42 protein-coding genes and 2 pseudogenes (1 of these 44 only partly in view) are annotated in these 57,671 nt (G+C 64.3%); 33 read left to right on the plus strand and 11 right to left on the minus strand.

The genetic code is table 11. From position 1 onward, the window contains the following. Window positions 1–400 precede the first annotated feature (400 nt). A pseudogene (locus tag AMYHA_RS07775) lies at window positions 401–1,697 on the plus strand (IS701 family transposase). Between the two features lie 24 nt (window positions 1,698–1,721). Here AMYHA_RS07775 and AMYHA_RS07780 read toward each other — a convergent pair. After that, the gene (locus AMYHA_RS07780) at window positions 1,722–2,402 is read right to left on the minus strand and encodes an SRPBCC family protein (protein ID WP_034269480.1); all 681 of its coding nucleotides are present in this window, start codon (window positions 2,400–2,402) and stop codon (window positions 1,722–1,724) included. A 212-nt stretch (window positions 2,403–2,614) separates the two neighbouring features. Here AMYHA_RS07780 and AMYHA_RS07785 point away from each other — a divergent pair, with 212 nt between their 5' ends. The 7 genes from AMYHA_RS07785 to AMYHA_RS25600 are packed head-to-tail and all read left to right on the plus strand — an operon-like array spanning window position 2,615 to window position 10,955. After that, on the plus strand, window positions 2,615–4,987 hold the full coding sequence (locus tag AMYHA_RS07785) for a xanthine dehydrogenase family protein molybdopterin-binding subunit (protein ID WP_034276307.1): 2,373 nt from the start codon (window positions 2,615–2,617) through the stop codon (window positions 4,985–4,987). Continuing rightward, window positions 4,984–5,856, plus strand: a complete 873-nt coding sequence (locus AMYHA_RS07790; protein WP_034269482.1) for an FAD binding domain-containing protein — start codon at window positions 4,984–4,986, stop codon at window positions 5,854–5,856. The genes AMYHA_RS07785 and AMYHA_RS07790 overlap by 4 nt, the downstream gene beginning before the upstream one ends. Next, window positions 5,857–6,339 (plus strand): (2Fe-2S)-binding protein, encoded by a 483-nt coding sequence (locus tag AMYHA_RS07795; RefSeq protein WP_034269485.1) that lies wholly within the window; start codon window positions 5,857–5,859, stop codon window positions 6,337–6,339. Further along, window positions 6,336–7,229 carry an AAA family ATPase gene (locus AMYHA_RS07800; protein WP_407919878.1) on the plus strand — a complete coding sequence of 298 codons (894 nt, stop codon included), beginning with the start codon at window positions 6,336–6,338 and terminating at the stop codon, window positions 7,227–7,229. Before AMYHA_RS07795 ends, AMYHA_RS07800 begins: the two co-directional genes overlap by 4 nt. Further along, the gene (locus AMYHA_RS07805) at window positions 7,222–8,340 is read left to right on the plus strand and encodes a vWA domain-containing protein (protein ID WP_051399651.1); all 1,119 of its coding nucleotides are present in this window, start codon (window positions 7,222–7,224) and stop codon (window positions 8,338–8,340) included. The genes AMYHA_RS07800 and AMYHA_RS07805 overlap by 8 nt, the downstream gene beginning before the upstream one ends. A 9-nt stretch (window positions 8,341–8,349) precedes the next feature. Beyond that, a complete protein-coding gene (locus AMYHA_RS07810) occupies window positions 8,350–9,405 on the plus strand; it encodes a DUF917 domain-containing protein (protein WP_034269488.1) in 1,056 nt (351 codons plus the stop codon). Beyond that, window positions 9,402–10,955, plus strand: a complete 1,554-nt coding sequence (locus tag AMYHA_RS25600) for a PucR family transcriptional regulator (RefSeq protein ID WP_051399652.1) — start codon at window positions 9,402–9,404, stop codon at window positions 10,953–10,955. The genes AMYHA_RS07810 and AMYHA_RS25600 overlap by 4 nt, the downstream gene beginning before the upstream one ends. 6 nt (window positions 10,956–10,961) lie before the next feature. Here AMYHA_RS25600 and AMYHA_RS07820 read toward each other — a convergent pair whose 3' ends face one another. Genes AMYHA_RS07820 through AMYHA_RS07840 form a run of 5 tightly spaced genes read right to left on the minus strand, consistent with a single transcriptional unit; the run spans window position 10,962 to window position 17,333 of the window. After that, window positions 10,962–13,250 (minus strand): xanthine dehydrogenase family protein molybdopterin-binding subunit, encoded by a 2,289-nt coding sequence (locus AMYHA_RS07820; RefSeq protein WP_034269491.1) that lies wholly within the window; start codon window positions 13,248–13,250, stop codon window positions 10,962–10,964. Next, entirely contained in the window at window positions 13,247–13,720 is a 474-nt protein-coding gene (locus tag AMYHA_RS07825) for a (2Fe-2S)-binding protein (RefSeq protein WP_034269494.1), read from the minus strand. The genes AMYHA_RS07820 and AMYHA_RS07825 overlap by 4 nt, the downstream gene beginning before the upstream one ends. 8 nt (window positions 13,721–13,728) lie before the next feature. Next, on the minus strand, window positions 13,729–14,592 hold the full coding sequence (locus AMYHA_RS07830; protein WP_051399653.1) for an FAD binding domain-containing protein: 864 nt from the start codon (window positions 14,590–14,592) through the stop codon (window positions 13,729–13,731). A gap of 26 nt (window positions 14,593–14,618) precedes the next feature. Next, window positions 14,619–15,728: a DUF917 domain-containing protein gene (locus AMYHA_RS07835; RefSeq protein ID WP_034269497.1), complete on the minus strand. Its 1,110-nt coding sequence runs from the start codon at window positions 15,726–15,728 to the stop codon at window positions 14,619–14,621. Between the two features lie 51 nt (window positions 15,729–15,779). Further along, a complete protein-coding gene (locus AMYHA_RS07840) occupies window positions 15,780–17,333 on the minus strand; it encodes a hydantoinase/oxoprolinase family protein (RefSeq protein ID WP_034269500.1) in 1,554 nt (517 codons plus the stop codon). A gap of 320 nt (window positions 17,334–17,653) precedes the next feature. Between AMYHA_RS07840 and AMYHA_RS07850 the strand changes: the two genes are divergently transcribed. From AMYHA_RS07850 to AMYHA_RS07875, 6 genes and pseudogenes are all read left to right on the plus strand, one after another. Next, the gene (locus AMYHA_RS07850; protein ID WP_084036933.1) at window positions 17,654–19,357 is read left to right on the plus strand and encodes a PucR family transcriptional regulator; all 1,704 of its coding nucleotides are present in this window, start codon (window positions 17,654–17,656) and stop codon (window positions 19,355–19,357) included. A 74-nt stretch (window positions 19,358–19,431) separates the two neighbouring features. After that, window positions 19,432–21,983, plus strand: a pseudogene (locus AMYHA_RS07855) (bifunctional FO biosynthesis protein CofGH). Next, the gene (gene fgd / locus AMYHA_RS07860; protein ID WP_034269509.1) at window positions 21,983–23,005 is read left to right on the plus strand and encodes a glucose-6-phosphate dehydrogenase (coenzyme-F420); all 1,023 of its coding nucleotides are present in this window, start codon (window positions 21,983–21,985) and stop codon (window positions 23,003–23,005) included. The pseudogene AMYHA_RS07855 and the gene fgd overlap by 1 nt, the downstream one beginning before the upstream one ends. A gap of 5 nt (window positions 23,006–23,010) precedes the next feature. Then, a complete protein-coding gene (pgl, locus tag AMYHA_RS07865) occupies window positions 23,011–23,769 on the plus strand; it encodes a 6-phosphogluconolactonase (RefSeq protein WP_034269512.1) in 759 nt (252 codons plus the stop codon). After that, window positions 23,759–24,433: a 2-phospho-L-lactate guanylyltransferase gene (cofC, locus tag AMYHA_RS07870; protein ID WP_051399654.1), complete on the plus strand. Its 675-nt coding sequence runs from the start codon at window positions 23,759–23,761 to the stop codon at window positions 24,431–24,433. The genes pgl and cofC overlap by 11 nt, the downstream gene beginning before the upstream one ends. Before the next feature lie 302 nt (window positions 24,434–24,735). Then, entirely contained in the window at window positions 24,736–26,082 is a 1,347-nt protein-coding gene (locus tag AMYHA_RS07875) for a coenzyme F420-0:L-glutamate ligase (protein WP_034269515.1), read from the plus strand. 18 nt (window positions 26,083–26,100) lie between these two features. On the opposite strand, the gene AMYHA_RS07880 is transcribed toward AMYHA_RS07875, so the two are convergent. The 3 genes from AMYHA_RS07880 to AMYHA_RS07890 are packed head-to-tail and all read right to left on the minus strand — an operon-like array spanning window position 26,101 to window position 29,529. Then, the gene (locus tag AMYHA_RS07880) at window positions 26,101–27,423 is read right to left on the minus strand and encodes a dihydrolipoamide acetyltransferase family protein (protein WP_034269518.1); all 1,323 of its coding nucleotides are present in this window, start codon (window positions 27,421–27,423) and stop codon (window positions 26,101–26,103) included. A 16-nt stretch (window positions 27,424–27,439) separates the two neighbouring features. Continuing rightward, the gene (locus AMYHA_RS07885) at window positions 27,440–28,396 is read right to left on the minus strand and encodes an alpha-ketoacid dehydrogenase subunit beta (RefSeq protein WP_407919879.1); all 957 of its coding nucleotides are present in this window, start codon (window positions 28,394–28,396) and stop codon (window positions 27,440–27,442) included. An 8-nt stretch (window positions 28,397–28,404) separates the two neighbouring features. Next, window positions 28,405–29,529: a thiamine pyrophosphate-dependent dehydrogenase E1 component subunit alpha gene (locus AMYHA_RS07890; protein ID WP_034269524.1), complete on the minus strand. Its 1,125-nt coding sequence runs from the start codon at window positions 29,527–29,529 to the stop codon at window positions 28,405–28,407. Between the two features lie 85 nt (window positions 29,530–29,614). On the opposite strand from AMYHA_RS07890, the gene AMYHA_RS07895 reads away from it, so the two are divergent. The 3 genes from AMYHA_RS07895 (at window position 29,615) to pgi (ending at window position 32,762) form a co-directional block, all read left to right on the plus strand. After that, window positions 29,615–30,145: an Lrp/AsnC family transcriptional regulator gene (locus AMYHA_RS07895; RefSeq protein ID WP_330759497.1), complete on the plus strand. Its 531-nt coding sequence runs from the start codon at window positions 29,615–29,617 to the stop codon at window positions 30,143–30,145. 126 nt (window positions 30,146–30,271) lie between these two features. Then, entirely contained in the window at window positions 30,272–30,979 is a 708-nt protein-coding gene (locus AMYHA_RS07900; protein WP_169732905.1) for an RNA polymerase sigma factor, read from the plus strand. A gap of 160 nt (window positions 30,980–31,139) precedes the next feature. Next, a complete protein-coding gene (gene pgi, locus AMYHA_RS07905; RefSeq protein ID WP_034269526.1) occupies window positions 31,140–32,762 on the plus strand; it encodes a glucose-6-phosphate isomerase in 1,623 nt (540 codons plus the stop codon). On the opposite strand, the gene AMYHA_RS07910 is transcribed toward pgi, so the two are convergent. Further along, the gene (locus AMYHA_RS07910) at window positions 32,759–33,811 is read right to left on the minus strand and encodes a Glu/Leu/Phe/Val dehydrogenase dimerization domain-containing protein (RefSeq protein WP_034269527.1); all 1,053 of its coding nucleotides are present in this window, start codon (window positions 33,809–33,811) and stop codon (window positions 32,759–32,761) included. The two genes, pgi and AMYHA_RS07910, sit on opposite strands and share 4 nt — an antisense overlap. A 375-nt stretch (window positions 33,812–34,186) precedes the next feature. Here AMYHA_RS07910 and AMYHA_RS07915 point away from each other — a divergent pair, with 375 nt between their 5' ends. The 11 genes from AMYHA_RS07915 to AMYHA_RS07965 all read left to right on the plus strand — a co-directional run bounded on the left by AMYHA_RS07915 (window position 34,187) and on the right by AMYHA_RS07965 (window position 48,318). Then, window positions 34,187–35,098: an MlaE family ABC transporter permease gene (locus AMYHA_RS07915; protein WP_084036939.1), complete on the plus strand. Its 912-nt coding sequence runs from the start codon at window positions 34,187–34,189 to the stop codon at window positions 35,096–35,098. A 14-nt stretch (window positions 35,099–35,112) separates the two neighbouring features. Next, complete coding sequence (locus tag AMYHA_RS07920; RefSeq protein WP_034269529.1) at window positions 35,113–35,949, plus strand: ABC transporter permease; 837 nt, start codon at window positions 35,113–35,115, stop codon at window positions 35,947–35,949. Between the two features lie 113 nt (window positions 35,950–36,062). Continuing rightward, window positions 36,063–36,869, plus strand: a complete 807-nt coding sequence (locus tag AMYHA_RS07925; RefSeq protein ID WP_051399657.1) for an ABC transporter ATP-binding protein — start codon at window positions 36,063–36,065, stop codon at window positions 36,867–36,869. Window position 36,870: 1 nt separating this feature from the next. Continuing rightward, window positions 36,871–38,103: an MlaD family protein gene (locus tag AMYHA_RS07930; RefSeq protein ID WP_034269534.1), complete on the plus strand. Its 1,233-nt coding sequence runs from the start codon at window positions 36,871–36,873 to the stop codon at window positions 38,101–38,103. Further along, window positions 38,100–39,479 carry an MlaD family protein gene (locus tag AMYHA_RS07935; RefSeq protein ID WP_034269537.1) on the plus strand — a complete coding sequence of 460 codons (1,380 nt, stop codon included), beginning with the start codon at window positions 38,100–38,102 and terminating at the stop codon, window positions 39,477–39,479. The genes AMYHA_RS07930 and AMYHA_RS07935 overlap by 4 nt, the downstream gene beginning before the upstream one ends. Window positions 39,480–39,483: 4 nt before the next feature. Further along, the gene (locus AMYHA_RS07940) at window positions 39,484–40,752 is read left to right on the plus strand and encodes an MlaD family protein (protein ID WP_034269539.1); all 1,269 of its coding nucleotides are present in this window, start codon (window positions 39,484–39,486) and stop codon (window positions 40,750–40,752) included. Continuing rightward, window positions 40,749–42,164: an MlaD family protein gene (locus tag AMYHA_RS07945; protein ID WP_051399659.1), complete on the plus strand. Its 1,416-nt coding sequence runs from the start codon at window positions 40,749–40,751 to the stop codon at window positions 42,162–42,164. Before AMYHA_RS07940 ends, AMYHA_RS07945 begins: the two co-directional genes overlap by 4 nt. An 88-nt stretch (window positions 42,165–42,252) precedes the next feature. Continuing rightward, complete coding sequence (locus AMYHA_RS07950) at window positions 42,253–43,506, plus strand: MlaD family protein (RefSeq protein WP_169732906.1); 1,254 nt, start codon at window positions 42,253–42,255, stop codon at window positions 43,504–43,506. A 26-nt stretch (window positions 43,507–43,532) separates the two neighbouring features. Next, window positions 43,533–44,828, plus strand: a complete 1,296-nt coding sequence (locus AMYHA_RS07955) for an MlaD family protein (protein ID WP_196776858.1) — start codon at window positions 43,533–43,535, stop codon at window positions 44,826–44,828. Next, window positions 44,825–47,209 carry an RND transporter family protein gene (locus tag AMYHA_RS07960; protein WP_051399661.1) on the plus strand — a complete coding sequence of 795 codons (2,385 nt, stop codon included), beginning with the start codon at window positions 44,825–44,827 and terminating at the stop codon, window positions 47,207–47,209. Before AMYHA_RS07955 ends, AMYHA_RS07960 begins: the two co-directional genes overlap by 4 nt. Window positions 47,210–47,349: 140 nt before the next feature. Continuing rightward, window positions 47,350–48,318: a peptidylprolyl isomerase gene (locus AMYHA_RS07965; RefSeq protein ID WP_231104925.1), complete on the plus strand. Its 969-nt coding sequence runs from the start codon at window positions 47,350–47,352 to the stop codon at window positions 48,316–48,318. Window positions 48,319–48,322: 4 nt separating this feature from the next. On the opposite strand, the gene AMYHA_RS07970 is transcribed toward AMYHA_RS07965, so the two are convergent. Further along, window positions 48,323–50,545 (minus strand): ATP-binding protein, encoded by a 2,223-nt coding sequence (locus AMYHA_RS07970; protein ID WP_196776859.1) that lies wholly within the window; start codon window positions 50,543–50,545, stop codon window positions 48,323–48,325. Window positions 50,546–51,284: 739 nt separating this feature from the next. On the opposite strand from AMYHA_RS07970, the gene AMYHA_RS07975 reads away from it, so the two are divergent. The 5 genes in view from AMYHA_RS07975 to AMYHA_RS07995 are tightly spaced (at most 42 nt apart) and all read left to right on the plus strand, a layout consistent with a single transcriptional unit that may run on beyond the window. Continuing rightward, complete coding sequence (locus AMYHA_RS07975; RefSeq protein WP_169732907.1) at window positions 51,285–52,847, plus strand: PucR family transcriptional regulator; 1,563 nt, start codon at window positions 51,285–51,287, stop codon at window positions 52,845–52,847. A gap of 42 nt (window positions 52,848–52,889) precedes the next feature. Beyond that, a complete protein-coding gene (locus AMYHA_RS07980; RefSeq protein WP_269189738.1) occupies window positions 52,890–53,345 on the plus strand; it encodes a (2Fe-2S)-binding protein in 456 nt (151 codons plus the stop codon). Next, the gene (locus tag AMYHA_RS07985; protein WP_051399665.1) at window positions 53,342–55,690 is read left to right on the plus strand and encodes a xanthine dehydrogenase family protein molybdopterin-binding subunit; all 2,349 of its coding nucleotides are present in this window, start codon (window positions 53,342–53,344) and stop codon (window positions 55,688–55,690) included. Before AMYHA_RS07980 ends, AMYHA_RS07985 begins: the two co-directional genes overlap by 4 nt. Further along, entirely contained in the window at window positions 55,668–57,044 is a 1,377-nt protein-coding gene (locus tag AMYHA_RS07990) for a PucR family transcriptional regulator (protein WP_034269554.1), read from the plus strand. The genes AMYHA_RS07985 and AMYHA_RS07990 overlap by 23 nt, the downstream gene beginning before the upstream one ends. Next, on the plus strand, window positions 57,041–57,671 hold the start of the coding sequence (locus tag AMYHA_RS07995) for a bifunctional homocysteine S-methyltransferase/methylenetetrahydrofolate reductase (RefSeq protein ID WP_034269557.1). The gene runs 1,232 nt beyond the window's last position; only the first 631 of its 1,863 coding nucleotides appear in the window; the start codon lies at window positions 57,041–57,043; its stop codon lies off the right edge, out of view. The genes AMYHA_RS07990 and AMYHA_RS07995 overlap by 4 nt, the downstream gene beginning before the upstream one ends.

Consider the following 57,671-nt stretch of genomic DNA (forward strand, 5'->3'; position numbering starts at 1 on the left):
AGTCGCCATGAACGCGGTACGACGTGAGAGCTGTAATCCTCCGTAGCGGCCTCACGGAGGACTTGCGGATCATCGTGGTGGGTTACCTCCAACGGAGGTAGTGGGGGAGTTGTGCTCATAACGTGCTCCTCGCCGATCGGTGGGGATTTCGTTTATCGTGCGGCGAAATCACGCACAGATCATCGGCTGCTTGCACAAAACTGGCCTGCGCGTTCGACGGGATGAACAACTAACGGGTGACGAAAAATAAGGCACCCGCACCGGGTGCCTTATTGAGACCATGCTGATCCTAGAGGCTAGTACGACAGCGGTAGATCGTGATCTTGGGCGTGGTGGCGTGACATGAGGGCGGCCACCGCGTGATCATGCCGGGTTTGTGTGGAACCAAGTTGATCTTGCGGTGGCCGCGGCTGCCAGTGTAGACCCTGGCGTGTTCGGGGCGCGATTTCAGGATCTGTTGGCACGCATCTGTGGCCGGTTCGGCCGTGTAGAGCCGCGTCGCCACGCCGAGGACCTGGTGCGCGGGCTGGTCTCGGAGGTGCCGACGAAGAACTGTTGGACCATCGCTGAGCATGTTGGACACGCCACGCCGGAAGGGCTGCAGCACCTGCTGCGCCGGGCGGTGTGGGACCACGACGGCGTGCGGGACGACCTGCGTGACTATGTGGTCGAGCGCCTCGGTGCCGAACGGGCCGTGTTGGTGGTCGATGAGACGGGCGATCTCAAGAAGGGAAATCGCACTGTCGGGGTGCAGCGCCAGTACACCGGCACCGCTGGTCGGATCGAGAACTCGCAGGTCGCGGTGTATCTGACCCTATGCCACCAGTCGGGGGCATGCGCTGATCGACCGGGCGTTGTACCTCCCGAAATCCTGGGTCGCCGACACCGAGCGGCGTGCTGCTGCGGGGGTGCCGGGCGAGGTGGAGTTCGCGACCAAGCCCACGCTGGCGCGCGAGATGATCCTCGCCGCGCTCGACGGCGGCGCCACCGCGTCCTGGGTGGCTGGCGACGAGGTCTATGGTGCCGACCCGCGCCTGCGCAACGCACTGGAGGATCGCGGTGTCGGCTACGTTCTGGCCGTTGCCCGCAGCCACCCCGTGATGACCGCGGCGAGAAAGCTCCGCGCAGACGCCATCGCCGCCCGCCTGCCCAGATGCGCCTGGCAGCGTCTCTCCGCCGGAGCGGGTTCCAGGGGCCAGCGGTTCTACGACTGGGCTTGGATCACCATCGACACCGCCAAGCCGGGGCAGCGATGGCTACTCATCCGCCGCAACAGCAGCACCGGCGAGCTGGCGTTCTACCGCTGTTACGCCCCGAGCCCGGTGCCGCTATCGGAGCTGGTGCGTGTGGCCGGACGGCGTTGGACCGTGGAGGAGTCGTTCCAGGCCAGCAAAGGCCTGACCGGGCTGGATCAGCACCAGGTTCGCCGCTGGGTCTCCTGGCACCGCTGGACCGTGCTGGCGATGCTTGCCCACGCCTACCTCGCCGTGCTCGCTGCCACCGAACGCGAACGCCACCCGCCACCCGACGGGTTGATCCCGTTGACCTGCAACGAGATACACCACCTCTTCAACGTCCTCATCGCCCGCCCGATCAGCGACTTCAGCCACCGACTGCGCTGGTCACTCTGGCGACGGCAACACCAGTACCGCGCCAAAACCAGCCACTACCAGCGACGCGCACGAACCGAACCATGAACATCTCGATCTACCGCTGTCGTACTAGATCGCAATCACGACAACGGCAACGATCGCCGCCAGTATCACAAGAGGAATCGCGACACGTTTGATAATGGGCCAGCCCGCGACCCCGATGATGTTGATCGCGTCGTTGGTGGACGTGCTGTCGTCGTGATTCGCATCCACCATTCGCAGATCAGCGGACCGTCCGCTGGGAGCATCGGTCTCGCCCGCGGCGTTGCGTGCCCCGTGCTGTGGCTCGTTGACGGCGGCCGGATGGGTAGCGCCAAGCTGATGTGCCAGGCAGTCGGCGAACTGGCCGAGGAGACGGTTACTGACGTCCTGCATGACACCACGGCCGAACTGGGCCGGTTTCCCGGTGACCGTGAGTTCGGTGACGACGTTGACCCTCGTCTGGTCACCCTCCGGTTCCAGTGACGTTGTGATCGTCGCGGACGCCGTACCGGTCCCCTTGGTCTCCTTGCCGGTAGCTTTGATCACCGCCCGGTAAGCGGTGTCGTCACGCTCAACGAACCTCGCCGTGCCGCTGTAGGTGACCTGAACGGGACCGAGCTTCACGCGGACACGACCGGTGAAGCTGTCGTGGTCCACGGTGTCGAGTGTCGCTCCAGGCAGACACTGTGCGACCTGCTCGATATCGAGCAGGATCTTCCAGGCCTCGGACGCGCTCAGCGGCACGGTGAACGAGTTCGTCAGCTCCATATAAGACTCCTTGGTGGCTATTTGGCTCCATTCTTGGCGCGTTGCCGGTGTTGGCCAACTGCCTTTTCGCACAGAAGCGACCCCGCAGATTTTTCGCGCTGCACAATGCGTACTCGGCGGATCGGCGGGAGGGTATGGAAAGGCGCGATTTTTCGTTCGTCGCGCTGGCCAGACCCGGGGCCGGCCGGGATAAGAAGACGTGGGAGGACACCGTGGTCGAGCAGAACGCCCACGAAGGGTTGATCGGGGCCCGGGTGCGCCGGAAGGAAGATCTCAGGCTGCTGACCGGTCGCACGCAGTTCGTCGATGACGTTCAGCTGTCCGGCATGCTGGAGGCTGCCGTCCTCCGTAGTCCCGTGCCTCACGCGCGGATCGTCAGTATCGATGTGAGCGAAGCGCTGGAACATCCTGGCGTGTACGCGGTGATGACCGGTGCCGAGGTAAAAGAGGCGGTGAGCTCGCCGCAACCGGTGATCTGGCGCATGATTCCCGACCAATTGATACCCGACGGCTACCCGCTCGCTGTCGATAAGGTTCGTTACGTCGGTCAAGGGGTCGCCGCGGTCGCGGCCAAGGACCGCGCGACGGCCGAGGACGCGCTTGAGCTGATCGACGTCGAGTACGAGGAACTTCCCGCTGTCGCTTCGCTGGAGGACGCCCTCGCGGAGGACGCCCCGAAGCTGTACGAGGACTGGCCAAGCAACGTGAGCGGCAGTACAACAATCCCCAAGGGTGATGTCGCCGCCGCGTTCGCTGATGCTGACGTGGTAGTCACCGAATCTTTCCGGTTCGCCAGGCAGACCGGCGCGCCACTTGAGACGCGAGGCGTCGTGGCGACCTGGGATCCGTACACCAGCCACCTCGACATCTGGCTGTCTACTCAATCGCCCAACCTCGCGCGGGACCTGCTGGGTGAGGTCCTCGGCATCTCGGTCGACAAAATCCGAGTTCGCACGCCCGATGTAGGTGGGGGCTTCGGCAACAAGTTCGACTTCTATGGTGAGGAGATCGTCGCCGCCATACTGTCGCGGAGTACGGGACGGTCGGTGAAGCTCATCGAGGACAGGATGGAGAGCTTCGTCGCGAACGCGCACTCACGTGAGCAGAAGATCGATGTCGAGCTCGCCGCGACGTCCGACGGTGCGATCACCGGACTGAGGGCCACTGTGTACGCGGTGCTGGGTGGGCAGCTCGGCACGGTCGGCATCGGGCCATGCTGGACGACGGCGGCCCTGATGACCGGGCCCTACGACATCCCCAACGCGGAGCTCTCCGTCGTTGGTGTCATGACCAACCGCTCTCCGTACGGTTCCTACCGCGGTTGGGGCCAACCGAAGTCGAACTTCGTTCATGAACGGATGGTCGAGTTGCTGTCTCGGCGCATCGGCATGGACGCACAGGAGATCCGCAGGAAGAACTTCGTACCTCCCGACGCGTTCCCGTACGCCAGCCCGGTGTTCTTCTATGACAGCGGTCGTTATGCCGACTGCCTCGACCTCTGTGAGAAGTCAGTCGAGCAAGCGGGCTGGCTTGAACGTCGCGACAAGGCTCGCGCTGACGGCACCGCGGTCGGGATCGGCTACTCGTTCCATGTCGAGATCACGGCGTTCGGCCCTAGCCGCATCCTCAACATGGCTGGATTGCAACACGCTGGCTTTGATGAGGAAGTCGTGCGCATCGACTCCACCGGCCACGTCACCGTCTATACCGGACAGAGTGCCATGGGGCAGGGTGTGCAGACCGCGCTCGCGCAGGTCGCGGCCCAATCTCTTGGTGTGGCACTGGACGACGTCACGGTTGTCGTCGGCGACACCGACACGTGTCCGTACACGGGTTACGGCACCGGCGCCAGTCGTGCCGCCGCGGTCGGCGGTGGTGCGGTGCTCACGGCCGCGACGCGCCTGAAAGAAAAGGTGCTCCGTATCGCTGGGCAGATCTTGGAGGCTTCGCCAGAGGATCTTGTTGTCCAGGACGGCCGGGTCTCGGTGACCGGAGCGCCGGACAAGTCGATCAGTATGGCCGAAATCGGCGACGCCTCGTATCGACGCATGAACGGGCTGCTTCCTGAGACCGAGTCGCCCACGCTGGAGGAACGGGAGGTGTTCGATCCAGCCAACGTCGCGTTCTCCTATGGGTGCACCGCGGTACTGACCGAGGTGGACACCGAAACCGGCGAGGTTCGGCTGCTGGACTACCTCATCGCGCACGACTGCGGAACCGTGATCAACCCGCTCATCGTGGACGGCCAGCTCCACGGCGGCGCGGCCCAGGCGATCGGCGGCGCGCTCTACGAAGAGCTTGTTTACGGCGATGACGGGCAGATCCAGACGACCACGTTCATGGACTACTTGATCCCGACGGCGACCGAGATCCCGCCGTTCCGGCTCGAGCACATGGCCACGGTCGCGGACCACATTCCCGGCGGTTTCAAAGGCATGGGGGAGGGCGGCACCATCGGCGGCGGCGCGGCCATCGCACATTCGGTCGAGGATGCGCTTTCTGACTACGGCGTCTCCATCACATCGCTTCCGATCACACCTCCACGACTGCTGGCCGCGATGCGGGCCGGGAAGGACAACGGATGAAGGCCGCGACTTTCGAGTACGTTCGAGCGACCTCGGTCGACGAAGTTGTACGGACACTCGCCGATGATGAGGACGCGAAGATTCTCGCGGGTGGCCAGAGCCTCGTGCCATTGCTCAATATGCGGCTCGCGCGGCCGACCACGATTATCGATATCAGTCGGATCGACGACCTGTCGTACGTGCGCAGGGCGAATGGTCATCTCGAGATCGGAGCGCTGACCAAGCACCGCGTTGTGGAGACGTCGGAGCTGGTGCACCGCCATGTCCCGCTGCTCGCCGACGCGTTGCGGTATGTCGGTCATGTGACGATCCGCAACCGCGGCACCATCGGTGGCAGCATCGCGCACGCTGATCCCGCGGCGGAACTGCCTGCCACGTGCGTCGCGTTGGACGCCCAGCTCGTGGTCCAGGGACCACGAGGTCAACGAGTGATCGCAGCGGCGGACTTCTTCCACGGTTACCTCATGACCGCGCTCGATCCCGAAGAGGTCATCACCGAGCTGCGGGTCCCAGTCCTCGCGAAGGGAACTGGGTGCGCGGTTGAGGAGCTCGCCCGCCGGAGCGGTGACTTCGCGCTTGTCGCGGTGTTCGCCGCGGTGACCCTTGAACTGGACGGCACGTGCCGGGAGGCCCGGATCGCGGTGGCCGGTGCGGGACCGGCGCCGGTGCGTGCCACAGCGGCCGAGGCCATCTTGAGAGGCAATGCGGTCACCACTGACGTGATCACGGCCGCGGCCAATGCGGTCGCCGACGCGACAGACCCGCCCAGCGACATCCATGGTCCCGCCGAGTACCGGCGAGAGATGGCTGCCGTGCTCAGCCGCCGGGCGATCAAACAGGCAACCAACCGAGCGAATGGTGGTGTGTAGATGACTGGCAAAGTAACCGTCACTCTTAAGGTGAACGGTCGCACGTTTAGCGCTGACTGCGAGCCCAGGAAGACGCTCGCCGACTTCCTGCGCCAGGACCTCGGATTCACCGGCGTCCATCTCGGCTGCGAGCACGGCGTATGCGGAGCATGCACCATCAGCGTCGACGGGAGCACCGCGCGCTCCTGCTGCATGCTCGCCGTGCAGGCAGAGGGTACGGAAGTCACCACGGTTGAGGGACTCGCGAGTGACGGAAATCTGCACCCACTGCAGGAAGCCTTTTGGAAACACCACGGCTTGCAATGCGGCTTCTGTACCCCTGGGATGCTGGCCGCCGCGTCCGAGCTGCTTGAGGACAACCCGGATCCGACAGCGGACGAAATTCGTGAAGGAATTTCAGGTAATCTGTGTCGCTGTACGGGCTACCAGTTCATCGTTGACTCGGTCCAAGACGCCGCGCAGCACCTACGCTCGACGACGTGACGACACCAGTCGAGCCGCATCCGGCGTTCCCGACGATCGCCCATCTCGAGAAGGCGCTCCGTGAACAGGACTACCTGTCCGACCACGGGCTGGCGACCGCACTGTTCCTCGCGCTCGGTATGCGACGGCCACTGCTCCTTGAGGGTGAAGCCGGCGTTGGCAAGACCGAGGTAGCCAAGACACTGGCACAACTGCTCGGCAGTGAGCTTGTCCGGCTGCAATGTTACGAAGGCATCGACGCGGCGCAGGCCATCTACGAGTGGGACTATTCGCGGCAGCTGTTGTATGCGAGGGCATCTCACGAGCTGCACCAGGATCCGCGTCGCAGCGTAGGCGAGCTTTACGGTCCAGAGTTTCTGCTCGAGCGTCCCTTGCTGCGAGCTATCAAGTCTGGATCGCGCGCGGTGCTGCTCATCGATGAACTGGACCGCGCGGACGATGAGTTCGAAGCATTCCTGCTGGAAATACTCTCCGAGTACGCTGTCACCATCCCTGAGGTGGGCACGATCAGTGCGGAGTCGCCGCCAGTCGTGATCATCACCTCCAATCGCACTCGTGAGCTACACGATGCACTCAAGCGGCGGTGCCTGTACCACTGGATCGACTTCCCCACGCTGGAACGGGAGGTGGAGATCATCCGGTTACGCGTTCCCGACGCCTCGGAGCGGCTGGCGATCTCGGTGGCGACCGCGGTGTCCCGGCTGCGTGATCTTGACCTGATCAAGCAGCCGGGTGTGGCGGAGGCGATCGATTGGACGGCTGCGGTGGCTCTCGTCGGTGCGCACGAGATTGATGCCGATGTCGCCGAGTCCACGATCGGATCGGTGGTCAAGAACCGCGAGGACACTGAACGAGCTACGGCCGCGTTGGCCGAGACGTTCCATGACTGACGGATACGCTGACCTGGCCGGTTTCGGTGACCGGCTGCGACAGGCCGGGGTGGCGGTGAGCCCAGCCACGATGGTCGATTTCTGCGCGGCGGCCGTGCTCGCAGGGCCAGATGAGCTGTACTGGTCCGGCAAGGTGACACTCGTGTCGCGGCCGCAGGACCTACCGATCTACGACCGGGTGTTCGCGGAGTACTTCGCGGGAACGCCGATGCGGCGGACCCAGACTGTGGTACGGGCGTCCGATCAGACGCGTCTGGCCGACCTGCGCGATGACGAGGGTGACGAACTCGACGACGCCGATGGTGTGGCCAGCGCGACCGAGTTGCTGCGGCGCAAGGATTTCGCCGCGCTGTCGTCCGACGAGCTTCGCCAGCTGGCGGCGTTGCTTGCCGAGCTTAACGTCAGTCCTCCGCCGCGCAGGTCCCGGCGCTGGCGCCCGGCTCGGCGGGGTAAGCCGGACTTACGTCGTACCGTCCACCGCGCTCTGCGGTCGGCAGGCGAGCCACTGGAACGTCCCGCTCGTGTGCGTCGCTTGCGTGCACGCCGGTTGATCTTCATTCTGGACGTATCGCACTCGATGGTCGACTACGCCCGCGCGTTGCTGATGTTCGCGCACGCGGGCGCCCGTTCCCGTGCTCCGGTGGATGTCTTTTGCTTCGGGACTCGCCTCACCCGCCTGACGGCGATGTTGTCGCGGGCGACACCGGAGGACGTGCTCGCCCGAGCCGCGGACGTGGTGCTCGATTGGGACGGTGGGACGCGGATCGGTGACTCGATCAAGCAGTTCCTGGACAGCTGCGGGCACTCCGGCCTCGCTCGCGGGGCCGTCGTGGTCGTCTGCTCGGACGGTCTCGACACCGGGGACCCTGACGTGCTCAGCACACAGATGGCGCGGCTGTCCCGGCTCACCCACCGGGTCATCTGGCTCAACCCGCTCAGCGCCAGCGCGGGTTACGAGCCGTTGGCTCGCGGCATGCGTGCCGCACTACCGCACGTCGATGTGTTCGCCAGCGGTCACAACCTCGCCGACTTGCAGGAACTCGCTCACCTGCTGGCCGGGTTGATCGAACCGTATCGTCAGAACCGCTCACCCTCCGCGCCGATGCCGTAGAGTCCGACCATGTGGCAGCTGCGAGCGGAGGATGTGCGGACGCTCGCGCTCGGTGCCGCGCTCCTGGGCGGCGGCGGGGGCGGGTCGACCCGCGCGGCTGCGCTGGTCGCCGAGCGTGCGCTGCGGTTGGCTGGGCCATTGACGGTGATCGATGCCGCTGAGCTCGGTGCTGACGCCTATGCGGCGCCACTCGGGCTGGTCGGTTCGGTAACGGTCTTCGAGGAGAAGCCGCTGTCCGGGGCGGAGGTCGGACGCGCGGTCGCAGCGCTCGAGCGGTATTCCGGCGTTCGGTTGCACGCGGTGCTCGGATTCGAGGCAGCCGGTGTCAACGCGTTGCTTGCCGTTGCCGCGGCGGCCACCCTCGGACTGCCGCTCGTGGACGCTGACGGCATGGGCAGGGCCCTCCCGCAGCTGGATCAGACAGTGTTCACGTTGAATGGGCTGGCTGTCTCTCCCATGGTCGCCGCGGACGATAAGGGAGCACTCGCGGTGCTGGATGGTGTGGACGGTCTGCTGGCGGAGCAGTTGGCGCGATCGGCCGTCGTGACCATGGGTGGCTGGGCCGTGGTGGTAATGGCGCCGCAGCGAGGCGATGATCTCGCTCGGTACGCGATTCCGCGCACGATTCACCGCGCATTGCGAGTCGGGGAAGTGCTCAGCCAGCAAGACTACGGTGCCGTTCTCAGTAGCCACGGGGGTCGCGCGCTGTTCCGCGGCCGGGTCGTCGACGTAGAAAGAGGGCCGAGAGGTCGATTCGGCGGCGGTAGCGCGATCCTGCAACATCTCGACGATGCCGATCGCATGCTGCGGGTCGAGTTCCAGAACGAGAACCTGCTCGTGCTCGAGAACGGCGAGGTACGAGCCTGTGTACCGGACATCATCTGCCTGCTTGAGGCCGATCGTTGTCTGCCGGTGACCAGCGAAGACGTTCGGTACGGTCTCGAAGTTGACGTTCTGGTGCTGCCGTGCGCCGCGGCATGGCGCACGCCGGCGGGGCTCGGTCTGGTGGGTCCGCGCGCGTTTGGCTACGACGTACCGTATTCGATTCCGCGAGGTGAACCGTGACCGAAGTTGTGGACCGGCCTGTCACCTTGGCTGAGCTGCTTCGGCTGGAGGAGCTGGCCGGGTATGAGATCAGCGGTAGCAAGGACCGCCTTGACCGCGAGGTGCGAGACGTTGTCGTCGCTCAGGTCGGCGGCAGAACGACCATTGGCCGTGGTGCCCTTGTCGTGGCCGCCTACCGGCGCTCGTCGGGATACGAGGCTGAGCTGCTGTTGCGTAAGGCCGACACCGGTGGCGCGGTAGCGGTGATGTTGACTGGGGCGAGCCGGTTGATGTTGTCGACTCGCAGGCTCGCCGAGCGCCTCGGCATGCCGCTGCTCGCTCTACCGGACGCTGACCCGGTACATATCGCCTGGCGGGTGTCGCGTCACGTGCACGACCCCGAACGGTTCTCCGCGGTGATGCTGCCTCGTGTGCTACGCAGGCTGCGGACCCCGGTCACGAAACCGGATGAATTGATCACCATGATCAATACGGAACTCGGTGCATCGTCAGCGCTGCTGAGTTCGGATGGTGCGGTGGTCGCGGGAGAGCGTCCTGATGAGCTCCCCACGGCGCTGTTCGAACGTCCGGTTCCGCAAGCGATCGACGTCGTCGACGGGCACCTGGTGTGCGCCCCAGTATTCGTAGAGGACGTGCGCCGTCCAGAGCTCTGGCTCATTGCTCGGATACCGTCATCCCACCAGTACTGGGCGGAAGGCACCTTGCAGGCGTTGTCCGCCGCGGCCATGGCGGGAGCCAACTGGGCCGCACGGCAGCGGCTGGCGAGCGAGCGCGATGCGCGCGATCGGAGCACCCTGCTGTCAGAATTGATCGACACGGGCGGAGCGATTCCTCGGCATCTCGCGGAGCGCGCGGTACGGGCAGGTTGGCGGCTCGACGGCTGGCATACCGGAGTTCATATTCGCGTACTGAGCGATCCGGCGTCGGTAGTGCGACATACGGCACGGGTGCGTCGCGCGTTGGACGACAACGGCTTCTCCGGGCCCGTTGTGGAGCGGACCGACGGCTGGTCCTGTTGGACCACGGAGAACCGTGAGCCGCGGAGTGCTACGTATCGGGATACCACGGCGACGATACGTAAGGCTGTCGATGCCGTGTCCGATGACCTTGACGTTGTCGCTGGTGTCGGTAGGCCCTACACCGGGCCTCGCGGCATATCCACGACCTTACGGGAGGCGCGCGAGGCATGTCTGTTCGCTGACGCAGCCAGCAAGGGCGGTCGAGTGGAGCACGTGGACGAACTCGGCGTGCGGCGGGTGCTGGCGGACTGGTACCACGCGGAGGCGTTCCGGTCGTACGCTCGCACGCTTCTCGCGCCGCTGCTCGACGCCGGCGACGACCAGCTCGTGGAAACGTTGCGGACGTACCTCGAGCTGGAATCGTCGACGTCGGCTACCGCTGCCGCGTTACGGATACACCGCAACACCGTGATGCACCGGATAGGCCGCATCGAGCAGTTGCTGTCAATGAGCTTGTCCCGCTCAGACGAGCGGTTGGTGCTCCAGTTGGCGTGCCGGGTGTTGCGAGGCGGGGAAGAGCGCGGAGACTGACGCGCACTACCCAGCTCGCTTGTCGTTGAGCGCGCGCAACACCGCGAAGGGAGTCAGCGGCAGCTCCTTGAGCGGCGCATCGATGGCGTCGGCGACCGCGCACGCGATCACCGCGGCGACCGGAACGATCGACGGTTCCGCGGCGCCCTTAGCGCCAAGTGGTCCGTAGGGGCAGGGATTCTCGAGAACAGCGATGTCGATCGGCGGCGCGTCGTTCGCGGTCGGCAGGCGGTAGGTCTCTAGGCCAGTGTCGAGCACGTCCCCGTTCTCCCCGATCCGCAGATTCTCGAACAGCGTGTAGCCAACGCCCTGTACCACACCACCCTGGATCTGCCCCTCGATCATCTGCGGGTTGATGGCGCGTCCGACGTCCTGTGCGACGACATAGCGTGACACGGTGACTTTCCCGGTATCCGGGTCGACCTCGACTTCGGCCAGGTGTGCGTGGTAGGTCGCCGCGGTGAAGGAGGTGAACAATGCCCCTGCCATGCAGCCAGAGTCGAACGGGATCGGCGGTGCGGCGAATGCGCCCGATGCGACGATCGGGCCTTGGCTGAACATCGCGGTTGCCACTACCGCGGGTAGCGGCAGCTGTTTGTCCGGTGCTCCCAGGACCCGAACGGACCCGTCGACGAGTTCCAGATCGGTGGTGGATGCCTCGAGCATGCCTGCCGCGACGTCGAGGATCTGATCACGCACCTTGAGCGCCGCATCCTGGGCGGCGTTGCCCATACCGAATGTGGTGCGGCTGCCTTGTGCGCCGTGGTCGTATCCGCCCGTGTCGGTGTCGGCCGTACTGACCTGCACGTCGTCGAACCGTAGACCCAGCTGGTCAGCGACGATTTGCCGGATTCCGGTGGCCACCGCGCCGGTACCGATCTCGGCGGCGGCGCAGGTGATCGTGGCAGTGCCGTCTTCCTCCATCTTGACACTCGCCCCTGATGGGCCTGGGTTGGTGATCCAGGTCAGCGGAACGACCGCGATGCCGCGGAGTGTGCCCTTCTCGGACTTCGGTCGCGCCCAGGGCCGCATGCGCTCGACCGTGGTCATGGCCTCCTCGAGGAAGGCATCCTCGAGTACCTGTCCGTTCACCATCTCATCGCCGGCGCGGATGAGATTGCGCATCCGCAATTCCCTGCGGTCGATGTCTAGCTCGCGGGCGATGTGGTCGAAATGCATCTCCTGCGCGTATACGCAGTACGGTGCGTTGACCCCTCGGAACGCCGCGGTCGGTGGTGTGTTGGTGTACGCGACTTGGCTGACGTACCGTGCGTTCGGGATGCGGTACGTACCGCCAAGGACGAGTGAGGCGACGTTCGAGCAGGCGATGGTCTCGCCGCTGCTGTTCGCCCCGTTGTCCGCGATGATGCGCCCTTCCTGAGCGAGGATGGTGCCGTCAGCCGCCACCGCCGTGCGGAGGCGCACGATCGCGTTCTCCCTCGGCCCGCAGGTCGCTTGTTCCTCGCTTCGCGTGTTGACGATCCGCACCGGTTTTCCGGTCTTGCGCGCCAGGATGCAGGCGAACGGCTCGAGCATCATGTCGAGCTTGCCGCCGAAGCCGCCGCCGATGGTCGGCACGATCACCCGCACGTCCGATGTGCGGGCGCCGAGTAGCTCGGCGACACGGCCGCGCACGTTGAACGGGAACTGGGTCGGTGTGTGCACCACGTACCGGCCGTGTTCGTAGCGCGCGACCGCGGCGTGCGGTTCAATGGACGTCTGATGTTGCCGCTGTGTCCGGAACTCATCCTCGACGATCAGGTGGGCGTCGGCGAACGCGGCATCGGCATCTCCCCGATCGATGCGGGCCTCCCACGCCAGGTTTCCATCGCGGGGGCCGGGAACCGCCGTTTCGTAGGATTCCCATTCCGGGTGAATCAGCCGGGTGCCCTCGGCCAACGACAGTTCCACGTCGAGCACGGGTTCGAGGGGATCCAGCACCACGTCGATCGCAGCCAATGCCGCATCGGCCTGCTCTGCCGTGTCGGCGGCGATCGCGGCCAGTGGTTCGCCGACGTAACGGATCACATCGCGCGCGAACAGCGATTGGTCCTTGAGCACGAAGAACATCCCGGAGAGCCCGGGGGCGTCGGCCGCGGTCGCGATGGCCCGTACGCCGGGCATCGACTCGGCTTTCGACGTGTCCAGTTCGACGATGCGTGCCGCGGGTACCGTTGACCTGAGCACTTTCGCTGTGAGGTGGCCCGGCTCGGTGTAGTCCATGCCGTAGATCGCGGTGCCCCGCACTTTGTCCGCGCCATCGGCACGCCGCACATTCGTTCCGACAACGGTCATCGCGGATCTCCGTTCGTCTCGGCGGCCGCCAGTGCCGCGTCCACAATCTTCTGGTAGCCGGTGCAGCGGCAGATGTTGCCCGTGAGTGCCGACCGCACGTCGCTGTCCTTCGGGTGGGCATGCTGTTCCAGCAGCGCCGTCAGCGTCATCACCACACCGGGAATGCAGGCGCCGCATTGCACACCGCCATGGGCGAGCAAGGCGTCCTGCACCGGGGTGAGCTGTTCGCTTCCCTGGGGCAACCCTTCTACGGTGAGCACATCGGAACCGTCCGCGTTGGCCACGGGATACAGGCAGGCGGCCGCCGGTGCACCGTCCACGAGGACGGTGCACGCTCCGCAGCGCCCTTCGCCACAACCAAGCTTGGCGCCCAACAACCCCAGCTCATCACGCAACACCGACAGCAGTGATGTGAGTCCCGCCGACTCGATCTCGACTGACTGCTCGTTCACGGTAAAGGAATAAGACATGGGCCCTCCTAGTCTGAGCCGGAGTCGATGCGCGCGATCGCACGCCGGATGAGGGTGGGGAGTACGGCGAGGCGATACCAGGCTGGAGCGTCGAGACCGTCGCGTGCGGTGAGCTCACCTGCTGCCTCGGCACCAGCGGCCTCGGTCGCCGCGGCATCGCCGATCCGATGGCCAATGAGCGCGTTGGCCGCGGACATGCACAGCTTCGCTACTGGCTCGACGCTTCCGACCGCGACGCGCGCATCGCGTACGACGTCGTTATCGATGTCGACCGAGACGGCGACGTTGACGATGGGATACTCTCCGGTCGCACGAACCGTCAGTCGTTCGAATGCCGAGGCCCTCCCCTCCGGGGTTGGCACCCGGACGCGGCTGATGATCTCCCCAGCGGGGCGCGCATCGCGTGTCGCGAGGTAGTCGCCGATGCCTTCCTCAGCGGTGCCATCCGGAGATGTCAGTCCTAGCCGCACCTGCGCCGCCAGCATCGCGGGCACGAGATCGGCTTCGGCGAATCCCACCGCGCGGATGTTGCCGCCCACCGTGGCGACGTTGCGTACCTGGGGAAATGCCGATCGCGCCGCTGCGTCGCGGATTCCCGAGAACGCGGGGCCCGCTTCGATAGTGCCCAGGTCGGAATGGGTGGCCATGGCACCGATATCGACCGAGTCGCCGACAGCGATGCCGGACAGCTCCGGAATCTGCTTCAGTGCGACGTACTGCCGTCGTACGGGGACGTCGCGGAGTGGCGCGCGCATGATCCACGTACCACCCGCGATCGCGTCCCCTTCGTCGCCGAGGTCGGCGAGCATAGCGGCAGCTTCCTGGATTGACGTCGCGATATGGACGTCGTTGTTCGCCACTGTGGTGGACACTCGCTACCTCCTCTTTCCGGGGCTGTTCATCGAACGACTGCCTCTGCCAGCTGTTCGAAAGGCACGAAGTTCTCGGTCAATCCGAAGGCTGCTGGCCCGAACGTCTCCAGCGCCTCAGGGGTGCGCATCATCTCCGGCGTTGAGATGGCGAATACCCGAACCCGTTGGCCGTAGCGCAGCGTCTCCGCGGTGATCGGTTCGCCGGTCTCCAGGTGCAGGATGGTGATGAGGTCAGGAACGAGCACGCGCGTTCGGTTGCCGATCCGCGCGACCAGGTATTCATTCTGAAAATCGACGGCGCAGTCCGCATCATCGTCAAAGCCGGCGATCCGGGCAGTGCCTCGGGTGAAGCCCTCGACGGTAGTGCGTTCGACGTCGACGATCTTTCCGGTGAAGATCACCTCGCCGTGGTGGTACAGCGTTTCGGAGAGCACATCGGACAGGGCCTCGACAGGATCGCGGTGTTGTTCGCGTGCTTCCCGGATCGTTCGTCCCAGCCGTAGTGCGAGCGAGAGCGTGCGGGGAATAGCGGTACGCCGTACGGCAGCTCCACTCATTCCGTATTCTGCTATGTACCCGACGCCGCCCATTTTGATGGTGAGCGCCCGCGCCCAGTTCTCCATCTTCTTGTTGTTCGCCGCTGTATCGACAATCGCGGTGTGCCCATGTTCGTCAGCGATCGCCAATGGTGAGCCGTTGACGCCATAAACAGCGAACGTCTCCATCTGTAGTTCCGGAAAGGCTCGCCCCATACCGTCAGCGTCGACGACTGGAATCCCGAGCTGAGCGGCCACGAACAGTGGGATCGTTGAGTTGATCCCGCCGGATTCGATTGGCATCGTCGCGGTAGCCGTGTGGCCGGTGTGACTCTCGAGCGCTCGTAGCGCGTCGACTGGTTCACTGCCACGCGGTAAGCGTTCGACGAGCACGCTCGGCGCACCCATCAGGGCAGTCGGTATGACGAAATCGTCGTCGGAGAGCTCGTCCGGGTCAATCACCGTGATCGTGCCGCGGTCGCGCAGTGCTTCAACCACCAAGGTGTGGCCGATCGCGGGGTCACCACCACCGCCGGTGCCCAGCAGTGCGGCGCCCCGTACGAGGTCGCCGAGATCGTCGATGGTGATATCGAAGGCCATGATGGGGTGTCCCTCCCGGACAAGTCAGTGTCAGTGGTGATGCGTGGGTAGTCACAGGTCGCGGAGTGTGAGGTCGCCGACGGCGCGCACACGGATGCGGGTCGCGTTGCCGGGCAGGTAGGCGATGGGCACTTCTTCGACGTCGACGATCTCGACGCTCGCGGGCTCGGCACCTGCCGCGACGGCACGGTCAACCGCTTCCTGCTTGGCTGTGTCGAGTACGTCGTCCCGTTTTCCTGGTGCGACCGCGAAGATGCGATCGACCTCGCCGCCGATCTGCGCGATGGCGGCCCCAATGGCGTTCGCCACCGCGAAGTGGTCCGGGCGCAGCACTTTCGCCGCACCGTCGAGTTCATCGGGGAGCAGGATGCTTCCACCGCCGACGAGCGCTACGGGAAGCGGCGTCGGACTGGTTCGCATTCGATCGACCACTTCGGCGACCTTTGCCGCCATGTGGTCAAGACCGGCCCTGACCTGCGTGGGGTCGAGCTTCGCGACGAGCGCGGGGTCACCGACCTCGGCTTGACCGGACGCGACAGCGAGATCGGTCGCCGTGAGGGTGTGACCACCGAAAACGTACGCCTCATCACGCAGCCGGTAGCCGACGCTGTCCGGGCCAACGGTGACGTCGTCGTTATGTACGCGGACCCGGCTGCCACCGCCGATCCCGACCGAAAGTACATCGGGCATGCGAAAGTTCGTACGAACGCCGCCAACGTTGACCTCAGCGGTCGCCTCCCGTGGGAAACCGGACTGCAGAATTCCCACGTCGCTTGTCGTGCCGCCCACGTCAACGACCGCGCAGGTTTCCAGACCTGATAAGAACGCCGCGCCGCGCATGGAGTTCGTCGGACCTGAGGCGAACGTCGCGACCGGGTACTCCCTGGCGTAGTCGACGTCCATCAGTGTTCCGTCGTTCTGGCTCAGGTACAGGGGAGCGGCGAAGCCTGCCTCCCGCAGCGTCGCGGCGAGCCCGATGCAGACCTGCTCAGCCAGTTCGCGCAGGCACGCATTGATAATCGTCGCGTTCTCTCGTTCCAGCAGGCCCATACGCCCGATTTCGTGCGACATGCTGACGTGTACACCGGGAACCTGTTCGAGGACGAGGGACGCGACCTCCTGTTCCAGCTCCGCATTGACGGGACTGAACACCGATGAAATGGCGACGGATCGGATACCGCGCGTGTGGATATCCTCGATAACCCGAAGGAGCTCGGAACGGTCCAACGGCGATATCAGCCGACCATCGAACTCGTGTCCACCATGGCAGAGGTAGCCCTGGCCATTGATCGCCTTGATCAACCGATCAGGCCAACCCACCAAGGGCGGTAACGACGCCGTCGCGGGCAGGCCTAACCGCAGGGCCGCCGTGGGGGACAGCCGGTCGGCTTCGACGATCGCGTTGATGAAGTGGGTAGTTCCGATCATCACGGCTTTGATCGCGGCGGGCTCGAAGGGCCTTGCGTGCCGCAACTGGTCGATCGCATTGACGATTCCGCTGGTGACGTCGGCGCTTGTCGCCGTCTTCGTTTCGGCGAGAACGGAATTTCCATCCAGAAGCACGGCGTCTGTGTTGGTTCCACCGACATCAATGCCAATGCGCATATACGTCACCTCGTGTGTTCTCGTCACGGCTCCGAGCCGAGGCGGGTGCATCTCGGACGTCCTCGGAGCCCGCTCGCCTTGAACATTAGGAGTCGTCGGTCGTGGGCGTCATTGTCAGATCGCTCAATGACACCGATGTGGTTAGTGCAGAGTGCTGCGGCTGAAGAGCGTGGTCGCAGGCGCAGGATGCGCATCGCCGGGAAGTAGCTAGGTGCACAATACAGACTTTTCTGGTCAGCACCTTGCCCAATGACGGGAGATTGGCGGCCTGCCTAGCGTGACCGCAACCATGCAGAGTTCTTGGTCTCGGAGGTCCTCTCATGACCGTCGCTATGGAGCAACACCTTGCGGTCACCCATGACCGTCCGCGTCTTGCTGTGCTCGTCGATCACAGTGACGGGGATGCCGCTGGGCGTGATGTGAACGAGCGGCGGCATCGGTCCAGGAATGATCCCGACCCCGGTGTCACGCTTGGCGAGGTCGTCGCGACGGTGGGTAGTCAGGCGCTCGAGGTGGTTTCGGCCCCGCAGGGAGTGGGTGTCCCCGTAGCTCGGACGGTGATCTGGGATCCCGACGGTGAGGTTGAGGTCGGGCCGGGAGACGTCGTACTCGCGGTCGGTGTCTGCCCGACGTCCCCCGCGTTTGTCGACCTGCTCGACCGGTCCGCTCGATGCGGTGCCGCGGCGGTTGTCGTGAAGAACCCTTCTGGCCAGACGTGGCGGCGCCATGGGTTCCTGCACTGGAACATCGCCGTACTGGGTGCATCACGGAGCGTGACATGGGATTGGCTGCACGGTGTCATGCGGACGGCGACATCGCCGCATGCCGGGGCCGACGGCCCCGACAGCCACGGAGACCTTTTCGCGCTGGCCGATGCCGCGGCCATGAGTCTTGGTGGCCCGGTCGAGATTGACGACCGCGGCTTGCGGGTGCTCGCCTTCGCCAGCTCGGGCTACGAGCTCGATGACCTGCGCAAGTCGAGCATCCTCAACCGTGAGACACCCGCGGAAGCGAGCGAGTGGTTGCGTTCGACGGGCGTCATGCAGCGCTTGCGCGAGTCCTACCACCCGATCCACGTATGTCCGCCGAGCTCCAAGCCGCGGCTGGTGGCGCCGATCCGGGTCGGGGTCGAGATCCTCGGATACGTCTGGGTCGCAGAGAATGCCGAGTCTTTCCGGCCGGAACAAGAGGCTGAGCTCGAAGGCATCGCGCGTGCGGCTGCCGGAGTACTGCTTCGGCAGCGCGTGTGCACGACGGATATCGATGCTCGCGTACGCGAGTCATTCCTGCGTGCTGTGCTCGACGGACGTGAGGCGCCAGCAGGAATGGCCGCGGCAGCGGGATTGGATAGTGCGGGACCGATCCGTCTTGTCTCCTGCACGTTGGCCGAGGGAGAAACCGCCGAACCAACTGATCTGGTGTACTTACGCAACGTTGTAGGACTGCGCGTAGCCGCGCTGACCACCGGCGCGACCGTGATTGCCATCGGTGACAGGACCTACCTGGTAGCGCCGTGCCGAGACGTATCCGTGGCCGCCGCCAAGCAACTCGCGCACGACCTCATTACGCGGGTGGCGAACCAACTTCATCTCGATATCGTTGTCGCGATTGGCGAGGAAATCGACCTCACTGGCTTGCTGGCATCGCGGCGTGCTCTCGATCGGGTTCTCGACCTGACCGCTGCTGGGCAGGGTCCACAGATCGCCACCGAGGCCGATCTGCAGTCTCACACCGTTTTGGCCGAGCTCAGGGAAGTCCTGCACCAACGTCCGCACCTGATGCGCGGCAGGCTCTCGATGCTCAAGGAAAGCGACCGCACCCAGAACACCGAGTACATCGCTACATTGCGGGCCTATTTCGAGGCATCGTGCGACCGTGCGCGAGCAGCCCAGCTGTTGTTCGTGCATCGCAACACACTTCGTTACCGGTTGTGCCGCATCCAAGACATGTGCGGTCTCGATCTCGAGGATCCAGTGGAACGGCTGGTCACCGAGCTGCAGCTGCGCCTAGGCATGACGTCGTGATTCGGAGGGACGTAAGCATGGTGAGCGAGTACAACGGTCGGCGACCCGCCAGTAAGGCCGTGCCGTCGGCAGCGATGCGACAGGCGCTGCGTCGCGCCGACAACGGCTCCGTGTTGAGCCAGGACGAAGCGACCGTGTTGCTGCGGGCCAAGGGTGCTGACTTGTCCCGTCTGTGTGCCGCGGCGGGGCGGGCACGCGACGCGGGATTGTCCGCGGCGGGCAGAGCGGGCGTCGTGACGTACTCGCCGAACGTCTTTATCCCGCTTACTCGTCTTTGTCGCGACCGTTGCCACTACTGCACGTTCGCGACAGTTCCGCACCGGCTGGCCGCCGAAGGCCAGGAGCCGTTCTTGCCACCGGATGAGGTCATCGCGATCGCTCGTCGTGGTGCCGAGCTCGGCTGCAAGGAAGCGTTGTTCACACTCGGTGATCGGCCTGAGGACCGCTGGTCCGCGGCCGCGGACTGGCTCGCGTCTCGCGGCTTCGCCTCAACAGTGGATTACGTGCGAGCCATGAGTATCCGAGTGTTGGAGGAAACTGGCCTGCTGCCGCACCTGAACCCCGGTGTGCTCACCTGGAGCGAGTTGCAGCGGCTCAAGCCCGTCTCGGCATCGATGGGCATGATGCTCGAGACAACCTCGACACGACTCTGGTCAGAGCCGGGTGGATGTCACCACGGATCTCCGGACAAGGAACCCACAGTGCGACTGCGCGTACTCGACGACGCGGGCAGTCACGCTATCCCGTTCACCACAGGCATCCTCGTTGGTATCGGGGAGACGATCAACGAGCGCGCGGAGGCGCTGTTCGAGCTGCGTCGGATTGCCCGCCATTCCGGCCATGTGCAAGAAGTCATTGTGCAGAACTTTCGTGCCAAGCCGGACACCGCGATGCGGAAATCACCCGACGCCGATTTCGAGGAGTATCTGGCGGCTATCGCTGTCGCCCGACTCGTTCTCGGACCCAAGGTCCGCATCCAGGCCCCGCCGAACCTGTCGCAGCCCGATCAGCTCGCCGAGCTGCTGGCGGCGGGTGTCGACGACTGGGGTGGTGTATCACCGGTGACGCAGGACCATGTGAACCCTGAACGACCGTGGCCCCATCGCGACGAGCTCGCCAGGCGCACCGCTGACGCGGGCTACACGCTCCGCGAGCGGCTCACGGTGCACCCCGAGTACGTGCTGCGCCAAGAACCTTGGCTGGACCCGAGGATCTCGACACACGTGACCGCGCTGGCCGAGCCAGCCAGCGGGCTCGCCAGAACTGGCTCGACGCCGACGGGACTGCCGTGGCAGGAACCAGATGGTGGATGGGAATCGGCAGGCAGGACGGATCTGCACACCGCGATCGATGTATCGGGACGATCTGCGGACCGGCGGGCCGACTTCGACGAGGTATACGGTGACTGGACGGAGACGGGGAAGCTGGCGCGGCACGCCGCGGCCCAGTATCCGACTGGCTCACTCCAGCGGGCGGACCCGGAGATCACCGCCGCGCTGCGGGCGGCAGAGCGAAACCCGGCAGCACTCACTGATGCTGAGGCCATCGCCCTGACTGCGTGTGACGGAAGCCAGCTCGAAGCGTTGTGCGGGATCGCGGACGACCTGCGGAAGCAGGTGGTTGGCGACGACGTGACCTACGTGATCAACCGGAACATCAACTTCACCAACGTCTGCTACACCGGTTGCCGGTTCTGCGCGTTCGCCCAGCGCCGCAACGACGCCGACGCCTTCACCCTGTCGGTTGAGGAGGTCGGCCACCGGGCGGAGGAGGCATGGGCCGAGGGCGCGACCGAGGTCTGCATGCAAGGCGGTATCCATCCTGACTTACCCGGTACCGCCTACTTTGACCTCGCCGCGGAGATCAGGAGACGAGTGCCCTCGCTGCACATTCACGCGTTCTCCCCCATGGAAGTGGTCAATGGGGCCAGCCGGACCGGAATGTCCATCCGGGACTGGTTGCATGCCGCGAAAGAGTCCGGTGTCGACTCGATACCCGGTACGGCGGCGGAGATCCTCGATGAGGACGTGCGCCGGGTACTCACCAAGGGAAAACTGCCCGCCGATCTGTGGATCGAGGTCATTACCACGGCGCACGAGGTCGGACTCCGATCCAGCTCCACGATGATGTACGGGCATATCGACACGCCGGCTCACTGGGTGGGTCACCTGCGACGGCTCGCCGGCATCCAAGCGCGGACTGGTGGGTTCACCGAGTTCGTCGCACTGCCGTTCGTGCATCACAACGCCCCGCTCTACCTGGCTGGAATCGCGAGGCCCGGTCCGACCATGCGGGAGAACCGCATCGTGCACGCGCTCGCGCGCATCCTGTTGCATGGCTTGGTTCCCAACATCCAGTGCTCCTGGGTCAAGCTGGTGTCGAGGGGACGCAGACCATGCTTCGCGGTGGTGCCAACGATCTTGGCGGAACCTTGATGGAGGAAACGATCTCCCGGATGGCCGGATCGGAGCATGGTTCGCACAAGAACGCACATGAGCTTGCCGGCATCGCCGCCGGCATAGGACGTCCTGCGCGGCAGCGCACGACAATGTACGAACGAGTCCCACCGCGTCAGGGCGACCGGCAGGGTGAGGCTGTGATCTCGATGAATTCTGGTGATGAGTGATGGTTTTGCGGCTTGGCTATAAGGCGTCGGCGGAGCAGTTCGCGCCGCGGGAGCTGGTGGAGTATGCGGTGCTGGCCGAGGAAGTCGGGTTGGACAGTGTCTGGGTCAGTGACCATTTCCAGCCATGGCGGGACAAGGGTGGTCATGCGCCATTCTCGTTGGCGTGGCTGGCGGCGGTGGGGGAGCGCACGTCTCGAGTCGCTCTTGGTACGAGTGTGCTGACAGCGACGTTCCGTTATAACCCCGCGGTGCTGGCGCAGGCGTTCGGGACGCTCGGGTGCTTGTATCCGGGTCGGATCATGCTCGGTGTTGGTAGTGGTGAGGCGTTGAATGAAGTCGCTGTCGCCAGAATCGAGTGGCCCGGATTCAAAGAGCGGTTAGCGCGACTCCGCGAAGCGATCGAGCTCATGCGTCGGTTGTGGAGCGAGAAGCGGGTGAGTTTCGAAGGGGAGTACTTCCAGACGCTGGACGCGACCGTCTACGACCGGCCCGACGGCGGGGTGCCGATCTATCTGGCGGCGGGAGGCCCGGTGATGGCGCGTTACGTGGGGGAACAGGCCGACGGGTTCATCTGCACCAGCGGCAAGGGTATGGAACTGTATACCGAGAAACTACTGCCCGCGGTGGCGGAGGGCGCTGGACGAAGCGGCCGAACGGTTGCCGACCTCGACAAGATGCTGGAGATCAAACTCTCGTTCGACCCGGATCACGCCCAGGCGATGGAAGACACGCGGTTCTGGGCTCCGCTGTCGCTGACGCCGGAGCAGAAAGCAGGCATCGAGGACCCGGCTGAGATGGAACGCGCGGCCGACGACCTGCCTATCGAGCAGGTGGCGCGACGCTGGATCGTTGCCTCTGACCCGCAGGACGCGCTCTCGCAGATCAAGCAGTACGTCGACGTGGGGTTCAATCATCTGGTGTTCCACGGGCCCGGTCACGACCAGGAACGCTTCCTGCGCAATTTCGCTGACCACCTCCTGCCGGAACTCCGAGCCTGGGGCTCGGAGGTGCACACGGGATGAGTGGGATGCTCGACGACTATGCCGGCGCCGCATCCACACCCGACGTCGCGGTCCACGAGACGGCTGCGGAGCTGTGCGATGCGGTGGCCAGGAACCTGGTTGACGAGTTGGCGGCCGCGCAAGCCCGCAACGGGCTCGCGTCAGTGGTATTGACCGGGGGCCGCACCGGGATCGCGGTACTCGAACGCGTGCGGGCTAATCCTCGAATCCGGAATGTCGATTGGTCGGCGGTGCGAATCTTCTGGAGCGACGAGCGCTTCGTTCCGGCCGGGCATCCCGATCGCAACGAGGCGCAGGCACGCGATGCTTTGCTCGATCATGTGCCCGTCGATCCTCGCCTGGTGTATCCCATGGGTGCGTCAGACGATCCATACGGTACCGACAGTGCGACCGCGGCAGCCGCCTACAGCGACCTGTTGCGACGGATGGAGCGGCCGGACTGTCCGCTGTTCGACGTCTGCCTGCTCGGGGTGGGAGAGGATGGTCATGTGGCGTCCCTGTTCCCCGGGCATCCTGCCTCGGAGGAGCCGCTGCTGGCAGCCGTTTCCGTGCGCGACAGCCCCAAACCACCGAGTGAACGGATCTCCCTCACTCTAGGCACGATCCGCTCTTCGGCCGAGGTGTGGCTTGTCACCACCGGCGCCGCGAAAACCGCAGCGGTAGCGGATGCCTTCCGTGGCAACACCGACTTTCCCGCATCTAGGGCCGTCGGTATCGAGCGCACGATATGGCACCTGGACCGGGAGGCGGCCGGTGGACTATGAGGAGTGGGTAGTCGTTGTCCCTGTAAAGGGCTGGTCGACCGCGAAGTCGCGGATGGGCGGACTGTCGCGTGATGACCGGCGGGAGTTGGCCCTCGCAATGGCCAGCGATACCATCCGCGCGGTCACTGACACTCCCGGGATCCGGTCGTGCCTGGTAGTGGGTCCCAGTGAGGTACTGCGTGATCTCGGCTGCCACAACGGGGACGACTCGCTGCGGGGTCTCGTCGAGACCACTCTTGTCGGCCAGGTTGACGCTCTGAACCTCGCCCTGCGACGTGGCCGTGACGTGGCGGTCGCGTCCGGTTGGCGGCAGGTAGCGATGGTGGTCGCGGACCTGCCCTGGATCAGTGCCGGGGCCTTGAGGGAGTTTCTTCAACTGGTGCCCGAGACCGCTCCTGGCTTCATACCGGACAGCTCGGGCACGGGAACCAACCTGCTGGCTTCGCGTCGGGGTGCTCAGCTGGTGCCCCGATTCGGTGGATACTCCGCGTCCCGTCACCGGTCGGCGGGAGCGGCGGATCTCTCCTCGCAGTGCGACGCGAGGCTGCGGGTTGACCTCGATACGGAAGCGCACTTAGCGGTTGCTCGCACACTGGCTGGACCCGCGCTGTCCCGGTGGTTCGCGGGACAGGGCAGCAACAAGGCCATATCAGAGTGTGGCTAGTGGCCTGGCCACCGGAAACGGACCCGCTTGGCGTCAGTCATGGGTTTCCTGACGTGGCGGAGAAAGCGGACTGACAAGCTCAGTCATGAAGATTCGGCGAAGTGAACAAAGCCTTCGTGACGCTGGGAACCATATAGTTGAGGCAATGCTCGCTCGTCAGTATGTCAGGGCGTGAAATCGGGCGTTATCGCGAGGTTCGGAGGTACGTACATGTCCCCTCGACTCAGCGGGTCCGTACGACGAGTGCGCTTGTGCGGCTGCCGTGCTGACCTGCTCAACGTAGCCACTTCGACCGAGGCATGATGAGTACGCCCAGAGTTCACAGCGCGCCGGCCATGGAGGTCATGGCGGTGCGCGGGCTGCCGGAGTTCGAGCCCGGTGATGACCTCGCGTCGGTGATCGCCGAACAGGCACCGTGGCTGCGATCAGGTGATGTCGTCGTCGTCACCAGCAAAGTCGTGTCCAAAGTTGAGGGACGTCTGGTCGAGGTCCCGAGCGACCAGGATGAACGCGCCACCGCGTGGGCTGAGCTGGTGGACGCCGAGTCGCGCCGCACCGTCGCCCATACTGATCGCGCCCCGATCACCGAAAGTCGGCTGGGCATCGTCCAGGCCGCTTCGGGAGTCGATGCGTCCAATGTGAGCGCGGGCGTGGTAGCGCTGCTGCCGGTAGACCCAGACGCGTCCGCGGCCGCGCTGCGAGTGCGACTGCGCGAGCGGCTCGACGTGGACGTCGCCGTGGTGATCACAGACACCATGGGGCGCCCGTGGCGGTTAGGGCAGACTGACGTGGCCATCGGGGCGAGCGGTCTGTCTGTGTTGTGTTCCTATGTCGGTACCCGAGATGCGCACGGCAATGAGCTCGCCGTAACCGAAATCGCTGTGGCCGATGAGATCGCCGGCGCCGCCGACCTCGTCAAGGGGAAACTCACCGGAGTACCGGTGGCCGTCGTGCGTGGCCTGGACGTCAGCGAGGATGGCTCGCGTGCTCGCGATCTCATCCGGCCCGTCGACGAAGACTTGTTCCAGCTCGGAACGGCAGAGGCCGTCGAACGCGGTCGTCGTGAAGCCGTGCTGCTCCGCAGATCGATTCGCGAGTTTTCCGATGATGTGGTCGACGCTGAGATCATCCGGGATGCCATTGGTACCGCGCTGACGGCGCCCGCGCCGCACCACACCGCACCGATACGATTCGTCTGGGTGCGCAGTCCAGTGCGTCGCAAGGAACTTCTTGAGTCGATGCGGCAGGCTTGGCGTAGCGATCTCGCTGCTGACGGTTTGTCTCCCGAACGGATCGAGAAACGGCTGGCGCGCGGTGACTTGCTCTTCCGTGCTCCTGAGCTGGTCCTGCCTTTCCTCGTCGCGAACGGTGCTCACACCTATTCGGACGCTCGCCGAACCGGCTGCGAGCACACCATGTTCACTGTCGCTGGTGGAGCCGCCGTGCAGGCCCTGCTTGTCGCGCTTGCCGCGGAGGGGATGGGCTCCTGCTGGGTAGGTTCCACGATCTTCGCCCCGGACGTGGTGCGAAACGTACTCAGCCTTCCCGCCGACTGGGAGCCGCTGGGTGCGATCGCCATCGGCCACCCAACTACTCCGCTTACACCTCGAGATCCTAGGGACACCGAGAGTGGTCTTGTCGAGCTCTAGAACGAGCCGACCGCCGCGTCAGAGGAACGCGAGGCCGGGATCCTCGAGGAGCGCGGCGGTGTCGGCGAGCAGCTGAGATCCTTGCTGTCCATCGATGATTCGGTGATCGAATGACAGCGAGAGCTGCGTGACCCAGCGTGGCTCGATCCGCTCCGATTCGCCGTCCGACACGACCCACGGCATGCGCCGTACGGCTCCGCATGCCAGGATCGCGGCCTCGCCCGGGTTCAGGATCGGGGTTCCGCTGTCCACACCGAAGACGCCGATGTTACTGACGGTGATCGTACCGTGTGACATGTCCTCGAGGGTGCTCGAACCCGCGCGTGCGGTGGCAGCGAGCCCTGTGATCGACTCGGCCAGGTCACGCAGCGAAAGGCGCTCGGCGTTCTTGATGTTCGGCACCATGAGACCGCGGTCGGTGGCGGTCGCGATACCCAGGTTGACGTAGTGCTTCACGACGATCTCGCGAGCCTGTTCGTCCCACGTCGCGTTGGCTTCTGGTGTGTTCCGTAGCGCGAGCAAGAGCGCACGCGCAACGAACACTAGAGGTGTTACTCGCACCTCGCGAAATTCTCGGCGAGCGGAGATGGCCGTGCGCAACCGCATGGTGGCCGTGATGTCGACCATGACGAACTCGGTCACGTGTGGTGCGGTGAACGCGGACGAGACCATCGCCTCGGCAGTGTGCTTGCGAATCCCCTTGATCGGGATCCTGCGCTCGGCGGCGTGCTCTGGCTCAGTGACGGGCCGCGTTTCGGCAGCGGTCGTCGCTCGACGGACATCGTCACGGGTCACTGTGCCGTGTGGACCTGTAGGGCTGATCGTCGTCAGGTCGACGCCGAGTTCCTTGGCCAACTTGCGGACAGGCGGTTTGGCTGCCGGACGCGTCGTGCCCGATGTAGTGGGAGCAGCGGACGGCGTCGAGTCGGCGGCGTCCGCCACATCGCGCGACGGGGGCCCCGCTAGGGACAGCTCGGAGGTTCGTGCCGCTGGCCGGGGTCCGTATCCGACAAGGAGCTCGGCTTGCTCGGCGTCGTCCTCGACCGCTGGGGCCGCATCGCCATTGAGCTCCTGCTGGCTCCCGGGAGACGCATCCGGAGCGGAGTCGATGGTGATCAGCGGCTTGCCGACTTCGACGGTGTCTCCCTCGGCGGCGTGCAGGGTGACAACCGTACCCGCGAACGGGGAGGGGAGCTCTACCATGGCCTTGGCCGTCTCGACCTCGACCAGCGTTTGATTTATCTCGACGATGTCCCCGGGTTGTACTGACCAGCGCGAGATATCGGCCTCGGTCAGTCCTTCACCGACGTCGGGCAGGCGGAAGTCTTGGGGATTGGACACGGTGGCGTGGCCCTCTCTAGTAACGGAAGCTGCGATCGGTGGCCGACAGGATTCGCTCGACGTTGGGCAGCCAGTCATGTTCAAGCCGGCTCGGCGGATAGGGCGTGTCGTATCCGGTGATTCTGAGCACGGGGGCTTCCAGGAAGTAGAAGGCTTCGTGCTGGATCCGAGCGGTGATCTCCGCTCCCATCCCGTGGGAAAGCGAGGCTTCGTGTATCACGAGTGCTCGACCGGTGCGGCGGACGGAATCGACCACGGTCTCCGTGTCGACGGGCGACAGGCTGCGTAGGTCGATGACTTCGACGCTGTGTCCCTGAGCCTCAGCTGCCTCGGCCGCCTGTAGCGTGGTGTCAACGGTGGGTCCGTACGCGATGAAGGTGATGTCGTTGCCTGATCGGACGATGCGGGCCTTGTCGAGTGCCAGATCTGGTGCATCGGTCACGTCGCCTTTGGCCCAGTAGCGACGTTTCGGTTCGAGAAAGATGGTCGGGTCATCGGAGGCGATAGCTTGGCGGATCATCGTATGGGCGTCTTGTGGCGTTGAGCAGGTCACGACCTTCAAGCCCGCGGTGTGTGCGAAGTACGTCTCTGGGGACTCCGAGTGGTGCTCGATCGATCCGATGCCGCCCCCAAAGGGAATGCGGATGACCACCGGAAGGCACACAGCCCCGGCGGAACGGTGTCGAATCTTCGCGAGCTGGGTGATGATCTGGTTTACCGCGGGATAGACGAAGCCATCGAACTGGATCTCACAGACCGGCCGGTAGCCGCGCATGGCAAGGCCGATCGCGGAGCCGACGATGCCGGCTTCGCCGAGCGGGCTGTCGACGACGCGATCCTCGCCGAAGTCCTTCTGTAGCCCGTCGGTGGTTCGAAAGACGCCGCCCAGCCTGCCGATGTCCTCGCCGATCAGTAATACCCGCCGATCGGATTCGAGCGCGCGACGCATTCCATCGTTGAGCGCTTTGACCATTGACAACATCATTGTGAGGCTTCGCTCCGTTCCATCGACGCGACAAAGTCGTGGTGTTCGCGCATTTGGTGGCGCAGCTCAGCGGGCATGTCGGCGTAGGTGTGTTCGAACGGTAGCGTCGTGCCCGGTTCGGCGAGTGCCCTGCAGCCAGTCCTGAGCCGCTCGGCAAGGGCATCGCTCTGCTTATCGACGTCGGAGAAGAAATCCGGATCAGCGAGGCCTTCCGTGGACAAGAAGGTGTGCATCCGGGTGAGCGGATCCCGTCCCGTCCATTCCTCGGTCTCGGCCGCACTGCGGTACCGGCTCGCATCGTCGGCGGTGGTGTGCGCGTTGACCCGATAGGTAAGCGCCTCGATCAGCGTCGGGCCGCCGCCGGATCGTGCCCTCCGCAGCGCATCACGGGTCGCCGCCAGGCAGGCCAGCACGTCATTTCCGTCCACTCGAATACCGGGGAAGCCGAAGCCGGCTGCTCGGCGTGCGGCCGGGATCCTGCTCTGCGTGCTGTACGGGGCTGAGATGGCCCATTGGTTGTTTTGGCAGAAGAACACAACGGGCAGCTGCTGTGTAGCGGCCCAGATGAATGCCTCATTGGTTTCACCCTCGCTCAGGGCTCCGTCGCCGAGGAAAGCCAGGACTGCCGTGTCGCGGTCGGCGTCTCCGCTTCCCACCGCGTCGTCGCGAACCACGCCCATCGCGTAGCCGACCGCGTGCAGCGTCTGGGCGCCGATGACCAGCGTATACAGATTGAAGTTGCGGTCGTAGGGATCCCATCCGCCCAGGGTCGTGCCTCGGAACAGACCGAGCAGCGAGATGGGATCTACGCCGCGACAACATGCCACTCCGTGTTCGCGGTAGGTCGGGAACACCATGTCTTGGTCGAGGAGAGCGTGCGCCGCGCCAACCTGGGCAGCTTCTTGCCCGAGAAGCGACGGCCACAGTCCAAGCTCGCCCTGCCGTTGCAGTGCGATCGCTTCGCTGTCCAATCTGCGGGTGAGTACGAGATCGCGATAGAGCGCACGGACATCTACCGTGGTGAGGTCCAGCGAGAGCGTCCCGTCCAGCTCGGCGGTGCCATCTGGGGTCAGCAGCTGGTGCAGCGGCTCGTTCCCCTCGGTTGTCTGGACTTCTGCCATAGTGGCCTCCCGCGTCGGCTCGGAGTCGTTGGTATTCCACTTCTCGTTGAACCAGCCAGGCAAGGAGTCCGCAAGATACGCGCAGATGGCGCAAAATAGTGACCTTGATTGGCGCTCAGACAGGGACAAAATTGCGCGAGGTGCTAGTGTGTCCGTGATGGATACGGGTGTCATTGACGGGGTGGACCGCGCCATTCTGGACTTGCTGGTACAGGACGGGCGGCGCACGGTCACGGATATCGCTGAGCGAGTCAGTATGTCGGTGTCACCGGTAAAGCGCAGGATCGATCGGCTCGAGCGCCTCGGCGTCATTGTCGGCTACACGGCGATACTGGACCGCAGCAAGTTGGAGTCGGTGTTCGAAGCGTTCGTGGAGTTGCGCTTCTCCGGCGACACCGATGTCGGAACCATCACCATGGCGGCGAGCCGGGTGCCTGAGGTTCTTGAAGTGTTCACTGTGGCTGGTGACCCTGACGCGCTAGTGCGTCTGCATGCCACTGGGGTCGAGCATCTCCGTGAGATCATCAATGAGCTGCGTCGTAGTGGCCAGGTCATCGGTACGAAGACGCTGATGGTTCTCGGCACATGGCGGCGTGCCATGCACGCACAGGATTAGCGCGATGACTACCCGGTAGAACGTGCCTCCAGAGAAAGCCACGCCTCGCGGCATACCGAAAGATAGGTATACATACGGGTAGTTGCCCGGTCTCGCGTCGCGTCCTGGGTATGCATGCTTGACTTCATGGTTGACGGCGTTGTTCACCAGGCGTCCGCATTAGATCGGCAGGATGCCGCGGCGCTACGAGGGATCGAGGCCACCGAAGCGAGGCGGGCAGGCGGCGTCTGGAGCCAGCATAATCCGGCGCACAGACACGATCCGTATTGTTCAGCGCACGTTTGGGATCTCGTTGGTCACGCGCGTTCCGGCGACACCGGTGCGTTTGCTGTTCTGTACCAAACCCATGTGGAGCACATCTACCAATACGTCTTCGCCCGTACTCACAACCGAACGGTCGCCGATGACCTCACCAGCGAGACCTTCGTGCGTGCGCTGAGAGCGCTCGACTCGGTAACCTATCGCGGATCCACCTTCCGTGCGTGGCTCACGACGATCGCGCGGAACATCGTTCTCGACAACGTACGGTCTTCGAGGACCCGTCGCGAGGTCAAGCTCCCTGATGACGCTGAATTCTGCGCGGAGACACGCGATCCGGAGTTCGTCGTCTGTACTCGAGAGACGGAGCGCGAGGCCAGAAGGTGGATCGACCAGTTGACCGAGGACCAGCGGCAGTGCGTGCTGTTGCGATTCTTCGATGATCTGTCGGTCGCTGAGGTCGCGGCCCGGATGGGTCGGAGCAGAGCCTCGGTCAGGTCGCTGCAGGCGCGTGCCATCCGGAAGCTGGCGAGCATCATGACGCGGGACCCCGGTGGCGAGGCGCTGCTCGGATAGAGCGTCACCGTCGTTGCGGGCGCCCGGACCGCGAGGGTGTATTGACACAGCGCGCGCCGGTGTGCATGATTTCGGGCATACATCGCTTGTTTTCGTGCAGGTCGGTCAGCGTCGCCGCGATCCGGCGGGCGCGGGAGACCACATCGAGGGATTCAGTCGTATGAGCATCGCGAAGGCGCCGCTGTGGCGGAAGCTGCGGGAGCACAGGGAGTCACTGGAAACGACGCATCTGCGAGAACTGTTCAGTCACGACAAGCGGCGCGGTCCTGCCATGACCGTCGAACACGACGGTGTCGTCCTTGACTATGCGAAAAACCTGGTCACGGCCGAGACCATGGAGCTGTTGCTTGACCTTGCCGCGGACCGCGATCTCGCGACCGGGATTGATGCGATGTTCTCCGGTCACCCGATCAACACCACGGAGCACAGAGCCGTTCTGCACACCGCGCTGCGCGCGCCGCGGGACTGCTCGGTGCTGGTGGACGGCCATGATGTCGTGCCCGACGTGCACGACGTACTTGACCAGATGCGCGAGTTCGCGGACGGTGTCCGTTCGGGAACCTGGCGAGGCTTCACCGGCGAGCCGATCCGGACAGTGGTCAACATCGGCATCGGTGGCTCCGATCTCGGTCCGGCGATGGCCACTCACGCTCTGCGTGAGTACATGCCAGATGAGCTGGACATCAGGTTCGTATCGAACGTGGACGGCCATGACATCGAACGAGCGTTACGCGGCCTGGATCCGGCACGGACACTGTTCGTCGTCGCTTCGAAAACGTTCACCACGGTGGAGACCCTGACTAACGCACGCACCGCCCGGGCATGGTTGCTGGCAGCGCTCGGCGACTCCAGCGCGGTCGCACGACATTTTGTCGCTGTCTCGTCGAACACCGACGAGGTAGCCGCATTCGGCATCGATCCGGCAAACATGTTCGTGTTCTGGGATTGGGTGGGTGGCCGATACTCGCTGCCGTCGGCTATTGGGCTTTCGGTCATGATCGCGATTGGGCCCGAGCGGTTCCGTGAGTTGCTCGCTGGTGCACAATCGATGGACGAGCACTTTCGCCGTGCTCCTTTCGAGCGAAACCTGCCAGTCCTGCTCGGTATGCTCGGCGTGTGGTATCGGGGCTTCTGTGACACGCAGACCCACGCTGTGCTGCCTTATGACCAGCGACTGGCGAGATTGCCCGCGTATCTCCAGCAACTGGACATGGAAAGCAACGGCAAGTCCGTGACCCGCGACGGCACCCCTATCGATATCGCCACCGCGCCGATCGTATGGGGCGAACCGGGAACCAACGGTCAGCACGCATTCTTTCAGCTGTTGCACCAGGGAACGGAAATCGTGCCATGCGATTTTATCGGGGTGCTCGAGCCGACGCATGGCATGGTGGAACACCACGACCTGTTGATGGCGAACCTGTTCGCACAGGCAGAAGCTCTCGCTTTCGGTAGAACGCCGGCCGAGGTCGTTGCCGCCGGGGTGCCGGAATCGCAGGTGCCGCATCGCACCTTCGCGGGAAACCAGCCGAGTACCACGATCCTGCTACCCAGACTGACGCCATACACACTCGGACAACTGATCGCGTTGTACGAGCACAAGGTATTCACCCAGGGATGGATCTGGGGAGTCAACTCGTTCGATCAGTGGGGAGTGGAGCTGGGCAAAGCGCTTGCCACCCGGATCTACGGCGAGTTCGACATGGAGCGCGTGAATGACGACGGCCATGACAGCTCGACGCACGCACTGATTCAGCGCTACCGGCGGGTGCGGAAGAACTAGTCCGCCCCCGCGGCGATCCGCCGGACGGCGAGACGATCGGCGGCCTCGGCAGGACTCACTCCTTCACGGTCCGCGATCGCATAGACCTCGCCGAGCGTGCCCGATATCGACGTGATCGAGTCCCACGCGCGCTCGGCATCGAACCCACGGAATTCGGCAGCGACGTGGATAAGTCCGCCCGCATTGACCAGGTAGTCCGGGGCGTACAAAATGCCGCGCCGGTGCAGCGACATCGCTACAGTGGGATCGGTCAGCTGATTGTTGGCGGCGCCGCATACGATACGTGCTGGGATTATCGTAGCCCTCTCCTCAGTGAGAGAACCCCCGAGCGCACACGGGGCGTAGACATCGAGTGGCAAGCTCAGCAGCTCGTTGATGCTGGGCACGGTCCGCACGTCACCAAGGGAGCGAACCCTAGCGAGTGCGGCATCATTGACATCCGTGACCGCGACCCGCGCACCTTCTTCTAGGAGATATCTGACCAGGTGGTAGCCCACCTTACCTGCGCCTTCGACGCCAACCAGCCGACCACGCAATGACGCCGTCCCGCGCAAGTACACCTCGCTGGCGAGCATGCCACGGAAGACTCCGAGTGCGGTGTGTGGTGATGGGTCGCCGAAGCCGCCGCATGCGGCGGACAGGCCCACAACATACTTGCAGTGCTGGGAGATGACGTCCATGTCCCGTACGGAGGTTCCGGCATCGGGAGCGGTAATGTATGTGCCTCCCAACGAATCGACCCGTCTGCCGAAGCTGTGGAGCAGCTCGTCGGTTTTGTCGCTCGCCGGGTCGCCGACGATCACTGCCTTTCCTCCGCCCAGGCCGACGCCTGCCAGCGCACTCTTGTAGGACATTCCTCGTGACAGGGAGAGAACGTCGTTCAACGCATCGGACTCAGTGCGGTAAGGATGCATACGCACGCCACCCAGCGCTGGGCCGAGAGCGGTGGAGTGAATCGCGACGATCGCGCGCAGGCCACTCCGCTCGTCGTGGCAGAAGATGACCTGCTCGTGCCCCGAAGCGTGGGAGAAAACCGCATTGGATGTCACGCCAACGTACCCTTCTTGAGCATACTTGCCCCGGTGTATACCAGATCCGCAATGGCAAAAACGCGGATTGCACCGCGGTACCGTCCGATCACCGGCATAACCTGACCGTATATAAGTCGGCACGCGATTGATACCGCAGGGCTTACAAACTGTCGCCGAGCGTCGTTGTTGCTGAAACCAAAGCGGCCCAGCGCTGCCTTCAGTCAAGCGTCCGGTGCCGGTGGAGTGGCTTGGCGAAGTGCACTGGCCGTCCGGACAGCATTCTCTGAATTGGGCAGTGACTCGGATCACGACCAATTCTAGTCTTGACCCCACAACTGGTGGCGAGTCTCCAGTTTCGTCATATGCCGGCTGGAATGAGTGGAGCGCGCGAACATGACCGATGAAGGAGCAGGTCATTCGGTTCCGGGGCGCCAGCGTGACGTCCCGGAACCACGTAGCAACGGCACGGATCGTCAGGCCACAACGGCTCGGCATGTCCTGAAACCGAGCTTTGGCGCGAGCGCGCCAAGGCCGATTCGCCGCGTGATTACCGAGGTGGGTCAGCCGGGCATGCTGGCCATTCAGACATGTCAAACGTTGGTTCGTAAACGCCGTGGACTGCTGGCGGACGTTCGCGACGACATGTTCGATCAGTTCAAAAAGGTCGCGGTACCCGGATTTTTCGCCATGTTCGGCTATGGGATGCTGCTCGTCACCTTCTCGGTGTCTATTCTGCTCATCCTGGGTGCCGCGAACCGCCTCGGCACGATCTACCTCGCGATCGTGATCCGGGAGATCACACCCTTTATCGCCGGTACCGTGGTAGCCGGCGTCATCGGCACCGCGACGACGACCGAGATCGGTGCTCGAAAGATTCGGGAAGAGATCGACGCGTTGCGCGTTCTCGGGCAGGATCCGATCCGCATACTTGTGCTTCCCCGAGTGATTGGTCTGGCGATCGTGTCGTGGGTAGTAAATACCCTCGGAATCATCGTCATCGTCATTCAAGGATATGTGATTGTCACCATCCTCGGTGGCACATCGCGCGCCGCTTATCTCACCAACTTCATGCAAAATCTTACAGTTCCAGAGCTTGTTGGAAACTTTGTCAAGATGATACTCATCGGCCTGCTCATCGGATTTATATGCGCTAGCAAGGGCATGCATACCGAATCCGGCTCCGAGGGACTGGGTCGAGCGGTCAATCAGGCTGTGGTGATATCGGTACTTGCCGTCTTCATCCTCAGTGTGCTCTTCAACATGGTGCTGCTGGGCACCGTTCCAGACATCACGGTCTCGCGGTGAGAAGGGGAACGGACATGACCATCGCAACGCACGAAGCCCCGGGCACCAAGGAACACAAGCCGGAATCGGCTGCTGGGACGACCTATCTCGAGGAAGTCGTCTTGCTCTGCCGCTGGACGGTGAGCACGATCGCGGAGCTTCCTCGCGCGCTGCGATTCCCCAGTGAGATCATCCGGCAGTGTGCGATCATGATCCGTTCGAGTTCGATCGTGATCTGGCTTTTGCTGCTGACTGGTGGCGTCATGGTAGCCGAAGTGAGCCATTACCTGCTCACGCAGATCGGCGCCCAGGCGTACATTGGTTTCGTTACCGCTGCCGCGACACTCAAAGGAACATCGTGCGTCTTCCTGGGTTTCATTGTCGCCGCGAAGATAGGCTGCGGGATCGTCGCCGAACTGGGTGCGATGCGCATCAACGACGAGATCGACGCGATGGAGGTCATGGGAGTTCCGTCGCGCGCCTACTTGGTTGGCACTCGCGTGTGGGCGTCTATTATAGCGATGCCGTTTCTGTTCATCACCGGGTTTTCCTGGGCGGCGGCCGGGAGCTATGTAACCAATGTCGTTGTCCTCGGGACGGTGTCGGCTGGCGGCTATAACGCGGTATTTTGGTCCTTCATCACTCCAGGCGATATTTTGTTTCGTTCGATGACTTGGGCTATGGTCACCGCTCTGCTCGCCATCATCATTTCCTGTTATTACGGATATACCGCTCGGGGAGGGCCCGTCGGTGTCGGCGAGAATACCGCGAGATCCATGGCGTTCAACGTGGTAATGGTCAATTTGCTCGGCGCTGGCTGCATGTTCCAGCTCTTCTACGGTACGAATGTCGTTCTCCCTATTGGAAACTAGCTGGACGCATGCGCTGGCTAGATCACGGTTACTGAACCACAATCACGGAATTTGAACGAGGAGGTTCCATGTTGCGGCCTAGTCTCTTTCGCGGGCAGCGGGATCCGGGATCGATGGACCAGGGTGCGTACGCGGCTTCCTCGGTCGACAGCTATCGGGACGGTGTGGCGTACAGCGTCGAAGTTCGCGACGTTCACAAGTCTTTTGGTAGTTCGGCTGTGCTACGCGGGTTGAACATCAACTTCGCGGAGAACGCTGTCACGACCATACTTGGCCCGTCCGGTACCGGTAAGAGCGTGCTGCTGAAACACGTCGTTGGCCTGCTCGAACCTGATCGCGGCGAGATCAGTATATTTGGTCAAGACATCTGGTCGATGAGCGAAGAGGAACGTTCCGAGCTACGGAAGCGCTTCGGTGTGCTCTTTCAGGACGGTGCGCTGTTCGGGTCGATGAACATCTTCGACAATGTCGCGTTTCCGCTTCGCAAGAACACTGATCTCGCCGAATCGGAAATCACGGATATTGTGTTGAAGGGTCTCGCTGAAGTGGGTCTGAGCGAGTCCCTCAAGAAGTATCCGAACGAAATTTCGGGCGGCATGAAGAAGCGTGCCGGATTTGCTAGAGCGCTTGTCATGAAACCGGATATCGTGCTGTTCGACGAGCCGGACTCGGGACTCGATCCGGTCAGAACGAGCCTACTGTGTGACCTGATCGTAGAAATGCACAGGGAACACAAGGGAACCTATGTTGTCGTCACGCACGATATCAACACCACGCGTCGTGTCAGTGATTATGTTGGCGTTCTGTGGCGCGGCGAACTTGTATATTACGGCTCTGTCGAAGAGGCATTCGCCGCCGATGATCCGTTCGTCCAGCAGTTTCTCTCCGGAGACTCGGCAGGCCCGCTAGGAATGGAATGATATGGCAGCGCGAGTGTGGCTAGTGATCGGTGTGATGCTGGGTGTAGCCGGACTTGGTGGCCTGTACACGCTTGCGTCCGACGATGATTACCGGGTGCAGTTCGTGGTTCCGTCGGCAGCGCAGCTCGTAGAAGGGTCGTTTGTCTGGATCGACGGGCAGGAAGCAGGCTCGGTCAGTCGTCTCGAGGCAAGGGATGGCAAGGCGATCGTGACGGCCACGATCGATGAGGCATACGCGCCGATTCGTGAAGGTGCGGTGACCAGGGTCGAATGGCAATCTGTGCTTGGCGAGCGAATCCTGAGTATCGAGCCAGGTCCGGCGGAGGCTAAGCCCATTCCCAGCGGTGCGATGTACACCGCGAAGTCGAGCCAGATCGAGGTTGACCAGGTGCTGGCTACATTGGACGACAAGACCAGGAACAGGCTGAACTCCTTGATAAGGCGCTTCGCGAAGACGGTGGACGGCAAGGAGAAGGACCTGCGGAAGACGTTGGCGAGTGCTGGGCCTGCCGTGAGAGCCATGGGGTCGGTGTTGGAAGCCGTTGGCCGGGACGGCCCCGCGATTCGGGAACTGGTGACCGAACTGGAGCAGTTGACGTCGGCGGTCGCGGAACGGCAGACGGACCTGTCCAATGTGGTTCAGGATTTCAACAAGGTAGCCGGCACGATGGCCGAGAAACAGCAGCAGCTGAAGGAAGGCCTCGCGGAGCTCCCGGCAACATTGAAGGAAGCGAAGGGCACCCTCGATGAGGTTCCGGAGACGGTAGATGAGGCCAGCCCCTTGCTGGACGACATGGATCCGGCGACACGGCGGCTGGCATCGACGTCGCGCATGCTGCGACCGGTACTCGCGAGACTCCGGCCAACTGTGGCGCAGTTGCGGCCCACGCTGGAATCGGCAGCTGGCTTGCTTGGCAAAACGCCCGCGTTGCTTGACCGAACGCACGACGTGGTGCCGCAGGTGACGAGGATCATGGAGAAGGTGCATCCTGCGGTGTCGTACCTGCGGCCATACACACCGGAAGCGGTCGGTTGGGTGAACAACTGGGGCCGGGATTACGCGCACTACGACGCGGAAGGACATGTGTGGCTCGGTGGGCTGGCGCAGGTTGGCCCGGCTGCGTTCAACGCTCAACCGTCCGGCGGTCTGCCACCACTATCGACGCATCAGCCGAAGCCAGGTGAGGTCGTAGACCAACCGTGGACCGACGCGCACGGGAGCGGAATGCGATGAAGCTGACTCAGTCCTACCGCGGACGCCTCGCGGTGATCGTGGCCGTGGTCGTCGTCGCGGTAGCCGCGATAGCGATGGCTCCTGGCCGGGACGGTGAAGAGGTGACGGTCGTGGCGATGTTCGAGGACGCCAGTCCCATCGTCGCGGGCAACGAGGTCAAGGCATCCGGCGTCACGGTCGGCGGCGTTGAGTCGGTCACGTTGCAAGGCGGCCTCGCCAGGGTCGAGATGGTGGTCGAACGGTCCGTACTGCCGCTGTATAAGGACGCGAGTGCCGAGATCACGTTGAAGGATCTGCTTGGCGAGCGCTTCATCAAGCTATCTCGGGGGTCCGAAGGCAGCGGGATGCCTGATGACGCGTTGTGGATCCCGGTGGAGCGAACTCGGAGCGGAGTCGATCTGCAGGACATCCTCAACGATGTGGACAACCCGACTGGTGCGGCGCTCGCCGCTCTCGTCACGACGCTCGGCGAAGCGGCCAACGGCCGGGGTGAGAAGATCGCCGAGGGCATCGAAGCGCTGGCTCCAGCCATGCGGCAGACGGACCGTCTCGGTGAGATGCTCAGTGAGCACAACGAGTTGCTGGCTCAGCTGGTCGATAACGTCGAACCGGTGGTGCGCGCGCTGGCCGACGGTCGCGGTGACAAGCTCGACGGCCTTGTCGACTCGACGGCTAGGACGCTGTCGGCGGTGGCGGCCGAGCGAGAGTCGGTCGCGGCGACGTTGCGACGACTGCCTGGCACGTTGAGTAAAGCGCAGCGGACCCTCGCGAAGGTCGCCGACGTATCCGCTGATGCCGCGCCAACCCTCGCCGCGCTCCGTCCCGTCACGGGTGATCTTCGCCAGGTCGGGACTGAGCTGCACACGTTCGCTGATGCCGTTGACCCAGCTCTGGCGAGTCTGTCGCCGGTGCTTGAGCGAGCGGACGAGCTCCTCGACCAGGCTGGTCCGCTCGTCAAGACGCTGCGGCCCGCCGGTCCTGATCTGCGTGGCGTGGCTCAGCACGGTCGGACGTTGATGGAGCAGGCGCTGAGTAAGCGACTCGACAACTTGATGGAGTTCATCAAGGGCTGGGCGCTGAGCACGTCCGGCTACGACGGGCTCAGCCACTACTTCCGCGCCTCGATCGTCACGACGCCGAAGGCGCTGGGCACGATCGCGGATGGTGCGGGGCCTGGCGGTACGGACGTATCAGAGCTCGCGGAAGGGCTGCCGGAGCTGCCGCTGGATGGCTCACCGTCGCTACCGCAAATACCCGGCGGTGCTGGCGGAGACGGAGCGAAGAAGGACGGTGGCGGCGCCACTGACGGGAGTGCGACTGGTTTGACGGAGACGCAAGAACAGTCCCTGCTCGGACAGCTACTCGGAGGGCGGTGACGACGTGGGGCCTCGCGAATCGCGCAGGAACCGGGTCACGATCCTGGCCGGAATCGCCGGACTGACCGGAATGGCGCTGATCCTCTACCTCGCTGTCTCGGCACATACCGGCTTGCCATGGCAAGAGACGACGACCGTCCGGGCGGCGTTCACTAGTACGGACAGCCTCATGGAGGGAAACGAGGTTCGGCAGAACAGCGTCCGGGTCGGCAGCGTAGCCGATATCGAGTACCGCGACGGCCGTGCGCTCGTCACTATGCAGCTGGACGGGGAACACGACGTCTATGCCGACGCTAGGGCGGAAATCTGGGACTTCTCCGCGCTGGGTGTCAAGTTCATCGAGCTTTACCCCGGCAGCGCAACGGCTGGGGAGCTGCCTGGCCGCACTATTCCGGTTGCCAAGACGAAGAGTTCGGCGGATATACACGAACTGTTCGACGTGCTCGACGAGCGCAGCAGGGCCGCGGCGACCAGTGCGATCCGCGAACTCGGCGGCGGTGCGGCGGGCCGGAGCCGCGACGTACGAGACTTCGTGCGGTCAATGCCGGATTTGGCGGATGATCTCGGGTCAGTGTCGATGACGCTGTCCTCGGACCAGACGAATCTCATCGGCATGCTACGCAGCGGAAATCAGCTCGCATCCCGGTTCGCCGGGCGCAGCGAACAGATCAGTCGGCTGATTGAACAGGCTGACTCGACGTTACGAGCGTTGACAGTTGATGACGCCGATCCGTTGATGGCGTCGCTGCGTCAGCTGCCACCGGCACTGGACAGTCTGGACGGTGCTTTCGACGCGCTCGACCGACCGCTGTCCGACACGCGGTCAGCGGTCGCGCGGTTGCGTCCGGGCGCAAGGGCCTTGGCGCAGGCCGAGGACGACCTGCGCGGAGTGCTGCGGGAGTCCGTTGGCCCATTCGGGAAGGTGCCCGCGGTCGCCGAGCGAGCGACACCCGCTGTGGAGGACCTGACCGGTACCTTTGCCGACGCGCGACCGCTTGCCCACCAGGTCACACGAGCCTTCGACGATCTGGCCGCACCACTGTCAGCGCTAGCGCCCTATGCGCCGGAGATGGGCCAGTTCTTCGTCAGGGGACACAGCTGGACCTCCCAGAGCATCGACGGCGTCAATTACGCCCGCCTTGGTATCGCGTCGCCGATGTTGCGGACGGCTGGCGGGCTGCTTGGGCCGTCAGCAGTCCCGCAGAACGTGTACCCGGAGCCAGGTGAGGCCGACCATGACCGCGCCACCGGATTGCTGGGAGGCCCACGGTGAAGATTGCCAGCAGCATGACGAAAGCGGTGAACAGCACGACAGCGAGCATCGCTTCCCGTACCGGGATGTCCCAGCGGGCGATCGGCGGACTCCTGATCCTGGTGGCGTTCTTCGGGTTCATGTTCGCTCTCTACAACAAGGAGCGGATCGGCAACGTCGCGTCGCGCGTGTTCACTGACACGACGACGATCGAGGCGGAGTTCCCGCGTGCGTACAAGCTTCGTGACCACAAGAGCGATGTGAAGTTGGGTGGAGTCATCGTCGGGTCCACAACGGACGGTCGACCTTCTGGTGACGGCACGCTGATTGTCACGATGCAGGTGGACGGTGACGTCCGTGACAAGCTCGGTTCCGCGCCGTCAGCGAGCATCAGGCCGACCCTGCTGCTTGGTGGCAACTACTATGTTGACCTTCAACCGGGCGGGCGTGGCGAGTATGACGGCAGCCGGATTCCGGTGGAGCGTACGTCGCTGCCGGTCGAACTTGATCGTGTACTGGACGCTGTGGGCGGTAAGGAAGCCAAAACGGGCATCCGAGCGTCGATCCGGCAGTTCGACCGCGTACTCGAGCAAGGCGGTACCGAGGCGATCCGGGATGTGTTGCGGAACGCGCCGGCCACATTGGACCCAGCCACCAAGGTCCTGCGCGGTGCTCTTGGCACGAGGCCGAATCGGGATCTGTCCGAACTGGTCACCGGTATGCATGCGACGGGGAAAGTTCTGACCGCGCGGTCCGGGCAGCTGCAGGAGATCATCACGTCGCTCCGGGCGAGTACCGCCTCGCTGGCAGCGGGGAGTGAACCGCTCGCCGCATCGGTCGGAACCCTGCCGGAGACACTTCGGGTGACGCGCGCGGGGTTGGCCGACCTCAGGCCCACTCTGCGAAAGCTGTCCAGCACGGCAGACGAGTTCCGGCCAGCGGTCAACGAGCTCGATGGGATGCTGGCGAAGCTCAACCCGGTGCTGAAGCCAACCCTCGGGCTGCTCAACGATCTGAAACCCACGCTTGATGAGGCGCGGCCTCTTGTTCGGCGGCTGGTTCCGGCTACTAGCAAGGCGACCGGCGTGCTCTCCGACGTGACAGGTCCTGTGCTCAACCGCGTAGAAGGGCCGATCTCGGACACGGTGCTCTCGCCGTGGAGCGGCAAGGGACGCTACGCAGGCGGCGGTGCCAGCGGGAACCGGCTCTACGTCGAGCTCGGCTACCTGTTCAGCCGGGGAGCGGATGCGCTCAGCTGGAATGACGGGTCGGGTGGTCACTCAAGGCTTGCCGCTGGCATCGCGCCGAACTCGGTTAGTGGAATCGGGCAGCCTCTCGACATGCGGCAATATCTCGAGATGGTCGGGGCGCTCCCGCCAGGTTCGGTGAGCCAGAACGATCAGCGGGGAGCGGACGATGATTCGGGTAACTAGAGACACAAAGGTGAGCAAGCGATTGTCCGTACGGCGGACCTGGGATCGGATCAGGACGGTTCCAGGGTTGGGACGCAACCTGACGCTCGTGATCGCGTTTCTCGCACTCGGTATGACGGCGTTGGGGGTGAATTTGGTGAACGCGCACTTCACGCCGCCCTGGTCGGACCGGTACGTCTTTGTCGCCGAGTTCGAGGACGCCGCTGGCAACAATGCTGAGGCCAAACATCTCGTCACCATCGCCGGTGTCGAGGTAGGGCAGATCGTCGATTGGGCGGTGAGCGACAGCGGGACGGCGCGCTTGACACTGAGCATTGAGCCGGGACATCAGATCTACGACAACGCGCGCGCCGTGATGCGTACGGTCAATCCGCTGAACCAGATGTATGTCGAGATCGAACCCGGTGGACCACCTGGTACGCCGTTGCCGGCTGGCGATACGTTGCCTGCCAGCCGGACCGAACGGGCGATCCAGCCCGATGAGGTGCTGAAGCATCTCGACGAGCGGTCACGGCGTGCACTGAGCGCCCTGCTTCGCGAGTCCGATGTGGCGCTGGCAAGGGCACCGGAACAGCTTCCCGATGGATTGCGCGCCACTGACGCGACAGTGCGTCATCTGAAGCCGGCATTAACCGCCTTGCAATCCCGCAGGGACAAGCTCAGCGAACTCACCAGTGGCCTGTCACGAATCGCGCAGGCAGTCGGTGGAAATCAGGATCGTCTTACCAAGCTCGCCGATTCGGCGCAGCAAGCTTTGCGTGCGGTGCGACGCAACGACGACGAGCTGCGAGCCACCCTCGGTGAGCTGCCGGGGTTGAGCGACCAGCTGCGGCGGGCATTGGCCGGCACCCAACAGCTCACGGACGAACTCGATCCCGTGCTGACCGACCTCGATGCCGCCAGCGACACGCTACCGTCGGCGCTGCACAGAACCGGTGAGCTCGCCGAGGAGCTGGGTCAGACGGTTGATAAGGCCACGCCCGTTGTGGCGAAGGCAAGGCCGTTGGCAGCCGACCTCCGGCCGTTGGTAGCCGACACCGACATGGCGTTGTCCGATGTACGGCCGGTAAGCAAGGGACTCCCACATGACACCGCGGTGCTCGAGTCGTACCTGACCGACCTTCAGGCGTTCGTGTACAACACCTCGTCGGTGTTCAGCCCGCGAGACGCACAGGGAACGATCATCCGCGGCCATGCTGTCGCGCCGGTGCCGGACGGGGGCGCTATCCCCGGCGTGCGAGGAGGCTACGCACCCACTCCTGAGGAAAGTGGAGTCGGTCGTTCGGGTCAGTCATCCGGCGGTGGCACGAGCAGCGCCGGAGCTAACGGACATGGCGGGTGATGAGGATGTCTACCAGTACTTCTCCTATGTTGCGCACGGCTGTGGTACTCGCGTTCCTCGCCGCCACGGTCGGGGTCATCCTCTACCTGCTGTCCGGGACGGCGCTGCGAGTGCCGCTGCTGGACGAACCGCGTGGGTACGAGGTTGTCGTTACCCTCGATGATGCCGACAACCTGGCGACTGGCAGCCAGATCCGGACCGCGGGCGTCCAGATCGGTGATGTGCAGTCAATCGAGCAAAGCGGCGATCACGTCCGGGTCGTCCTCTCCGTCTATTCCGATCACGCGCCGTGGCACGAGGGAGTGTCAGTCCGGGTCGGTGCGCGGTCACTGGTGGAGGAGACCTACCTGGACGTGCGGGACGGTACCGGTGAGCAGCTCTCGTCCGGGACCGTGTTGCCCGCGAGCGCGATCGAACACAGCACCCAGCTGCGTGACGTACTCGCGAGCATGGACGGCAAGACCCGGAACCAATTGAGCGGACTGCTTCGATCCCTTGGTGCGGGCACCAAGGGCACCAGTGACCAGGTGGCGAATGTCCTCGCGGGGCTTGGTGACCTTGGCAGGGAGGGGCACACCGCGCTCGACGCGATCGAAGCACAGAGCGCCGACTTGCGGAAACTGGTTGGTCATACGCGGACCCTGCTCGACGCGCTGGACACCGGCGACGGGCAGTTGGCGACCATGGTCGACAACGCGCAGCGGCTGACGTCGGCCACCTCTGGTCAGCATCAGGCGCTGGCTGAGTCGATGCGACTGCTTCCCGATGTTGTAGACAGTTCTGGCGCGGCCGCGAATGCGCTCACCGAGCTGTCCGATTCGCTGGCTCCAGTCGCGCGAAATCTGGACAAGGCCGCTCCGCACCTCACCGCCGCGCTCCGCGAGCTCCCCGCCACCAGCGCTGACGTGCGAGGCATGCTGCCCGCCCTGTCCGGGGTGCTCGATCGGGCACCAGCGACTCTGGACCGCACGCCTCGGCTGTCGGAAGACGTGGGGGAGTTGACGCCCACGGCGATCACCATGTTGCGCGATGTGAACCCGATGCTGGCCTACCTCAAACCCTATGGGCCAGAAATCGCGGCCTGGTTCGCCAACTTCAACGCGATCTCCCGGTATACCTCCGAGTCTGGCGTGCACTACTTCCGCCTGATGCCATACCTGACCGATATGTCGGTCGTCTCGCCACTGGACACGCCGGGTGTGCTGTCGTACAAGAACCCGATGCCCAATCCGGGTGCTGGCGCTAACCCCGGCCCGTACGACCAGGAATACCCCAGGGTCGAGCGTGCCCCGGACCCACGTGGGAAGAACGAGCCTGAATGAGCGCGCGACCGAGTCGGCTCCGGTTTCGCGTCCGGATCAGCCGGTCCGGGCTCGTGAGGGTGCGGGCTCGGCTGCGGCGATTGCGGCTTCCGTCGAAGCGGCGGATCGCGGTTGGCCTTCTTGTGGTGGGGATCGCGTTCGGCGTAGCAGGCGGACTGCTCCAGGTGCGTACCGACACCGGCGTCGAGTCGTTCTTGCCCGCTGGCGACCCCGCCGTCCGGGCGCTGGAGGAAGCCGCTCGCTCATTTGGTGGCGATCCGATCGTGGTGATCGCCGAGTCGACAAGGAAGGATCTCCCGGAACAGGGCCTGCTGGCTCCCGCTCAGCTGCCCCAGTTGCTCCGCCTTGAGGGGGAGCTTTCCCAGCTCCCGGATGTGGCCGCGGTATACGGTCCGGCGACAGTTCTCAATCAGATCGCGGCCTCCGCGCAGAACATGCTGGCCACACTGTCCGGTAAGCGAGACGCCGCCAAGGAACGCGCTGAGCGGAGGGCAAAAGAACGGGGCGCATCGAAGGATGAGGTCGCCGCGGCGGGTGCCGTCGCGATGGAGCGGTTCGACAGCAGGTACGGCCGACTGCTGGTCACAGGGTTACCCGCTGGGTTGCCTACCCTGCGCAATCCGGCCTTCGTCGACCAGGTCATATTCGCTGACAACGGTGAACCGAAGGCGCGGTGGGACTTCGTCATCCCGCGTAGGGACACGGTGAGTATCCTGGTGCGCCCGAGGGCGGGCCTGGATCAGGCCGGTACCGAGCGTCTCGTCGCCGACGTCCGTGCCACACTCGCGGACGCGTCGCTCGCGACGCGACGGGCCACGGTCACCGGCGTCCCCGTGGTTACCGCCGCGCTCGGGACCCAGGTGCGGCAGGAGATCCTGCTCGTCGGCGGGGCGGCGCTGGCCGCGGTGGCCGCCAGCTATCTGTTGGTTCCGTGGCTGCGGAAGCGGTGGCGTCGGTTGCTGCCACTCATGGCGACACTTACCGCGACCGCACTCGTGTTGTCGGGGTTCGGTTGGTTGGGCTGGCCGCTGTCGCTCGGGGTGATCGCGTTTCTGCCGATCCTGCTCGGCATCGCCAGCGATTTCCCCGCCTACCTCCTGAACGCCGTGAGCATCAGAAGAGTCGTCGCGGTGGCCGTGGCCAGTGCGGCGGCATTCGCATCGCTCGCGTTCTCGCCGATGCCCTTTGTCGGTGATCTCGGCCTGGCGTTGGCGGTCGGGCAATTGCTCGCGCTGGGCGTGGCGCTGTGGTACTTACGGTGCCGGCGACATGACAGCGCCGACGCCGAGGAAGAACGACCGTCCGGGCACACCGCAGGGCCAATGCCGGAGCGGGGCCGGAGCTCGGGGAGTCTGAATGTGTTCGCGCGCGGTGGCGCGCTGGTCTTGCTCGGTGCGGTGGCGATCTTCGGCTGGGTCTCGTTTGATCGGATGACCATCGAAGCGAATCCGATCCGGCTCGCCGACGGTATGTCAGAAGTCGCCGATATCCGGCACGCCGAGCGAGTCTTGGGAGCATCCGGCGAGCTGCAGTTGCTTGTCAGCGGTGACGTGGCAACTCCAGAAGCGTTGAACTGGATGAAGAAGGCAGAACAGAAGCTTGTCGTCGAGCACGGTGGCGACCTTCAGCCAATTCTGACCCCGCCAGGACTGCTGGATTTCCTTGGCTCGACACCGAGCCAGTCGCAGATCCATGCGGGGCTGAGCTTGCTACCCGAGTACCTCACCCATGCGGTGATCCGCAGCGACGGGCGGCAGGCCGCGATGAGCTTTCGGCTCGGTGTGCAGGACCTGGCTGATCAGAAGCGGCTCATCGAGCAGGTACGCGCCGGGCTTCCTCGTGCCCCGAAAGCGCTCGACGTCGAGGTCGTCGGCTTGTCTGCGGCGGCGTCTAGGGCATACGAGCTGATGTCAGCTGACCGGTACCTCACCAGCGGACTCGGCCTTGCTGGCGCGGGATTGGTGCTCCTGTTAGGGCTGGCCCGGCGCACGGACGCGTTGCGCGCGGTACTCGCCGCGGTGCTGGCCGTCGGGTGGGGGCTGGCGTGCGCTTGGGCGCTTGATATCACCCTCACCCCGTTGACCATCGTGCTCGGGTCCTTGACGACCGCGATCGCCTGCGAGTATTCGGCGTTACTCGGCGCGGTGAACGTTCCGTCGGCGATGCGGTTGCGCCGGACCGTCGGTGTTGCCGCCCTGTCCGCCGCGCTGGGCTATCTCGCGCTGCTTCTCTCCGGCCTAGCGGTGCTCCGTGAATTCGGGGCGATGCTCGCCGGTGCCGTTGCCTTGTCCTACCTCGCCGCGATCGTGCTCGACCGGCTCCTGCCAGCGCGATCCAGCGTGCCGACCAGAGTGGAATCCGTGGCGAAGACGAGTGTCTAAGAGCGAACGACGGTGACATGGAGCTGAGAATGCCGAAACCACCAGTATCGAAATGGGTCAACCATGTCGCGGGGTGGAGCCGTCGCGCGGCCGCCGGAGGTTCCGCGCTGCTCTTTGGCGGGCGACGACGCGTCGTGACGATGGTCGTGGCCGCCACGATGCTGATGGGCGCCGCGAGCGCGATCGCGTACGACCGCATGACCGGATTACCAGACGATGCGGCGCTACGCGTTGGCGAGCAGGTCGTCACCGAGGCAGAGCTCGAGGAACGGATTGATGCGCTGCGCGCGCTGTACGGAATACAACGGCCGTCCGAGGACAGCGAGAAAGCGGACGAGTTCCTACGCGACGCGGCCAAGGCTGTCGCGGTCGGCATCGTGCTGGACGACGTGGCCCGAGAGAAGGGGATCGATATCTCGGACAAGGCTGCCAGGGACCGCCTCGCCGAGGTGATCGAGTCCACTTTCGGCGCAGCGGGACGTGACAAGTTCGTCGAGCTGCTCGGGCAGGTCGGCACGTCAGAGAAGGAGGTGCTTGCTGAGATCAAGCGGCAGCAGATCAGCAGTCGCCTACTCCGTGACGTGACATCGGACGTTGCGAACGTGACGAAAGAGGAGGTCCGTGCGGCGTTCACGCAGCGCGAGGACAAGCTGGTCACTCCGGAGCGGCGGCGACTGCGCAACATCGTGGTGAGCACCAAGGCGAAGGCGAAGAGGCTTCTCGGTAGGGCCGATGCTGGTGCCCGCTTTCCCGCGTTGGCGCGGAAGCATTCCCTCGATGGGAGGACCAGGGATGATGGTGGCGACCTCGGTTTCGTGAGCCGTGAACAGCTCGATAGCTCGTACGCCAAGGTCGCGTTCAACACCGCGAAGCAGGACTACTTCGGACCGGTACGCACCGAGCACGGGTGGAATGTGGGCAAGGTGGTCGCGGTTCGTGCCGAGCGAAAGCTGTCCTTTTCGGAGATTGAGAGCAACCTGCGGGAGCAGTTGCGCTCCGAACGGGAGCTGGATGCCTGGCACACCTGGTTGACCACGAAGCTTCGGGAGGCCGATGTGGAGTATGCTGACAGGTTTCGGCCACCCGAACCGGAGGCACCACCGGAGTAGTGGGTCACGAGGGTGCTGAGCTTGTTGGCGACTCGCTGTACCGTTCAGCGACCCATCTGGCGATTTGGGCACGCGATGTGAAACCGAGCTTCGCGAGCACATGCTCTACATGCCCCTCCGCGGTTCTGCGTGAGATGACGAGTTGATTCGCGATCTCCCGATTGCTGAGCCCATCCGCGATAAGCCGCGCGACCTCCTTCTCCCTTCGGGTCAGGTTGGTGGCGTCAGTGGTGCCGTGTGATCCGTCGGATTCTTGCTTGGTGCGCTCACCCAGCGCGAAATCGACGGCCTCAGTGAGCGTCATTTGTGTGCCTCTGCGGAACGCCGCCTGGTACGGCCTGCCACCGAGCTGGCTGGCGGTGCGCCTGCACTTCTGGTGAAACCGGTCCAGCCCGGGAATGGCTCTGAGCGACATACCGATCCGCTGCCAGATTGTGCTTGCCGCTCCCAGCAGAACCGCTGCCGTCTCACGCTGGTGCATGCTCGCGTTGATCCACGCGATGGCCTCGAGACACTCGGCGATACCGAGCTGGTCATCAAGTGTGCGCTTGTGCCGCAAGCAATCGGTTGCCACGGTGAGGGCCTGGTCATTGTCGCCACGAAGCCACGCGTTGAGACCCGCGACCCACAGCGAGTACGACCACACCCAGGACTCGCCCCGCCGTTCGGTGAGTTCACGGCAGCGCGAATGGCTGGCTTCGACCTTGTCCAGCTCGCCGGCGAGTAGTGCGGCCAGACCATGTAAGAACAGGGTGAAGGTTTCGCCGTCGACGTCGCCGACGGCGACGAAACCATCCAATGCCTCCTCCAGCCGCCGCATCGCCTCTGGGAGATCGTCGGCGAACATCGCGACTAAACCACGCCCTTGCGCGATGTGCGCTGAGTCTCTAGGGGCCGCCCGCTCGTCGATGATGGCGGCGGCCTGGTCGAGCAGCGTCGTCGCGACGGCCGGATCGTCCTGCAGAGTGGCCAGGCACGCGGCGACGTACAGTGCGTGAGGACGCGGCTGGCTCTCCGTGGGAGAATGCTTCAGCGCGAGGTCAAGCCAGTGCCTTCCCTCGCTGAGGAAGCCGGTCGAGAGCCAATAAAAATACAGGGTGCTCGCCATCCGCAGCCCCGCAGCGGCTTCCTCGGGCACGGTGACACTGTAGTCGAGCGCGGAACGCAGATTGGCATGATCACGCCGGACGCGTTCGATCCGTTCTGGCTGGTTGGTTCCTACCCAGCCGGAGAAGACGCTCGTGACGAGCTGGAGGTACCAATCACGATGGAATCGTCGCCAGGTAGCGAATTCCCCGGACTCCCGCAATTGTTCCTCGCCGTACTGCCGGATCGTCTCGAGTAGCCGGTAACGTGCACGACCGTCCACGTCATCTCGCACCAGAATTGATTTGTCGACAAGCGATGCGAGCAGTTCGAGGATGTCGGATCGAGGCAGCAGATCATCGGAGCAGACTCCCTCTGCCGCGTCGAGCTCGATTCCGCCCGAGAATACTGAGAGCCGGGCCCACAGGAGTTGTTCGTTCGGTGAGCACAGCTCGTAGCTCCATGCGATCAGTGCCCGCAGGGTCTGCTGGCGCGTAGGCGCGTTACGCCTACCTCGGCTGAGCAGCGCGAACCGATCAGCGAGCCGGTCGAGTACCTGATCGAGAGACAGTGCGCGCAGGCGGACAGCGGCCAGTTCCAAAGCGAGTGGCAGGCCGTCCAGCGAGTGGCAGAGCGCGGCGACCGTGTGGCTGTTCTCCTCGGTCAACTCGAATCCGGGCATCGCGGACGCGGCGCGATCGAGGAACAATCTGACCGAGTCGTAGTGTGCCAGCGCCGACGTCGAGGGCCACTCCGGCTCCGGCACCTGCAGGGGAGCGACGATGAGTGTGCTCTCGCCCGCGATGCCGAGTGGTTCTCGGCTGGTGGCCAGTATCCGCAGATCCGCGCAGCTCTTGAGTAGTTCGTCCACGAGCTCGGCGCAGGCAGTGAGCAGGTGCTCACAGTTGTCCAGCACTAGCAAGAGTTGCTTCGACCGCAGGTAGTCCGTGAGCGTTTCCGTGCGCCAGTTGCGGGACAGCTCGCGTAACCCGAGTGCCTCGGCGACGGTATGTCCGAGCAGCGTTGGGTCTTGAAGGTCGGAGAGCTGTACGAAGTACACGCCATCAGGAAAGGCACGCTGTGACTCGCTGGCCAGCCGCTGCGCGAGCCGCGTCTTACCGACGCCGCCAACTCCGGTCAAGGTGACCAGGTGTGTAAGCGAGAAAAGTCTCTTAGCCTCGCGAACTTCTCGCCGCCGACCGACGAAACTCGTACCCTCCACGGGTAGCGTTCCTAGGCGTGACCGCGGTGCTCGTGGCGTCATTCGCCGGATTCTAGTGGACTTGTGACAATATGGTGCTTCGCGCGAGCCCGCTGAGTTGGCTGCGGGCCAGCTCGATCGCCCCTTGTGGATGGGTGGCAAGGTTCGCGGCGTTGCGTTTGTGCTGGTAATCGGGTTGTCAGGATATGCATGACTGGTTGCGCGACCGGTCGTATCACGTCTGGATGTGTCCGGCACCGCCCGGTCTAGGCCGCTAGAGCACGCACGCGACACACGTCACTCCACTCGGTAGTCACGTCCTCGCGCCATCACTGAGCGCTCCCACCGTGATCGGCGGTCGGCGCCCGACGACGAGCCGACGGCCTCGGTACGCACCCATGCTCACATGCGTTGTGCCAGGTCAGCGTCCTGTTCCGCGCTCAACGTCCCCGGCCTGCTGAACCAGGTACGGGCACGTGGACACGTGAGAAATACGTAGTTCATTGCGGACTTCCGGGTGTTGCTGTCAGCGCGGTCGCGGTCAGCCTGGTGGCGATTGCGCAAGACGACGAAGGGACCTGCCGTGACCGCTATTCACAGCGTTAGTCGCGAAGCCATCCCGATTCGATCTCAGGTCGAGCTCGAGCCGTTGATGTGGGAAAATGATCGCGCTGGGTGGATGTTGCGAGACTTGCTAGGCGGAGTGCTCGGTGAGTACCTCGACACCATCTGGATCTCGGGTGGCCTCGATGTCGTGGTACATGGTGTGAAGCTCTGGGATACGACTGGAGCGACCGACGTTTCATCTGGTGATCTCCTGTTAACTGTCGGTATGCATGTCGGCGACTTGTCTGGTGTGTTGGATGCCGCCGCTCGTGCCGGAGCTGCCGCCGTTGTCATCAAGCGACCGAGCAATCCCGCCTGGGTACGCTCAGAGGCGCAACGTGTGGGCGTAACCGTGCTCGCCGCACCGCCTGAGCTGCCCTGGGACGATGTGCAGCGGACGATCATGACGGTGATTCCCACTGCGCCAACCGCATGGAACCCGCTTGGCGGTATGCCGATCAGCGATCTGTTCTCCCTGGCGGATGCAGCGGTCGCTGCCCTGGGTGGTCCGGTGGAGATCGATGACGCCGACATGTGCGTGCTGGCGTACTCACATCACGATCACGAGATCGACGAGCTGCGTCGATCGTCTGTCCTTTCGCGGCAGCCACCAGCAGCGTTCATGGACTGGTTCCGGCAGAGTGGTCTGCTGCGCAGAGTGCGTGCCGCGGAGCGACCAGTGCGGGTGGAGCCTGCCGGACACCACCCCCGGTTGGTCGCGCCGATCCGCGCGGGGCGCGAGTTTCTCGGGTTCGTGTGGGTCGCTGAGGCTGAACACGAGCTCGGGCCGACACAGGAGATCGTGCTCGCCGAGATCGCGAGGATCGCGTCCGGGCGTATCGTCAGTCTCCGCACCGCGGGTGACTCCGACCATCGGTTGCGCGCTCACCTGCTACGGAGCGTGCTTGACGGTACCGGTTCGCCTACCGCACTGTCCGACCTGCTCAGTCCAGATGACGATGCGTCGTTCCGGCTGGTCGGCTTCGGTGCGCGTGACGGCGCGCTCGACGCACCCATCAGGCACATGCTCGTGCGAGACATCATCGCTGTGAGGGGGGAGACACCCCGCGAGTCGGGATGCGTGGTGGCCGTGTCCGGCCAGGTATACGTGCTGTGCCGTGACTCGGGACGCACGTTGGAGGATGCTCGTGCCTTCGCCCGCGACATAGCTGACCAGGCGGCTGCCCAGCTGCGGGTCGATGTGATCGCTGCCGTCGGCCAGCCACTCTCCGACCTCGCTGAGCTACCGAAGGCGCGCGGGGATGTCGAGCGGCTACTGACGATGACCTTCACCGACGAGAATAACCGCGTTCGCGCCGCCGAGGACGCTTGGTCAAAGACATTACTGGCGGAGCTGCGCGAGCTGATCGCTAGGCAATACCCGCACCTGCTGCGCGGCCCGATCGAATGGCTCAATGAGCATGATCACGAACGCGGTACCGAATATCTGGATAGCTTGCGCTGCTATTTCAACGCGCAATGCGACCTGACTGAAGCAGCCAGGAACCTGTGTGTCCATCGCAATACTTTGCGTTACCGAATTGGGCGGATCCGCGAATTGTGCGGGCTGAATGTGTACGACCCGGCTGAGCGGCTCGTAGCGGAACTGCAGTTGCGGTTGATTAAGAATTACTGAGCTTCCCGTGCGTAGGAGGGTTCTGTGTCATATAAATTCACGGTGAATGGTGAAGGGGTGGACATCGACGCTGCGGGCGTGACGCCCCTGCTGTCGGTGTTACGTGAGGATCTCGGGCTCACCGCGGCGAAACTCGGCTGCGGCGAAGGACGCTGCGGCGCGTGCACCGTCCTTCTCAACGATCGGCCGGTCGCGGCCTGTGTGGTGCCGCTGGAAGCTGTTGCGGACGGCGCGGTGCGGACCGCGGAATCGCTCGCGTCAGGTGACGCTCCGTTGACCCAGGTGCAGGAGGAATTGCTCAGCGCGGGAGGGGTGCAGTGCGGTGCGTGCACCCCCGGAATGATGATGACCTTGACCGCGCTCACCGAGCAGCAGGGGGAGTGGACCGAAGATTCCGTGAGAGCGGCATTGACAGGAAACATCTGTCGCTGCACCGGATATCACAAGATTGTCGATGCGGCGATGCGCTGCGTGACGGCCGAGGGAGGTTCCCGATGAACGCTGCGGTGAGCGTGGATGGCGACGCGGAAACGACCGCGAACGGAAAGGTGGTTGGGACAACCGTCCCTCGGGCTGACGGTGATGCGAAGGTTCGCGGCATCGCGATGTATGGGATGGACTACACCGAGCCAGGGGCGCTGACGGTGCGGGTACTGCGTTCGTCCGTCCCCGCCGCACGTATCGTACGGCTGGATACGAGCAAGGCCGCGAGCCTGCCCGGGGTGCGTGCCGTGGCTACGGCAGCCGATACACCTGGGACCTCCGGCATGCTTGTGGTCAAGGACCAGTCCGCGTTCGCCCGTGAGGATGTGCGCTATGTCGGCGAACCGATCGCCGCTGTCGCGGCGGATACGCCGGCGCAGGCTGATGCCGCCGTAGCAGCGATCGAGCTGGAGACGCGGCCGTTGGAACCGGTCTTTGACTTGGACGAGGCATTGGCCGAAGGCACAAGGCACATTCATCCGGGTTGGTCTGACTACGAGGTGGCCGTTGAGGGGCACCGTGGCGGCAACCTCGCGTGGGAAGCGAGGGTCGAGCGTGGTGATGTCGATGCCGCCTTCGCCGAGGCCGATTACGTCGTGACCGACGAGTACCGGACGCCACGCCAGCACCAGACATCCATCGAGCCACACGCGGCGGTCGCCAGGTACGAGAACGGGCGCTATACGGTCCACACGCCGACGCAGTTCCCCTTCATGGTGCGTGACCGGGTGGCAGAACATCTCGGGGTCAGGCCGTCGCAGGTTCGGGTTGTGGTAACCGAGATCGGTGGCGGATTCGGTGGCAAGCTTGACGCGATGCTGGAGCCGATCGCGTGCGTACTCGCACGCAAGGCTGGCCGCCCTGTGCGGTTGGTCAATAGCAGGACCGAGGAGCAGACCACCTGCGCACCACGGGAGAACGCGATCATCCGGTTGCGTACGGCCGTTTCGCGGGACGGGACACTGCTCGCGCAGGAAGCCGAGGCACTCAGCGATAACGGTGCCAACTCAAGCGGAGAAACGGTGCTCTGCGCGAACGTACCCGCGTTGGTGCTCGGGTCAACCTACCGAATCGCCAACGTCCGATACAGCAGCAAGGTTGTCTACACCAATACCGCGCCCACCGCGGCCTTCCGGGGTGTCAACGGCCCCTATTCGGTGTTCGCACGCGAGATGCATCTGGATCATATCGCCGCTGAGATCGGTATGGATCGTCGCGAGTTGCGGATGAAGAACCTCCTGCGCACCGGCGACACGATGATCAACGGCCAGGAACTCGATGATGCTTGCCTCGACGTCGCGATGGATCGGCTCAACGAGATCGCGCCGTGGGGTGAGCGCCGGTCCGAGGACGGTCGGCTGCGCGGTATCGCGGTCGTGCCCGCGACGTGGCTGACGAACCCAGGTCCATCAGCGGGTGCGGTGCGGTTGAGCGAAGACGGCAGCGTGGTGGTTACCTCTGGCGCGGTGGACATCGGGACCGGTGCGCTGACCGGGATCCGCCAGATCGTCGCCGACGAACTCGGGGTCCCTTTCGACCAGGTACTGATCGCTCACCCGGATACCGACACCGCCGGCTTCGACAACGGGGCCCAGGGCAGCAGGACGACCTTCGGTATGGGTGCTGCCGCGCTCGATGCGGCGACCCGCGTACGTGAGCAGGTACTTGAGGCCGCGGCGGGAATGCTGGAGGTCAGTGCGTCGGACCTGGAGCTTGCCGAGGGCCACGTCGCGGTGCGCGGTGTTCCCGACCGGAGGGTGTCACTGGCCGCGGTCGCTGGCACCGCGATGTGGACCACGGGTCCGATTGGCTCAACGGGCAAGTTCGCCGCGCCTCCGGTGAATTTCGACGCGGGATGCATGACCGGCGCGCTGTTCACCCACATGATCGGCGTTTCGTATCACGCCCATCTGGCTGAGGTGGAGGTCGATCCTGACACCGGCAAGGTGACTGTGACCCGCTACGCAGTCGTTCAAGACGTGGGGCGCGCGATCAATCCTGGCCTGATCGAAGGCCAGGTACATGGCGCGGTGGCGCAGGGTCTCGGATATGCGCTCTATGAGGATCTGCGCTTGCGGGACGGCGTGGTGATCGACACAGGGCTCGAGTCCTATCGGTTGCCTACCGCGCTCGACATCCCGCCGATCGAGACGGAACTACTGGAGAATCCTGGTAACCAGGGTCCACTCGGGATCAAGGGGGCCGCCGAGCCTCCGATCGTTCCCGTCGCCGCTGTCGTTGCCTGCGCGGTAGCCGACGCGATCGGTTCGCCGATCAACTCGCTTCCGCTGACACCGTTCTCAGTGCTCGCCGCATTGCGTGGTCGAGACTCCCGCGATGAGTCATCCCGTTCTGGTTAGCGACGCGGCTGCGGCGGAGAACCGCGCGCTGCGCGGCCTGGTAACGGTATATCGCCAGCTATCAGGGCTGTTGTTGCGTCGGGAAGTTGACCTCAGGGCTATCACCGACGTACTGGCGGCTGAGCTGCACTGCTGGGCGTGGGTGGCCACCGTTGAGCTGGACATCGTCACGGCATCCGTGCCAGATTCCCCGGGAGAGCAAGGCACCGACATCGACGAGCGGTGTCGGGCGGATACTCAGTGGGCCACGGCAGTTGCCGCGGCTGAGCGGAGTGGGCTCCCGGTCCGGGTTCCTGCCAACCTCGGTGGCGCTTTCGTGGCCGCGCCGATCACGGTTGCCAATCACTTGTGGGCTTTCCTCGTGACGTGGCAGGCCGATGGGCACTCGGCGTCAGAGGAACTGCCGTTGCTGATCACGGAGCATGCCGCGGCCATCTGCGGTGCCGTTGTCAGCCGGGAGCGGGTAGCCGTGGAGGCGTCTGGCCGGGTGCGGGAGGATTTGATCACGGGATTGCTGCTTGGTAGGGCAACTGACGAAGCGGAGGCGACGCAGTGGGCTGAGCACCTGGGTTTTGACGCTACCCGTCCTCACCGCGTGCTGGTCGCGATCGTCGATGAGCCTGGATCGGATACGCCGGCCTTGCTGAATGATGGACAGCATGCGCCCAACGGTGCTGAGCCGTCGGCGAAACGAAGGGTGCTGCCCGGCACCGTGCTGGAAGCGGTCGAGGAGTTCTTCACGGCGAGAGTGCCGGGCGTGATCGCACTGACGCGTGTTCCGGAAACCGTAGTGATCATCCCGGAACCGTCGCCGACCGGCGGGACCGACGGTGCGTCGCGGCCAGCGGATCCGCCCACATTGGCTGAGTCGGTGATCGACTCGCTCGGACGCAGATTTCCTGGTGTGGTGCTGACTGTTGGGATCGGTGGCCGCTGCATGCAGCCGACCGAGCTCGCACGGTCCTATGCCCAGGGGCGGCGCACCCTTGAGTCGGCGAGCCGATTGTCTCGGCGCGGTCAGGTGCTGTCTTTTGACGCTTTGGGCATCCACCGTCTGCTGAGCCAGGTTCCCAGTACGGGGGAGTTGCGATTGTTCGCCCGCGAGGTGCTCGGCTCCCTCGCGGAGCCAGGGGATGAACGTTGTGAGGGCTTCGCGGAAACGCTGGCGTGTTACTTCCAATGTGACAGCAGCCCGCAGCGCGCCGCTCGGGTATTGCATGTGCATCCGAACACGATCACGTACCGGCTCAAGCGGGTTGAGGAGTTGACTGGGCTCCGCCTCGACCGTTATCGCGACCGGCTGATGGCACAGGTGGCGCTGGAAGTTCTCGGCTTGATGGAGATGGAGTCATGATCGAGTTCGGTGCCGCGGTGGAGTCTCGCGTCCTTGTGTGTGACGGCGGAATGGGCACGATGCTGCAAGCTGCCGGCGTGCCGGCCGACCAGCCGCCCGCCGAGCTCAATCTTCGTGCACCGGAACTCGTTACGGCGCTGCATCAGGCCTATGTGGACGCCGGGGCCGACATCATCCAGACGAATACATTCGGTGCGAACGCACTTCGGCTGGCCGATAGCGATCCTGAACACGTGAGGTCGGTCAACCGTGCGGGCGCGAGACTCGCCAGATCGGTCGCGGATGCCTCAGGGCGTGGCATCTTCGTCGCGGGATCTATCTCCCCCGTGGTGCCGCCACGGTACCGCGACATCGCACGGGACGATGCCGTTGTCGACGGCGTCGGCTTCGACGAGCGATGGGAACTTGCGATCAGTCAGCAGATCGAGGCTCTCGTCGTGGGTGGTATCGACCTTCTGGTGCTGGAGACATTTGGGTATCTCCACGAACTAGTGTCGGCGATGCGCGTCACCCGGCGGCTCTGCGACCTCCCGATCATCGCGCAACTTACCTTCAGCGACCGTGAGGCGACGCTGGGCGGGGAGGCAGTGTCCGAGGCGATGCATGGGCTGCAGGAATTGGCGCCCA

It is taken from the genome of Haloechinothrix halophila YIM 93223 (assembly GCF_000504245.1).
Lineage (GTDB): Bacteria > Actinomycetota > Actinomycetes > Mycobacteriales > Pseudonocardiaceae > Haloechinothrix_A > Haloechinothrix_A halophila.

Coding starts and splice junctions, on each gene's coding strand:
- AMYHA_RS07780 (WP_034269480.1), bottom strand. CDS start 2,402: ATGGAGCTGACGAACTCGTTCACCGTGCCGCTGAGCGCGTCCGAGGCC.
- AMYHA_RS07790 (WP_034269482.1), top strand. CDS start 4,984: ATGAAGGCCGCGACTTTCGAGTACGTTCGAGCGACCTCGGTCGACGAA.
- AMYHA_RS07795 (WP_034269485.1), top strand. CDS start 5,857: ATGACTGGCAAAGTAACCGTCACTCTTAAGGTGAACGGTCGCACGTTT.
- AMYHA_RS07805 (WP_051399651.1), top strand. CDS start 7,222: ATGACTGACGGATACGCTGACCTGGCCGGTTTCGGTGACCGGCTGCGA.
- AMYHA_RS07810 (WP_034269488.1), top strand. CDS start 8,350: ATGTGGCAGCTGCGAGCGGAGGATGTGCGGACGCTCGCGCTCGGTGCC.
- AMYHA_RS07820 (WP_034269491.1), bottom strand. CDS start 13,250: ATGACCGTTGTCGGAACGAATGTGCGGCGTGCCGATGGCGCGGACAAA.
- AMYHA_RS07825 (WP_034269494.1), bottom strand. CDS start 13,720: ATGTCTTATTCCTTTACCGTGAACGAGCAGTCAGTCGAGATCGAGTCG.
- AMYHA_RS07835 (WP_034269497.1), bottom strand. CDS start 15,728: ATGGCCTTCGATATCACCATCGACGATCTCGGCGACCTCGTACGGGGC.
- AMYHA_RS07840 (WP_034269500.1), bottom strand. CDS start 17,333: ATGCGCATTGGCATTGATGTCGGTGGAACCAACACAGACGCCGTGCTT.
- AMYHA_RS07850 (WP_084036933.1), top strand. CDS start 17,654: ATGACCGTCGCTATGGAGCAACACCTTGCGGTCACCCATGACCGTCCG.
- fgd (WP_034269509.1), top strand. CDS start 21,983: ATGGTTTTGCGGCTTGGCTATAAGGCGTCGGCGGAGCAGTTCGCGCCG.
- pgl (WP_034269512.1), top strand. CDS start 23,011: ATGCTCGACGACTATGCCGGCGCCGCATCCACACCCGACGTCGCGGTC.
- AMYHA_RS07875 (WP_034269515.1), top strand. CDS start 24,736: ATGAGTACGCCCAGAGTTCACAGCGCGCCGGCCATGGAGGTCATGGCG.
- AMYHA_RS07885 (WP_407919879.1), bottom strand. CDS start 28,396: ATGGTCAAAGCGCTCAACGATGGAATGCGTCGCGCGCTCGAATCCGAT.
- AMYHA_RS07890 (WP_034269524.1), bottom strand. CDS start 29,529: ATGGCAGAAGTCCAGACAACCGAGGGGAACGAGCCGCTGCACCAGCTG.
- AMYHA_RS07895 (WP_330759497.1), top strand. CDS start 29,615: ATGGCGCAAAATAGTGACCTTGATTGGCGCTCAGACAGGGACAAAATT.
- AMYHA_RS07900 (WP_169732905.1), top strand. CDS start 30,272: ATGGTTGACGGCGTTGTTCACCAGGCGTCCGCATTAGATCGGCAGGAT.
- pgi (WP_034269526.1), top strand. CDS start 31,140: ATGAGCATCGCGAAGGCGCCGCTGTGGCGGAAGCTGCGGGAGCACAGG.
- AMYHA_RS07915 (WP_084036939.1), top strand. CDS start 34,187: ATGACCGATGAAGGAGCAGGTCATTCGGTTCCGGGGCGCCAGCGTGAC.
- AMYHA_RS07920 (WP_034269529.1), top strand. CDS start 35,113: ATGACCATCGCAACGCACGAAGCCCCGGGCACCAAGGAACACAAGCCG.
- AMYHA_RS07925 (WP_051399657.1), top strand. CDS start 36,063: ATGGACCAGGGTGCGTACGCGGCTTCCTCGGTCGACAGCTATCGGGAC.
- AMYHA_RS07930 (WP_034269534.1), top strand. CDS start 36,871: ATGGCAGCGCGAGTGTGGCTAGTGATCGGTGTGATGCTGGGTGTAGCC.
- AMYHA_RS07935 (WP_034269537.1), top strand. CDS start 38,100: ATGAAGCTGACTCAGTCCTACCGCGGACGCCTCGCGGTGATCGTGGCC.
- AMYHA_RS07955 (WP_196776858.1), top strand. CDS start 43,533: ATGTTGCGCACGGCTGTGGTACTCGCGTTCCTCGCCGCCACGGTCGGG.
- AMYHA_RS07960 (WP_051399661.1), top strand. CDS start 44,825: ATGAGCGCGCGACCGAGTCGGCTCCGGTTTCGCGTCCGGATCAGCCGG.
- AMYHA_RS07965 (WP_231104925.1), top strand. CDS start 47,350: ATGGTCGTGGCCGCCACGATGCTGATGGGCGCCGCGAGCGCGATCGCG.
- AMYHA_RS07975 (WP_169732907.1), top strand. CDS start 51,285: ATGTTGCGAGACTTGCTAGGCGGAGTGCTCGGTGAGTACCTCGACACC.
- AMYHA_RS07985 (WP_051399665.1), top strand. CDS start 53,342: ATGAACGCTGCGGTGAGCGTGGATGGCGACGCGGAAACGACCGCGAAC.
- AMYHA_RS07990 (WP_034269554.1), top strand. CDS start 55,668: ATGAGTCATCCCGTTCTGGTTAGCGACGCGGCTGCGGCGGAGAACCGC.